The sequence below is a fragment of the Cupriavidus sp. SHE genome, from assembly GCF_000812445.1.
GTDB lineage: Bacteria > Pseudomonadota > Gammaproteobacteria > Burkholderiales > Burkholderiaceae > Cupriavidus > Cupriavidus metallidurans.
The window spans coordinates 1-57438 of record NZ_JWMB01000034.1 but is presented as its reverse complement, the minus strand read 5'-3'; the positions used below and the strand labels follow the sequence as shown (position 1 = coordinate 57438).

Sequence of the window (57438 nt, the reverse complement as noted above, 5' to 3'; positions counted from 1 at the left end):
AGCCCCATGACGTTCGAGAAAAACTGGTCCGCAGCTCAGCAACACCGGGCTGCCTAATTCCCTCGGTTATGGGATTCGTGGAACAGGGGCAAGGTCAATCCTCCCTCTTGAGATAAAGCATAGGTAGCCGTACCGAATCTATTTTCATTTCGTACTGATACTATTTTCGCCGCACATCAACGTCTAGACGGTACTGGCCGGAGGCTTACAATACTGAAACAGATTCATCCCCTGAATCTGCATGAACAATCGCTGGGCGTCTTGCAGCGCGGGCTAGCGATGTAGTATTCGGCGATCGCCGACTCGTAGTTGTGTGGATCGTCAGCACTTGGGGAGGGAGATGCTGAACGGAAGGATGCCAGTGGAATCAGCACGACCTGAAGATTGGCCTTGGTGGAGGTGTTCGTGCCAGTATCGCCTCATCGATGCGAACTCGATCTGATCCTGCCAGAATGACGCAGGTGACGAGATCCATAGGTCGAAGTTCGGCGACGAGACCGACCTGATCAATGATGCATAGTCACTCGAAGCGAGCATCGGCCATTAGATGGTCCGCCCGAAAGCAATAGGTAACCCCACACTTCAAGTATGGCATCTATGGAGACCACCCGGCGGCCCCATATCCTGACCTCAGACTTAGCGACTACGTGAGGCGATACGTTCGTTGCTCGCTGCCGATCCAGTTCTGCATCTTGCCGACGTCGGCCAGGAATTCGCTGGCCGACCCCTCAACCTCTAACAAGAGCGCATTGGATCGGCGATGATCAATAACGGTCACGCCTGCGTGCCGTCTTATCGCCTGAAGGTCGCATTCCGGAATCTCTCCCGGACCGGAGAAAACAAGAACAACACGGCTCATGGCACCTCCCATTTAACGAGGCAATCCGCTGCCGACATCTGACCTGCCAAAGCCCAAAGAATTGCACGCTCTATAAAGCAGCTGTTTCAAATCCGTCAGCCGCTCAGGAGAACGCTCGCGACCCTTCACCTCCGGTGCGTTTTCGAGCAGCATGGCAGCAAAACCCGAGACCACGGGACAAGCCATCGACGTTCCGTCAAGTGCTGCATAGCCGTCCACCCCGATAGTGGAAACAACGGCCACACCCGGCGCTGCAAGTTCAACTTTTCCATGGTTGGAAAAGCCCGGCACGAAATCCTGACAATCGGTCCCGTTTACACGCTGAACATTGCATCCATGCAATGAGTCGGCTGGGAAGGTACCGATACGCCCAACCGCAGCAACCGACACGACTTCGGCATAACTGGCCGGATAGCTCGGTTTGTCGTGTCCGTCATTTCCTGATGCAGCAACGACGAGAACGCCTTGGGCCTCGGCGTTCCGGATTGCTTGCTCCAGCACCGCATCCGTCTCGCTTTGCCCAAGGCTCATATTGATGATATCCGCGCCATCCTCGACTGCCGCAGTTACCGCATCGTAGATGTAAAACGTCACGGTCTCGCGCGCTCCGCGTTCAAACACCCGATAGCTCATTAGTGACGCGCTTGGAGCAATGCCGCGGATCACCCCATTGCCACCAATAATGCCGGCCACGTGGGTCCCGTGACCGGTGCCGTTGTCATAAATGTCATCATCATCGTCGGCCTGTGCGTGGGATGTGCGACAGGCCACATTGCTCAGATCGCAATGTGAATCGATTCCGGTATCAATGACAGCCACTTTGACTGATGCGCTGTTCGTAGACTGTGGAGGCGATACTGGGTAATGATGCTTCCGGCAATCCTCATACGCGGGATCCAGATTGTCCAAGACGAAACTGACGACACCCTGGGACGCCAGGACACCGCGCTGGCCCTTGGCCCAATAACCGGCAAATGGAATGGCAAGCACATATTCAGCTAGACCGTTATGCGACGGAACCGTTGCAACTCCATGTTCGTCAGTTTTTGCCTCAACTGGCTCACCTACCTTCCACTCGCGCACGATGATCTTCACGCCGGCTATTGCGCGCCCCGCGCTGTCGACAACCTTCACCCTGTACGGGGTAGCGGCTTGCGTGGCCAAGCCGTTAAAGGGGAACGGGCCGCTCGCCATCATCACCGTGTCCACGTCCACGGCAGCAAGCCGGTAAGTGCGCGCCGGATACAGGTTGACGTTGGGATTCGCGCGCTCAAATGATGCTGCTTGCTCCTCACTGAGTTCCAGCATGGCCGACTCGTCGACCAGCGATCGCGTCACTGGAACTGTCGCACCCTCGGGAAATGCCTTACCAAGCATAGAGGCCAGCTTGTCCGCATGACAACTGGAAGGTTCAAGCCCACCCCTTTTCTTCTCACCAGGCGTGCTTGTGGCCAAGACGATGTACTGTTTTCTATCCATCCGTGACAACTTTCTCTATGCTTTATCGAGCCTGCGGTCGCACACGCAGCGCCGTTCGGATGTCGTTCAGTTTCACCGACGAACTTGCGACCAGCTCCTGCTGCAAGTCATCGTAGACGTTTGCTTCCTTTTGCGGATCGGTGATCGTGAGGACCACAGCGAATGGGACGCCATCTTCAGGAAATTGCACTTGGTCCCGCGCGATGTAATTCACGCTCAGACGCCACTCCGACGATCGGCCTACGCCACGCAGGTTGCCTTCCAAAAGCTTGACCGGACTCCACTTCATGCCATCGAGAAGGAGAGCCGCCTCACGGGACGTCCGTTTCAACCCTGAGGCATGGAGAGGCTTGAGACGGCCGACCCAGCCGGCCTTGCCTTCCTCGTCATCACTATCCTCATCGTCGTCCTCATCGGACTTGTCATCGACTTTTCTTTGGCGTAGCGCGGGGTCGAGACTAATTCGTGCCGCCTCTGCGCCAAATGTGAAATCAAGCGGTGGCGAGTAGACCAATGTCAGGCGAGCCGTGCCGCGACACCGCCCCTCCTCATCGACGAGGTCGCGCGGCCAGCGAAAATCGATGATAGTGTTGTCGTCCACATGCAAGGTGTCATGCACGACCACGCCAAACGTATGCCGGTCCAGCATCAGTGTCTGGGCACTCGGTCGGGGATATCCGAAACCCACGAGGTGTCTTGCTGTACGCCTCGCCTGCACACGGGTAAGCGGCGGCGCGAAATACGTATTGTGCAAGTACACCGCCTGAACGACCTCTCTGGGTGCATGCCCGCCCATCTCCAGGTCGAGCGCGGCTAAAGTCTTTGCCGCTAATGGCGCCGCCATGCTCGTGCCCTTGACCGCAGCCAGCATTCCCTCTTTGCTGACGCTCATCAGACCGGTATTCGGATCGCCATCACGGTCGGCGCCCCCGATGTGACAGACGTCCGGTTTGATCGATCCGCGCACACCAGGTCCCCGACGACTATATCGGGCTGGGGCGTCGGCGATACAGCCTTGCACCCCTGCACCATTGGTTGCCCCTACGGAAACATTCACCAGGGAATCAGCCGGCCCCCATAACGTATCGGTGCGGACTTCACTCAATTGCAGTGCCGCGTAGAGCGGACGCGAATCCCACTGTGCCCGAGCGTCGCCCTCTTTCGCATTACCCGCAGAAATCACAAAAAAAACATCGTGACGTTGTGCAATCGCGTCAAGCCTCATTGCCTCATCGCTGAACTGATTCGGCAGAACGTCGGTCCTGTTATTCAGACTGAAATTGAAGACACGGACGCCATGCTCGGCTTTGCATCGGGCCACGATGCCTTCCAAGGCGTCCAGAAACTTGGCCGAGCCGTTCTCGTAGTAGTCCCCCGCAAATTCGTCGGTGGGATGGATCGCAATGTCGATCAGCCAGCAACCGTCTTCCTCGAATCGCTGTACGTAGCTACCATTGAGACTCTGAGCGGACACTAACAAGCCTGCGATGTTGGTGCCATGTTCCAGATCGCGCTCGTCTTCGGGAATATCGCCATAGGTCCCCTTGATCCAAGGACGAAACGTCGCGGCGATGCCTCCGTCCACAACTGCCACCGTGGGATAAGACGTTCCTTTGACGGGAGTTGGCAACTTTGCGGGAGTGACAGATACAACCGTTGATCGCCTTTGGATGCGCTGTCCAGTTGCAGCCGCTTCAAAAGTTGAGACACGGTCGGAAAAGAGCACTGTGGGCACCGCAACGCTTCGCACATTTGGGTGTGTGCCCAGTAGGTGTAGAAGCTCCTTGTGAGCCTCGAGCGACAAGTCGCCGTCCACCTTGAGCTGCTCGCCCATCTGGTCCAACCGTTCGAAGCCTTCGAGAATGGCGAATCCTGGCGAGTCCACGAGGCCGACATATGCGCGAGACATGGAATCGAGCCCATGTTCCACCACGACATAGATGCCGAGCTTCCGACCGAGCAGGACTAGCGAGCGAACAAAGGAGTCGGCGGGACTGTCCTGCCATGCAACATGACCGCTGGCCGGCTTCGCCTTTTGTAGGGCAGCATCGATCGGATCGAAAAACCGCACCGCGTACATCGGCGCCAGCCCAAATTCTTCGAAGACGGAAATAGCGTCTTTCGCGTTGGGCAACCTACGATCCTCTTCGGACCACAACCTCAGGTCTTCCAGCGCCCCGACTTCTGAGCGCTCGCGATTTGGATTGACCACCAGCTTGCCGTGACTATCTCGTCGACGTGCCGTGTCCTTGTCGGCCTTGCCGACGCTTTCGATCACTCGACCTAGACCGGCGGGCGTTGCACGGACTACCAATTCGCCGATGTCATCGCCCGCGACAACCGGTGCATTGTCCTCTGTGAATAGCTTACGGACAGGCCGGTGCGTTTTCGCCCAGGCTTTTTCTTGAAGCCTTACCTTAACAAAGCCCGAGGAGCAGAATCGCTGAGCATTGTCTTGCAGCTGAGCCTGGACGGTTGCCAGTCGAGTCGTGATATGTGTGCGCAATGCTGCGAACGCCTGATCACGATCGGCAAAAAAATCCGTCTTCGACCCACCTGCATTCGTTGTTCGATCTTGCCGCAGTACCGTCGGATTCGACACGTAAAGCAGCGGATACTCGCTGGCCATCTACCTTCCCCGGCTTCCGCCGGATCAGGATACCCAGCGGCTTATTGTTGTCCTGTTCACTCCGAACACTTCGCTTAACTCAATGAGCGTGAACGCATAGCGTTCATGCAACATGCAGGCGAAATCGCGCATGGGGGCGTTGACCGTCGCCACCACATGAGCTGGCACTCTGGCTGCGTGAGTGGATATAACATTTTGTAACCGATTCGCAAAGCATACATTTGAACCTTCGAGAATCCAACTCTTTTTAAGCGAGCGCACCACATCCAGAATCTCGGCCCCCGAGGCACCTTCTAGAATTGAGGCCACTAGTTTGAGTTGACCGCGCGTAAATCTCAGCGGCTGGGCGTAACGTTCGGCGATCGATGCTCGCGTCTGTAGGTCCGGCTTGGGGAGTTGAATCTGAAGCTCAAAACGACGCCAGACGGCCGGATCGAGCAACTGAGGGTGATTTGTTATCCCGATCGTCAGGCCCTTGTCAGCCCGCTCGTCGAGGTTCTGCAGCAGCGTATTGACCACACGCTTAATTTCACCCACTTCATTCGGATCGTCGCGCAGCTTAGCAATCGCGTCGAATTCGTCCAATACCAGTATGGCCCGGTGACGGTTTGCGAATGCAAATAGATTGCCAATGTTTCTTGACGTCGTCCCAAGGAAGGATGACATTAGGCCGTCCAGCCTAGCCAGGATGACGGGCAATCCGAGTTGCCCGGCGATCCACAGCGCGAGATCTGTCTTCCCCGTACCGGGATCCCCAAACAGAACACAGGTATGTGCCGGTTCAATGCCGACAGTGCGCAGTTCGGCAGCCCGCCCCCACTCCGCAATCCATGACTGCACCGCCGACGTCAATGCAGGGGACAGTATAGGACTTGTGGCCGGCAACGCCTTCGGCAACAACACCGTCGCCAGCGGCGCAGACGTTTCGCGATCCACCGGCACGCGTGCCGATCGGGTGAGCGTCTCACCCGAGAAATTCGGTACGACGGCCAGCGCTTTATCCGGGGTGGCGATGGCACCTGACGACGTCGTCGGGACCAGCCCACGAATGGCATCAGCCCCGCGCTCGTCCCCCGACTTGGCCAGTTCAGTCGCCACCCGCAGGACCAAGTCCGGAGTCCCAGACCGATCCAGCAGGGCGCCACAAAGCTCCAGAAGAGCACCAGAAAGCTGCGATTTTGATGACTTCACGTGCAGAAATCCGCCCAAAATGAGCAGATGAGACTACACGCTGTCAGTTCCGTCAAGCTCTAGTTGCTTTGCTAGAGAAACGCGTTAAGCATGATGGACTGGATCCAGAGAAACGCTGTCCACGCCCAGCCGTTGGCAAAAAGCCATGCTCCGGAAAGCAGCAATACCTGCGTCCAAACATGCCGGACTGGGGCATAGCGCCACGTGAGGCGCCAGAGCCAGCCACACCAGTCATAGTTGCTGGCTGCAAAGGCCCGCGCGCCAGCAAGAAGGTTTACGCCAATGGCCATTGCGCACAACGCAACGGCGGCGCCATTCTGCAACACCAGCATGCGACCATAGTTGGAGAGTTGGGCCCAGAACGCTGTCATATGCGCTCTAGCGGCCAGGTCGATGACTACGTCTGGCGTCACGTCACGGATTACGCCCATCATCCAGATGGCCGCCGCCGCCGCGACTACGCCTGGTAACAATGCTTTGAGTGCAGGCTCACCATCCTCGTCACGAAAATATGCGATAACCGAGGCCAGAGCAGCGGGGAAAACGGACAGCAGACCTGACCGCGTAATCACCATTTCCGCCTGCTCAAAATGGCGGAAGAACGCCCAGACAGCGACCAGTGCACAAAATGCTGCCGCCGGGAGGGCGTCTCCCCCGCCCTTGCCCGCATCACTTGGCGCTTCGGGATACATGTTGTTGGTCACGTGAGTGTTCTTGACATTGATCTTGTCGCCCACGTGGTTTCCCACGCCCTTAATGCGGATTGAAGTGTTTTTGTAGTTGCTCATGACAGTTTTGAAGTGAAGTCAGAGCGCAGCGGCTTTGACATAGCCAAAATTGATACTTGCGGATCGCGTAGGGCCCTCGACAACCGTGCGTGTCGGGAGTGAGCGCATATCGATATCCATGATCTCGCTCGGCGACCCACCGTGCAGAACCTTTAGTACTTCAGATACGGCCAGCGCCGCTGTGAATGCCCCCACAAACGCTGCACCGACGGCCTTGCCCGCAAGCTCAACGACGCCGCATTGGTCGAGCCTGCCGTCTTGCAGCAACGATGCATAAGCCCCTGTAATGGACGGCGCGGATTGAAGCGCGGCCCCGGCCCATGTCTGAGCGGCCGTTCGCGAAGCAGGAAACGTATGAAGGCGCGTACTTTGGAAGTCGTCGTAACGGCTGCCGAGCCCAGCTTCGACAACAAAGGCGGGATTAACGACATCGAGAAGCCGTCTGGCTTCAGGATTGTCAACACCACAAAAGAGCAACGGCGGTTCGCCCGGTGCACGACGCGTTTGCATGTCGAACTGGCGCTCGACGATACGCGTGGAGAATCCGCGGCGCTCTAGCCAATCCGCCACGATGCGCGTCTTCATTTTCCGTTTGTCCCCGGCGGACGTCAGCACCGAGGTGCTCTCGGTAGAACTTCCGGCGGCGTCTACATCCTGCAGCAGAAAATGCGCCCGTGGTGCGTCGAGGGTCGGATACGGCAAGAGTGACAGGCACCATGCATAGGCTTGTCCGAGATGCCCCAGCCCGAGTAGCCAGGCTGACGCGGGAAGCAACTGCAGCGCAGGTCCATCCACCGCAGGCAACGTCCAGTCCATCGCTTCCGTCGCCCAGAGCGACAGCCCAATCGGTTCGCGGCCCGCCACGACATCGCCCGCGACATAGGAAAAGGCCTGGCTGACCGCAAGCGCCGCAGATGCAACGGCCGCCAGCGGCATCACGTAGCCATCACTAGACTCGAGATACTCCGGTTCCTCGATGGGACAAACACCTGCGCGCCATCCCGCCATCATCAGCCGTACGTGAAAACCTCCCAGACGTTCTTGGGGGCCACCAATTGTGATGGTTGGAACGTCCTCGTTGGGCGCGCCAAGGTGAGCCCCTGAAGCAAGCAGCGCCTTGCCGAGGGTGCCTTCATTGGCTAGCGACCCATGCATTACGGAGTCGAGGGCACCAGACACACTTACACCGCCGAGAAATGCTCGGCGGCCCAACTTGACGACGGCGAGCGCGGCCGACTGGTTGGCGACTGCATCCGCATGGTCGATATGCAGATGTAGGCTGAAGCCTTCTGCGATGCGTTGTGCCTCCTCGAACGAGCCAACTGATCCGCTATCCACCAGCCACTTAACCGTCCGATGAAGGGAATCGGCATTGAGGCCTTCGTTCATATTCGACTCCTTAAACACCGATATAAAAGAACTCATGCCGCGCCTTTTTCTCCACCGTCTTCCACTCCAGGGCACCTTGATAGATGTAGATGCCCATGTTGTTTCGCGAAATCGGGGTTGCCGCGTAGTTCGGCAAGATGATGCCGATGTGCCCGCCCACGGCGATCATCGGATTCTTGCGATCGATCGCACTCTGTCCATAGCCACCCGGATGCGTATGGATATCGGCCACTACAGACGTTTTCCGCTTCCGGCAGATATCCCACAACTGACCAAGATGTCGCCCATCGACATGCACATACCCGCTGTCAAGCGCGTGCGGGTCAATTGTGTCGTACATGACATAGTCGGTAATGGTGCGAACATCGTCGCCAATGTCACCGAGCAGGAATGCGCCGCTTTCACGGCGACCCGCACTGCGACGACGAAGATCCGCGACCAGTTGGCGCCACAGCATGACGTCACATGCAAGCTGGTGTCGCGGCGACCAACGGCGGCGAAAAGTCGGGCGAGTTAAGAAGGACATGCAGTTCCTCCAGATACTGAACAATCGAACCGTCGTTGCGCCATAGCCGCGCCGGCATTTGTGTGGACCACCCAGGATGGGTCTGGATTGTTACGCGATCGCACGCAAGGTAGAGGGCCGTACCCTGCTGCCAGTCCGGACGAAACACATCGCGAATCCTGCCTCCGCGGCTTTGCGGCCAGTGTTGCTGCGGCAGCGGTGCATCGGCTTCTGGATCCCACAATTGCGCAGTCGGTGGCTGCACCGGAAACTGCGAGAGCTCGAAACGGAAGGTGAATGACCCACTAACCGCGACCACATCAATCAAGGCGTAGGGCCACGCGATCTTGCGCAGTTGCCACTTGCCGTCCGCCTCACCGAGGCGAAACAGCGCCCCCCCGACGTCCGCGCTGAATGCGCGGGCATCGGGTGTCTGAAATTCCGACGGGGCGGACATCTGCTTAGCCCTGGAAGCGTTCGTTGGGCACCAGGTCGAACGACACCCGGTGGTCGTGACCGTGGCTGAGGGTGCCGAGGTGTGTGGAACCGGCGGGGCGCTCGGAAGTGCCACTCAATTGCAGCACGTGCTCTGCCGCATGCGCCGGGTCGATACCAAGTTCACGGTCCGCCCACTTCTTGAGCGCATCCACCGTCATGGCGGGCGAAGCATGGCGCGACACGACACGGCCATTGAAGTGGACTTCAGCGTGAACTGCGCGCTGACGGTGGAAGTGCAGTTTCGGGTGCCGCTTTTCGCGGAGCACCACGACAAACGCTTCTTCCGTCAGTTCGCCGTCGCAGCCTTCTTCGAAGACCAGCAACGCTTCGCCTAGTTCGCCGGCCACGCGGGCCATGAGTTCGGCGAGCTTCTCGTTGTGCGCAACATCCACGTTGTGGACCTGGCGCGAACCTTCTTTTTGATAGAAGAGGGTCATGATCGATTATCCCTGGTTGGCTTCGCAGCCCACGCTGCAACAGCCTTCAATAGGGAAATCGCCACGACCCGCAAAAACCGGAAAAGGTTGAAACACGGTGCCGCTAGCTGACGCCATCGCCCGTGCGAGGACGCCACACATCGCTTCGGCACTTACTAGACAATCCGACGGCACACTATGGCCTGACATGGCGACCACGTCTTCTTTGCCGGACCGTTGAAGATAGCGATGGTCATCCACTGAAGCCTTCGGCTCGCCCTTAGCTAGCTTCAAGGTTCCACCGGACGGCCGATATCGATGATGTGCGCGCATCCCAGCCGGTCCCGCAGACCACGTCGTCAGGCAATGCTAAACGTGCGCCAGAACTTGCAAGCGGCGGTGGCTCCGACCAACGATCGAGCTGTTCCTCTTAACTTATTTGAAACAAGCTATGAACGGGAAGACTTACATCGTCGACATGAACGTGCTGCAGAAAGCAGAGTTCGCCGAGCGAATCAAAATTGAATCGACCGCAACTTTTGTCATCCCGGACGTTGCTTTCGTGGAGATGTGCAAGAACGAGAAGTGCGAGCTAACCATGCGCCGCGCGCTCGAGGTGTTCCCGCCTCATACCGAACGCGTCGCTGCCGCCATCGGCTTGACTCAAGCACTTCGCACGGAAGTGGCCATGCGCGCGCCTATTTCCCGAGATGGCATCCTTTCGCCTGAGTTCGCTTCGATCGTACGCAAACTCATTGCCGAACTGGCCATCGGCGAACAGGGTAAAGCCAATGAGATCCAGCAAACCTACGGACGCTTGAGATCGACGCTTCTTTCACGAGATCTCGATCCCGCTGCGGCGAAAGACCTCACCACCCGGAAGATGAAGACCCTGCAGGGAGGCCTTCCAAAGCCGCTCATAAGTGCGATTCGCAAGAACGGTTTTCCTCGCGCCCGCTTTCAGGATCTGCTTCATGTCATGACCGATATCTTCGCAAGAAAACACATTACGAACGTACTCGGAATGAGCGATGTTGAGGCGGCAAGGCTCATGCAGGAAAGAGCGATGACGGTTCGGTACGAGTATCTACTTGTTAGACACTGTATGCTGACCCTCCAGAGAGGGGGCGATATTTCCAGGGCGAAAGCAGAGACGGAGCTTAACCATCACCTTGACATGGACTATGTCGCCCTGGGCTCCTACTTTGACGGCGTACTTTCATACGACGACGGTGTAAATGATGCCTCGGAAGATCTTAAGAATTTTCTTTCCACACCTTTGCACGAGGCACGCACTCGCATTGACCCGTGGTTTGAGGAACTCGCCTCATCGAAGTAAGGAAGAGGAAATAACCGCGCAAAGCGGGGATAAACTTTTGAGGAAGTCGAGCGCATCGACATCGATCACACGCATCCTGAATGCAAACAGCCAAGGTGTTGCGCTTGGGCAATTACCTTGGCCGGTGATAATTGGAGCTTACGATGGGAGTCAGGCGGGATGTAAGTAAGATTTTGTCCAACGATTAGGCGTTATCCGCGAAACGTTCGCGCAGGGCGGCAATTTCGATAGACGAAGCGCCCTCAATGCGCAACGCCTCATCAAACGATTCCAGATGGTTGGGCTCCTTCGAGATCAAGGAAGAACTAGCCAATCTGGCCATCTGTGGCTTTGCCTGCAAATGCTGGCTCACTACATCAACACTTACCTCAAGATGATGCGCCAACAAGGCAATGAGCCCTTGAGGAATCGTAGCAAACTTGATTCGCCTGTCCCGGAGCTTCGCAACGACCTTTTTGGGGATCCCAAGAAGATCAACCAACGCTCCAAACTGCTCGCGCGACAACGGCGCGAACGGGTTCACAACCTGACGGATGGATGAAGCTTCCGCATTTCGATCCTTTTCACTTGCGAAGCGAAGATTGTGAAAGCGGCTCACCGCTCGTTTCGCAATCGTCTCGGCTTCCTCTGTATCTGGCGCCTCAACATAGAATTTGTCGTTGATCAAAGAGGCTGCAAAGTCGATCAACTCCGACTTGAACTCAGGATAGGCTTCAATGTACTGGTTCAATTGCGACGCTGTTGGCAAAGCCTGCTCAGCGGCGAACTGCAAGAGCACTTCCTCAACGTCGGGCCTACCTTGAGGATTCTTGATAGTCATGTCTGTCACTCCTTGTATTTCGCCAGCTTCTCAGCGACGCGCTTCTGACGATATCGAACCGACCTGGGCTCGATGTTGCATTGGGATGCGATGGTCGGCTCGCTCTTGTCGACCGACTCGGTTTGCACACCGAGGACGGTCAGGATGGCAACCTCCCGCTCACCGTCTGTGAGATCGGTCATGGCCTGAATCAGCTGGGAGGTAAAGACGCCCTGCTCGGGTCCACTCAGCGTGCAGGGAAAGTGTTCCTCTAGCGTAAGGGCATCGATGGCGTCCGCTTCCGACCCCTCGCCATCCGGCAGTCCGATGGGAACAAATCGCGAACCCATGGCTCTCGCCCGACGGGCTTCGCTAGCAACCAGCGCGGTGATGGCGTTCTCGAAGAGCACCTCATAGAAATCTAGCTTCGAACATCCACCTGGGCCCGTCGTTTCCTCGACCAGCAGATCGACAAACCGATCTACAACAGCTTTCACCGCTTCCTGGTCATTGATCCCACGTGCATACAGTCGCGTACGGGCCGCTTTCGTGCAACGCCGCATCAGAATCTCAATAAGCCGGTTGACCAACGGGTTGTCCTGGCGGATTAGTGCCTCGCGATACAGGCCAACGAGGGCTTCCGAACTGCAATAGCCTGTCGCCCCGCGAGTTGAGATTGCGATACGTTGAAGCAGGATTGCCAACGGCAACGCCGCCAGTTCGTCCAACTCGGTCTCAACCTGTGGCAGGCGTTCCAGAACCGTGCCGCTCAGGGTCTTCTTAGTCAGTCGCCTGGCCATATGGCCTCCCTAAACATGCTATGTAACCTTGATATCGCAGCGTCATCGCAAAACCGGAAACGCTTCGCAAAAAAAATCTGAGAGATTTTGAAAAGCCACCGATAAGTTATCTATGCGCAACTTTTTTTGGGTTTAGAGCCAAACAAAGTGCTCACTCGTCTGACTGATCTGTGTCGGCGTGCTGCTGCTGATAGATCACATGACGCACCTAGCCCCGAGACTGGCAACATCCGATGCGACTGAAGGAGCATAGCGCCCACACTGCATCTCCTGGGATCGGAAAGAAGCGCAGTCCGCCTACGTGAGTCCATTGCCGAATTTCGAGCGGGGCAGATCCGAGAAAGATGATCTCTCAGCAGGCTTAAGCGCGATTGTTCTCTGCAACTGTTGGAGCAAGGTGCGCGCAGGTATGTCCTATTCCTTTGGGTGCACGAGAATTCACCATCTATGATGCGGACGAACAACTACAAGCGAAATGGAAGTTTGCGGGCAGACGTTGTCGCCCTACAAAAGCTTGGGGTTCAGCTATTGCTAGCCAGGGTGGAGAACTCGAACATCCTCAAGTCGCGCGAGGCTGTACGCGGTGCCTACTCAGGGAAAGTCCGTCTGCCACTGACCGAACTCGACATGGACATCGAAGGCTGAATGTTTCACTTGATGGCTTAAGGGCGATATGTGATAAAGCCCGAAAGAACTAGCTGGGTCGTGAAGCCACGTGGCACGTGGGAGTGCTCCAAGACACTCGTGGCAGAAGCCGCACGGGCCTATTCGCGTCAAATAAGAATCCCGTAGGAATGACTTCCAGAACAATTCTTCCTCCCGGCGTTCGCCTGACTCCGCACACATAGTGATCCTAGACGCCACAGGCGACTCTCGGACCCAGTCGTGAGCGCTGAAGGATAAGTTGCAAAAAAATCACGCTTGGGGCGCTGCAGATGCGGAACAAGAACAATAAAACCGCAAAAGCCTTGTAGCGCAAAGCCTGCAAGGCGATCTTCATGTCAACTACCAGCGCTGCCGAGGCCCAGAACGCACCAGAATGCGCTCAAAACGTTCCTTTGTCGGCTGAAGCGCGTTTGCTAACATATCGGAGGGGCACCAAAACCTCGGACAATAAACGCCGGAAAGCCACGCCAGCAAAGGAAATCCCGTTGGATTTCCGACGTTTTTCTGGGCTTTGTTGCTAGAACTGAACGACCTTTATTGTTTCCCGACAGCGCTACCCACACTCAATCGTGACGACCGTTCACCGAAAAGAACCGTAGCGCGATCTTGAGTGCATCGGGGCCGGCGGGGTCGGCGAACGCCTGCCCCGGCGCGCCACCGCTCCAGGCGTGACGCAGGCCCTCCACCTTTACCAGCCGCAGGTACGGGCGCGCCCCGCTCTGCCAGTCGAGCACGTCCATCTCCCTGCGCGTGCCGCGGCGCACGCGCTTTGGCGGCAACGCAGCAGGTGCGGGCACGCCATGTGGCACGAGGTCGAGCCACATGGCAGCCGTAGCCGTGGCGTTGTCGTAGGACACCACCGCATCCTCGTCGCCATGCATCAGCAGCAGCGGCGGAGGCCGACGTCCGGCCAGCAGCAACCGCGCCGCATCAATGTCAGGCGCCCGCTCCCCACGCATCGCGCGTGAAGCCTGCGACGCGTTGCTGGCACTGAACGGCGCGGCACCGGAATGCGAACCCACGGCGGCAAAGCGATCGGGATAGCGCAGACCCAGCATCATCGCCATGGCGCCGCCAGCAGACAAACCGAACGCGCAAACCCGGTCGGCCAGAACCGCGTAGCGCCGGCACGCATGATCGACCATCGACATCAGCAGCGCCGCCTCCGATGCGCCGCGCTCAGCGGGCCGGAACCAGTTCCAGCAGCGCTGGGCGTTGCCTTGCAGCGATTGCTCCGGCATCAGCACCACCCAGCGCGCGTCGCGCGCCACGGTGGCCACGCGGGCGCAGGCCGCAAAGCTGGCGGCATCCTGGCCGCAGCCGTGCAGCAACACCAGCAGCGGCGCAGGCCGCGCCGCGCTGACACCGGGCGGCACAAACACGCGATAGCGGCGCTGCGCCATGCTGCCGATACCGAGGCTGAAGCCCCACAGCCCCTCCTCCCAGATACCACCACCCTTGCTGACCGGGGTTGGGGCCGGTGTCACTACCCCTGTGAAGGCCTGACGCGCGGCCTTGCCAACGGCTCGCCCCATGGCCTTGCTGACCGCCTGGCCCTGCTGCCTGGCCACGCGCAGCACCGGATTTGTCACTGTCTGCGCCACGGTGCGCTGCAGCCGGCGCGCGCTCCGCGCCGCCTGCTTGCCCAACGTTGCCAACAGCCTGGTACCGCCCGTGCGCCGCTTCATACCGCATCGCCCTTTCGTTTCCGGTGCGGCAAGGCCATGCTAGCGCCGCGATCTGGGGGCCAGTATGGCAGGCGAATATGTCAGGAATCCTCGGCGGATGGGGTCAGAATGCCCCGCGTAGTGCCAGATCGACGCCAAGCAACAACAGACCGCAGAAAAACAGGCGACGGAAGCGCTCCGCGCTGATCCGGTGGCGCAGCCACTGCCCGAAGAACATGCCGCCGAGCGCAGGAACCAGCGCCAGCGCCGAGGCCCCGAGTACCGGCGTGTGCAGCAGCGCGCCGTCCAGCGCCAGGCTGACCGCCAGCGCAATGGTAGACACGGTGAACGACAGCCCCAGCGCCTGGACCATGCTTTCCTTGTCCAGCCCAAGCCCCTGCAGGTAGGGCACGGCCGGAATCACGAATACACCCGTCACCGCCGTGATGGCACCGGTCACCAGTCCGACCAGCGGCGCCAGCCAGCCTTCCGCGCGTGGCGGAACGTGCAGCCTCACGGCGGCCAGCCCGACGATCGCGTACAGCACCAGCGCCACGCCCAATGCGTTGGTGGCATGTCCGAGAACCCGGGCCGGCACCAGCGCCGCGCAGATCCACGTGCCCGCGCAGATCGCCACGAGCATCGGCCAGAGCCGCTGCAATAACAAGCCGAAACGCGGCCCGCTGAATAGCTGGACCACATTGGTCACCATCGAAGGCGCCACCAGTAGCGCGGCGGCCTGGGCAGGCGGCATGACCAGCCCCAGCAGGCCCACCGCCACTGTTGGCAGGCCCAGCCCGACCACCCCCTTCACGAAGCCGGCCAACAGAAATGTCAGGCCGATGAATGCAATCTCCTGCCCGATATCGAACGACGTCATTCGCATTGGCTCCGGGGATCAGGGTTGCGCCGCGTCGTGTACCGCGCGGCTGTCGGCCGGCGCTTCGTCGCGTTCGTTCATGCCGTAGTCGCGTATCACCTGCGCCACGCGCAGCCGATAGTTGGCAAACACGCCGCCGCGCCCGGCCGCCTGTGCCTTGCGGTGGTCGAGCGTGTTGCGCCAGGCGATCACGGCCGCCTCGTCCCGGAAGAACGACAGCGAGAGCAGCTTGCCCGGCGTGGTCAGGCTCTGGAACCGCTCCACCGAGATGAATCCATCAATGGTTTCCAGCGTCGATTTCAGGTGCGCGGCAATCTCGAGGTAGGCGTCCTGACGCCCTGGCGCGGGCTCGACTTCAAAGATGATGGCGATCATGGTTGGGGGCTCCATTTAGTTGTTGGATGAAAAGCTGGGAATGCGTGCATTGACGGATGGCCGGTAGCGCACGCTGACAGCTAGCCGGTCCGGGTGTACGTCGCGCGCGAGCAGCGCCTCGACCGTGCACGTGGCCAGCACGCGAGCCAGCGCATCGCCTGGGCAACCGTGCCGCCCCGCGCCAAAGGTCCACGCGCGATCGTCCACGGCGGCGGAAGGATCATGCGCCGCGGCGGCCAGCAATACCAGCACCGCATCGCCCGCCTTGACCTGCTGGCCGCACAACATCGCATCCGCTGCCATGAAACGGCGCGTGTTCTGCACGGGTGGATCGATCCTTGCCACCCGATCTACGCTAGCTGCGATATCGGCCCCTTGCCAGCCAGTTCTGCCGAGATAAACGAGCGTGTTGCCGATCAGCCCGGCAGTCGCTTCGCACGACTGGATCATCAGGCCGATCGCGTTTGCCGTCAGCGTGGCCGGATCCATATTGCTGTCACCTCCCGCCTGCGCCAGCGCGACCAGCAAGCCGCTGTCTGCCGTTTCGCGATCGCCGGCGGTTTGCGCCAGGCGCATCAGCCATTGCGCGGCAGCGACGCCAGCCTCGACATCCGCCGGGGATGCCAGCGGTGACATGGCCGCGGCAAAGGTGGCAACAAAGCCGGCCACCCGCGTCGAGACGTGACCGTCCGCGTCGCGCTCAAGCGGAAGGCCCAGCAGATCGGCAATGGCGAGCACCGGCAACGTGAACATCCAGCGATTGGCTTCGTGTGCGTCGTCGTGGTCCACGCGGGGCAATGCCGCTGCCAGCGCGCGGGCCCGGCTACGTGTATCGGACAGATCCAGCGCCGCCATCTGCCGCGCCACGATTGCCTTCAGCGGTGCATGGGCCACGCCGTCATTCATACGGATCAGCCGTCCGAACAGGTCACCTGCGGCAGATCCGGCGAGCGACGGCGGAACGGGCTGTGCGGCTGGCCGCACGCGGCCATCGGCATGGTTCAGCACTTCCGCGACGGCCGCCGCGCTAGCGGCGACCCACAGCTTCAGTGCAGGATCGAAGTAAAACGGGAGAGTGCTCGCGAGGTCACGATAGTAAGGATAAGGATCGGCGTGCGTGACGGCTGCAATCGGATCGGCGGGGGCAAGGGAAGCGTTTGGGGGCATGGCCTGCTCGCATCTTGTAGATGCCACCCAGTATGGTTCGGCATCTCACTGGATGTTTCACGGCGACGCGAAATGTCGATTGCAGCACCAAGGCACCACCAAGCGCGGCTAGCCAGCCACCAGCCCCTTCTGCGCCAGCCATTCAGCGTTGAACAGCCGCGCCGAATACAGGCTCCCGCGATCGCACAGTAGCGTCACGATGGTGTGACCCGGCCCCAGATCCTGCGCAATCTGCACCGCGGCCGCCACATTGATGCCCGTCGACCCGCCCACGTACAGCCCTTCCTCGCGCAGCAGCCGATAGACCATCGTCACGCAACGCTGGTCATCGATGCGCACCGCATCATCAATCGGTGTGTCCGCGAGATTCGCCGTGATGCGGCTCGACCCGATCCCCTCGGTGATCGAGTTGCCTTCGGCCCGGATCTGCCCGGTCTTCACGAAGCTGTACAGACCACTGCCATGTGGATCGGCCAGCACCGTTCGCACCGCCGGGTTCTGCGCCTTGAGAAAGCGGGCAACGCCCGCAAGCGTCCCGCCTGTGCCGGTGGCGCAGACGAAAGCATCGACCTTGCCGTCGGTATCCCGCCAGATCTCTGGCCCCGTGGTCTCGTAGTGGGCTTGCCGGTTGACCGTGTTGTCGAACTGGTTCGCCCAGATCGCATTGTCGAGTTCCTGCGCCAGGCGCCCTGCCACCTTCTGATAGTTGTTGGGGTCGGCGTAGGGCACAGCCGGCACGGTGCGTACTTCGGCGCCGAGCACGCGCAGCAGGTCCATTTTCTCTTTCGACTGGGTCTCGGGGATCACGATCACGCAGCGATAGCCACGCGCGGCACAGATATGCGCCAGGCCGATGCCGGTGTTGCCGGCCGTGCCTTCCACCACGGTGCCGCCGGGCTTCAGCGTGCCGCGCCGCTCGGCGTCGGCAATGATGTACAAGGCGGCGCGGTCCTTGACCGAGCCACCCGGGTTCAGGAACTCGGCCTTGCCGAGGATCTCGCAGCCCGTTTCCGCGCTGAGCTTGCCGAGCCTGATCAACGGCGTGTTGCCGACTGCGCCGATAAAACCGTTCCGCGTTGCCATTGCACCTCCCGCATGCCCGAACTGTGCCGCTCATCCCTACAGCTACAGCTTAGTCCGGGCATACGGATGGCGCGGATTGCGGGCCGGAAGCATCGTCCGGCGCACAACCGTCGGCCAGCGCCGCTACGTGAAGTCCGCGCGCAGCACGTGCTTCATCAGCTTGCCCGTGGGGGTACGTGGCAGTGTGTCGCGAATCAGGAACTCGCGCGGCACCTTGTAGCGCGCCAGACGCTCGGCGGCGAATGCCTTGATGCCCTCCGGGTCCGGCTGCGTGCCGGGCCTGGGCACCAGCACCGCCACCACGGTCTCGCCCCACTGGACGTGTGGCCGGCCGATCACCGCAACGTCCTGAACATCGGGGTGCGCCCCCAGCACGTCCTCGACTTCCTTCGAGTAGACGTTCTCGCCACCGGTAATGATCATGTCCTTGGTGCGATCCACCACGAACAGGAAGCCGTCGGCGTCCAGCCGGGCCAGATCACCGCTGCGATACCAACCGTCGCGCATGACTTCACGCGTGGCCGCTTCGTTATCGAGGTAGCCCAGCATATTGGAGTCGGCCTTGATCCAGATTTCCCCGATCTCGCCGGGGCCAGCATTGGCACCGTCCGTGCGCACCACACGCATGTCCAGACCCGGCGTGGCCACGCGGCCAATCGAGCCCGCCTTGGCGACCTGTTCCTCCGGGTACAGCACGGTGCCGGACGGCCCGGTCTCGGTCATGCCGAAGACCTGATAGAAGCGATCGCTGCGATAAAGCTGCGCAAGCTGGCGGGCGGTGTCCGCGCCGATCGGGCCGCCGCCATAGATCCATGCGCGGACCGACCCCAGATCGAACGCGGTAACGTCGATCTTCATCTGCAGCGGCAGCAGATATGACACTGGCGCGCCGAAGTACAGCGTGGCGCGCTCGTCCTGCGCCGTCTGCAGGAAATGCAGCGGGTGGTACTCGCGCAGCAGGATAACGGTGCCACCGACGTACAGCGTGCCGAGCATCCAGTTGTTGAGCGGCGACGAGTGCCAGAGCGGCATCGCCATCAACGTGCGCTCGTCGCGCTGCATCGACAACGCCAGCGCGGCGGTCATCCCTGCCATGCACACGGCCCGATGGGTCAGCACGCAACCCTTGGGCCGGCCCGTGGTGCCGGACGTGTAGAGAATCTGCGCGATGGCGTCGTCGGCCGGCGGCAGCGCGTCGTAGGTGGCGGCCGCCGGCAATTGCGCGTCGAACGAATCGAACCCGGCCGCATCGGCGTTGGTGGCCAACAGCTTCACTGACGTCTGCAGGCGAGAGACCACGGAAGCCAGGCTGCCGTCGAACACACACACCTTCACGTCTACATGTTCGAGGATGTAGTCGACCTCCGGTGTCTGCAGTTTGTGGTTGACCGGCACCGCCACCGCGCCAAGCCGCCACGCCCCGAACATCGCCGCCACCATACCCGGCGTGTTGAAGCACAGCACGGCCACGCGGTCACCCACGCCAACGCCGTGGTCGGCAAGCACGATGGCGGCGCCGCGCGACAACGCATCGAATTCCGCATAGGTGATCGACTGTCCGGCATACCGCAGGAACGGCTTGTCCGGATACTTGCGTACGTTGCTATCCAGCAAGGCAACGATGTTCATTGGGGCGTCTCCACGTTCTCTTTTGTATGTTCTCTGGTCGGCCGGCCTTGTGGTGGCCCTGTGCCGGCCTTGCAGCGTCTTACTGCGTCCAGGCGCGATCCAGGATCGCGGCGTGCGCCACGCCATCCGGCAGCATGCCGAACACGCGGCCCCATTGCGCGTCGAAGCGGCTGGCGATGAACGCATCGGCCACTGCCGCCGGCGCATGTTCGCCGAGCAGACGGGCCTGCACCAGCAGCACCAGAAGCTGCGCATGGCGGCGCGCCAGCCATTCCGTCGCCTCGCCCTGGGTCCGCAGCCCAGCAACCAACGCCGTGGCCGCATCGCTCAGACGCGCGTCCTGGCGGCAGAACGGCGCCAGGTCTTCCAGCAATGCCTGCATGGCCTGCGGTTCCCGGCTGATGGCACGCATCATGTCCAGCGCCATCACATTGCCCGATCCTTCCCAGATCGAAATCACCGGTGTTTCGCGATACAGGCGGCCCATCGGGCCTTCATCCATATAGCCGTTACCGCCAAAGACCTCCATGGCCTCGCCCGACAGTTCCACGCTGCGCTTGGCCAGCCAGAACTTGGCCGCCGGCGTGACGATGCGCTTGTAGGCACGCTGCAGCGGATCATCATCGGCCAGCGCGAAGGCCTCGGTCAGCCGCATCATCATCAGCGTGGCGGCTTCGGATTCGAGCGCCATGTCGGCCAGCACGTTGCGCATCAGCGGCTGATCGATCAGCGTCTTGCCGAACGCGCTACGGTGGCGGGTATGGTGCAACGCCTGGACCAGGCACTGGCGAATCAGGCCGGTGCTGCCCATCACGCAGTTCAGGCGCGTGAAAGTGGCCATTTCGATGATGGTGGGAATACCACGGCCTTCCTCGCCGATCATGCGCCCCCAGGCACCACGGAATTCCACCTCGCTGCTGGAGTTGGAACGATTGCCCACCTTGTCCTTCAGCCGCTGGATCTGCACCGCGTTCTTGGTGCCATCGGGCCGGTAGCGAGGCACGTAGAAGCAGGCCGGGCCGCTTTCCGTGCGGGCCACCACGAGGTGCGCGTCGCACATCGGCGCCGAGAAGAACCACTTGTGGCCGGTGATCAGGTACTCGCCGCCGCGCCCCTCGCCACGCAGCGGTTCAGCGCGCGTGGTGTTGGCCCGCACGTCGGAGCCACCCTGCTTCTCCGTCATGCCCATGCCGACGAGGATCGAGTCCTTCTGTTCCAGCGGGATATCCCGCGCATCGTACGTGCGCGAATAGAGCTTCGGCGCGAGCGCTGCGAACAGTTCGGGTTCGCGTTGCAATACCGGAATGCACGCGAAAGTCATCGAGTTCGGGCACTGCGAGCCCGCCTCGATCTGCCCGTGCATCGAGAATCCGGCCGCATAGGCAGCCCATGCGCCGGGACGTGGATCGGCGAACGGCTGTGCCACCAGGTTCTGCTCGCGCGCCATGCGCATGATGCCGTGCCAGCTCGGGTGAAACTCCACACGGTCGATGCGGCGGCCCTGGCGGTCGAACGTATGCAGCTCGGGCTTGAAGTGGTTGGCCTCCTCGGCCATGCGGATCGTCTCGGCGCTGCCAAGCCGCGCGCCGTAGGTGGCCAGCTCGGTTTCGTGGGCACCCGCCCCCGCGCGGCGCACCGCCTCCTGCAAGGGAAGATCGGTGGTGTAGACGTTATAATCCTGCAGTTCCGTCACCACGTTGGTGACCTCGTGCGTGCTCCATTCCATGGGCATGTCTCCGTTGCGCCGGCTCGTCAGTCAAGCCGGTCTTGTCGACAACCAGTATAAGAATCCGTCCACCGCAAGGTGTTCGGGTTTCTCAGACATGAAAGCAGCGCGCCCCAAAGCTCCCACCACCCCCAATCCGCCGAGCCCGCCCGGCGCCCGACGCCGCAAGCCAGCGCAATCGCGGGCCCGCGCCACGGCCGACGCCATTCGCGACGCGTTCTTCCAGCTTCTGGCCGAAAAGCCTTATGACCGCATCTCGATCCGTCAGGTGATCGGATTGGCCGGGGTCGGCATTGGCAGCTTTTACGAGTATTTTTCCTGCAAGGACGCGCTGGCGGCGGTCTGCATCCATCTGCGCGTCAAGGCCATCGCGGCCACGATGCGCACCAGCATCGACACCCATCGCACCGAGCCCCTGCCCGCCCGGGTGGATGCCCTGATCGACGCCCAGTCGGCCGCGCCGCTGGCCGAACCCGAACACTGGGCGGCGCTGTTCGTGGTCGAGCGCAAGGTGTCCGGCATCGAGGCGTTCCGGAACATGTACGCGGAGTTCGTGCAGCTCTGGATAGAAACGCTGTCCGGCGGACCGGAATGGCCCACCGACGCGCCGCTTGCGCCCACTGCCTTTGCCATTCATGCGATGACGTACAGCCTGGTATCGCAAACCCTGATGACCGCGACGCGTCCCGTCGATGCCGTGGCGCTGCGACGCGCGGTGGGCAATGCGGTGCATGGTTACCTGTCGATTCAAGCACCGCTGGCTTACCGGATGCACCGCTTCGAGCCCGGCTGAACATCAGGCAGGCCGAATAGATTGCGCTAGATCGCGCCAGATCAAGCGCGGCCGCGAGCCGACCTTCGTCTTCGGATACGATGCCATCGTGAGCCTCTCTCTCAAACTTCCGGAATGCCGATGACCGCCACCGCAGTTATCTCGACCCGCCCCTCGACACCCCACCCACGCCGGAAACGGACATGGATGCGAGCCGCGCTATGCGCCTGGTTCATCGGCGCCGCGACGTCCGCCTGGGCGCAGCCACTGTGGTTTGCCAACGGGCGCCCGACGCAAGCCGCGCAGCAGGCCGTGGCCGCGCTGGCGGATGCGGGCGCGGATGGGCTGGAACCCCGGGATTACGACGCGGATGGCTTCAAGCGGGCCATCGCGCAGGCCGATTCCGGCACGGCCCTGGCGCCGGAGTCGTTGGATCGGCTGGACAATGCGCTGACCGTGACGATGCGCCAGTACCTGTCTGACCTGCACAAGGGGCGTATCGACCCGCGCCAGATCCACGTGAACTTCTCGGTAGCGGACGAAACACCGTTCGACCCCGACAGCTATCTGCACGCCGCCGTCGCCGCGAACCGGCTGCCCGCGGCGATTCACGAGGCGGCGCCATCGTTCCCGCTGTATCCGACGCTGCGCGACGCGCTGAGCCGCTATCGGGCCCTGGCCACCCAGCCGCTCTGGAACACCCCGCTGCCGACGCCGCCGGGCAACAAGCTGACCATCGGGCAGCCCTATGACGGCCTGGCGCAAATGGCGCAGCGTCTGGAGGCATTGGGCGATCTGCCCCAAGGCACGCCGGTTCCGAAAAAGTACGAAGGCGCGCTGGTGACCGCGGTCGAGTCATTCCAGAAACGGCATGGTCTAGATGCCGACGGCGTCATCGGACAAGGCACGCTGGCGCAACTCAACACAACACCGTCCGAACGCGTGAAGCAGATCGCGCTGACGATGGAGCGCCTGCGCTGGACGCCGTTGACGGCAGGCCCCCGCGTCATCGTCGTCAACATTCCCGAGTTCATGCTGCGCGCCTACGATTACGTCGACGGAAAGCTGGACATCAAGCTGGAGATGAAGGTCATCGTCGGCAAGGCGCTCAACACCCGCACGCCGATGTTCCGCGAGGACATGCGCTATATCGAGTTCAGCCCGTACTGGAACGTACCGCCATCCATCGCGCGCAGCGAGGTGGTGCCGAAATCGCGGCGCGACCCCGGGTATTTCACGCGACAGGGCTTCGAGTTCGTCTCGGGTGGCCAGGCGATTACCACGCTGTCGTCGGCCAATCTCGATGCGGTGCTGAACGGCCAGATGCGCATCCGGCAACGGCCCGGCCCGCTGAACGCGCTGGGGGACATCAAGTTCGTGTTCCCGAACAATCAGAACATCTATCTGCACCACACACCGACCCCGCAATTGTTCCAGCGCGGCCGCCGCGATTTCAGCCACGGCTGCATCCGCGTGGAGGAGCCGGTGCAGCTGGCGCAGTTCGTGCTGCAGGACATGCCCGAGTGGACCGAGGAGCGCATCCGGCAGGCGATGAGCAAGGGAAAATCCAACACAATTGCGTTGAAGCAGCCTTTGCCTGTTGTATTGGCGTACGGTACCGCCATTGCCAGGGCCGATGGACGTGTATATTTTCTGCCTGATATCTACGGACAGGACAAGCTGCTGGAGCAGGCGCTGCGGCAGCGCAACCCGCCGGCCACCGCACGCGCCGGCAAGCTCGCGCAGACCACACCATGACGCAATCGAAGACTCCCCCGCGCCGCCGCTTTCTGCATCGCGCCAGCGGCCTGATCCTCGGCACCGGCATTGCAGCACTCTCGACCGGCGTGGCACGGGCCAATACGCCGGACAACACACCTGAGAACACACCTGACAGCGGCCCCGGCAACCCGCCGAATGCCCGCTCGCTATCGTTCCATCACACGCACACGGGCGAGAACATCTCGCTGGTGTATGCGATGGGTAGCGAAGTGCTGCCACAGGCACAGTTGGCGTTGAACCGCTTCCTGCGGGATCACTATTCGGGCTCGGTCGGCACAATCGACCCCCAGCTTTTCGGCCTGCTTTTCTCGTTGCGACGGGAGCTTGAGACGGACACCCCGTTCCAGGTCATTTCCGGCTATCGCAGCCCGGCCACCAACACCCGCCTGCGCAACACGCGTGGCGGCGGCGTGGCCAAGCACAGCCTGCACATGGACGGCATGGCTATCGATATCCGGCTGCCCGGCGTATCGCTGGCCGATCTGCGCGATGCAGCCACCTCGCTGAAGATTGGCGGCGTCGGGTTCTACCAGCAAGAGGATTTCGTACACGTCGATACCGGCCGTGTGCGGCACTGGGGATAAGGCGCCTGGATGAAACGCCAGGGCCAGGGCTGGCGGCAGCCAGCCCTCCATATGCCCTAAGCGTCTCATCATGCGGCCTTGATGGGCGGTATGCCCATCGGTCCCATGGCGTGAATGGTAGTGGTCTTGCTACACTTCGGGAAAACCCTATCAGGGAATCCACCAAGGATAACCAAGGGACCGACCAACCTGACCACGCCATCTGGCGCCCAGACCATGTCCACGCAAGTCGAAACCGTCTTCCTACCCTACGGCGCAGCCCTCAACAAGACTCCTTCCAACAACCAGGACAAGTCGTCGTGGTGGGGCAGCTACTGGGCCGGTGGTTGGGATCTGTACCTCGACAACGCCCGCGTCGTAGGCGAGGCGTTCAAGCCCGCGCAGCAGGACCGCTGAGCCGCCGCCGGGGACTAGTCCGCCTTCAGCCCCAGACGCTGGACCATCGCCCGCTCAACCGAGATCTGCTCCGCCACGAAACGCTTGTAGGCGGCGCCGTCCATGTACATGAGCGCCTGGTCCTGCCGCTTCAGCGCCGCGAGGTGAACCGGATCGACCGCCGCCTTGTGCAGCGCGTCTTCCAGTACCCGCACAACCGGCTCCTTCATGCCCTTCGGCCCCGCAATGCCGTAGGGGGACGCCGATACGATATCCAGCCCGAGTTCGCGCAGCGTTGGCACATCGGGCCAACGCGTGGAACGACGCTCGGTCCAGAGGTTCAGCCACCTCAGCTTGCCGCTGTCGACCAGCGTCCCGGCAGAACTGCCCGCCGCGCACATCGAAACATGACCGCCAAGCAGCGCGGGTATGCACTCGGCATCGCTCTTGTACGGAATCGCATTCAGCGAGATGCCGGTCTTCGCGCCGATCTCGAGCATCGTGACATGCGGCGTGCTGAACTGCCCCGGCGAGCCATATGAATACTTGCCGGGATCCGCGCGCGCCGATTTAAGGAAGTCAGCCCAGGATTGCCAGGGCGAGTCCGCACGCACCACGATGCCGAACGTATAGCCCGATATCCGCGCGAGGTATGTGAAGTCGCTCGCCGGATCGTAAGCCGTCTTCTGGATGAACGGCTGGCGGAATACCGTGGCCGGAATCATGGAGAGCGTGTATCCATCGGGCTTCGCCCGCAGCAATGCCTGGGCGCCCAGCGTTCCCGACACGCCGGGCCGATTCTCCACTACCACCGATTGCCCTAACGCCGTCTGCAACGCCACGGCGTACTGACGTGCAACGACGTCGGTCGTGCCGCCCGGTGCGTAAGGGACGATCAGCGTGACCGGGCCAGACGGGAACTTGTCTTCCGCCGCCACGGCGCTCGCGCACAAGGCGAGCGCGAGCAGGGCGATGGGCCGAATGAATCGGGTGGATCGGGTGCTAGCGCGCATCCGGCACCCGCTTGCGCAACAGGTACTTCTGCGTGCCTTCCATGACGCGCACGTCGTTCTGGTTACGGATCTCGGATTGCATCACCAGCACGCCGGTGGTGCGGCCCGGAATCAGTTCGCTGACCGTCAGGCTGCAATACAGCGTGTCTCCGACATAGACGGGCGCCAGAAAGCGGCTGCTCTGCTCGATAAATCCCTTCAGCGATTCCTCGACCATATGCGGAAACAAGCCGGCGCCCGCCGCGGTCTGGATCAGCACCTGGAAGCCGTGCGCCAGCATATGGGGCATGCCATGCGCGCGGCAGTACTCCACGTCATAGTGCACCGGATGGTTGTCGCCGCTGGCCAGCTGAAACGCGGCGAACAGCGCATCGGTCATCGTCCGTGAAGGCAGGTTCATCCGCTCCCCGACTTCGAAATCCTCGAAATAGCGCTGGGCGCAGAGTTCGTGTCTGATCATCGTTCGGTCTTCCTTTTCCTGCGGCGCGACGTCAGTCGGCCTTCATGTTGGCGGCGACTGCCACGGGCTTCCACTTGGCGATCTCCGCGCGCACGAACTGCGCGAGCGCCTGCGGTGTTGGATTCGCTTCCAGCTGCAGCCCGAGATCGACGGCCTTGGCCTGCAGCGCGGGCTCCTTGAGCGTTGCGCCCAGCGTGTCCGTCAGCTTGCGGATAACCTCCGGCGGCGTGTTGGCCGGCGCAAACACGGCATTCCAGGTATAGGCCTCGTAGCCGGGCACGACCTCGGCCACCGCCGGCGCGTCGGGCGTCTGCGGCAAGCGCGCAGCCATCGTGGTGGCGAGCAGCTTCACGGTACCGGCACGGACCTGGGCCAGCCCCGTCGGCGCGCTATCGAACATGAAGGCCACGTGGCCGCCGATCAAGTCAGCCATGGCCGGCGCGCTGCCGCGATACGGCACGTGAACGGTCTTCGTGTTGCTCATGTAGTTGAGCAATTCCGCACCGAGATGCGGCGCGCTGCCCACCCCGGCAGAGCTGTAGTTGACCTGGCCAGGATGCGCCTTCAGATAAGCGATGAACTCCTTCAGGTTCCCCACCGGCAGTTTCTTGTTGACCACCAGCACCAGTGGCGCGCGTGCGGCCAGCCCCACCGGGGCGAAGTCCTCGATAGTGCGATACGGCAGTGCGTCATGGATGCTGGGATTGACCGCGTGCGCCACCGTGGTCAGCAGCAGCGTATAACCATCCGGGGTCGCCTTCGACACGTACTCGGTACCGACCAGCGTGCCCGCACCGGTCCGGTTCTCGATCACGATCTGGGCTTTCAATTGCCGGCTCCAGCCCGCTGCCAGCGCCCGCGCGAACGTATCGGTGGGGCCACCCGCCGCGTAGGGCACCACCAGGCGGATTGGCTTCGCGGGATAGCCAGCGTCAGCCGCTGCCGGCGTTGCGGTGGCCAGCAGCGCCCCGGCGCAGATCAGCGATGCGCCGAGCCGGTAAAGCGATGGAATCATGAGGTTGTCTCCGTCCGGTTCTGTGGTGACCGGTAACGTCTTTGCAATGTCGCCATGCCACGGCGCGAGCGATCACTATAGAATCGACAACGCGGCTCGGGCCAGTCGAAAAGTACTGAGTCCCCTTAGAAGAATTCGAACCGCGATGCCTGAAGCGCCCCCTGGCCCCTCGGCACCGACCGGCGCCGTGGCAACAGGAGACGACCTTGCGATTTGAGTTAACCGACCTTCGGGTCTTCGTGGCCATTGCCGAGGCGGGAAGCCTGACGATGGGTGCTTCCGACATGCATCTGACCGCGCCCTCCGCCAGCTATCGGCTGAAGAATCTGGAGCAGACCGTCGGCGTGCCGCTGTTCAATCGCACGCAGAAAGGCATGGTCCTGACGGCGGCCGGCGAGACCATGCTGCAGCACGCCAGGACGATTCTGGACAATGTGGAGCAGTTGCAGATCGGCATGCGGCGCCACACCGATGGCATCGAAGGACACATTCGCGTTTACGCGAACAGCAGCACGATGTGCAACCTGCCCGTGGCCCTCAGCCGCTTCCTGGCGGCCTATCCCAACGTCAATGTCGACCTCGAGGAGCACCTGAGCGCGGACAGCGTTCGCGCGGTGCAGGAGCAACGCGCCGATATCGGGCTGGTGGCAGGCGCCATCGACCTGCATGGCCTCGACTCCATCCTCTATGGCGCAGACGAACTACTGTTCGTGGTGCCGCCACGTCATCCGCTGGGCATGCGCGATAGCGTCTCGCTGGTCCAGGCGTTGCGCCACGAACTCGTATCGATCGGCAGCAAGAGCAGCAATTTCCTCTATCTGCAGGATATGGCAACGCGCGCCGGCATCGTCCCGCATGTGCGCGTGCATGCGCCGAATTTTCCGGCCGTGATCCGCTGCGTGCAGGAAGGCGCCGGCATCGCACTGGTACCGCGTTCCGTGGCGGCACCGGCAATCGCGCAAGGGCTCGTCGAGGGCGTGGTGCTGGACGAACCCTGGGCCATGCGCGAGCAGCGCGTGGTCGCGCGCAGCCTTCAGCGCTTGCCAGACTACACGCGTGCGTTCATTCGCTTTCTGACGGAATCCAGCGAGTCACTCCCAGACACCGTCCTGCGTTAGATGTGTTTGAAGCCGTGTAAGGAAATATCGACTGGCTTCGTCACACACGTCACTCCATACTCGGCCATCCCGGACGCCGTGCGTCCCACGCCTAATGGAGCCCGCCGTGCCCCCTGCAGTTCTTCCCCTGGAAGGCGTCACCGTCGTCGCGCTGGAACATGCCGTCGCCGCCCCGTTCGCCAGCCGTCAGCTTGCCGATCTCGGCGCGCGCGTCATCAAGATCGAACGCCCTGGTGTCGGTGATTTCGCGCGCGGCTACGATAAGACCGTGCACGGCATGTCGTCGTTCTTCGTCTGGGCCAACCGGGGCAAGGAAAGCCTGTCGCTCGATCTGAAGCATCCCGACGCGGCAGACATCCTTCAGCAATTGCTTGGCGACGCTGACGTGCTGATCCAGAACCTCGCGCCCGGCGCCGCCGACCGGCTCGGGCTAGGCTTCGACGCGCTGCACACCCGCTTTCCGAAGCTGATCGTGTGCGACATATCGGGCTATGGCGACCACGGCCCATATCGCGACAAGAAGGCCTACGACCTGCTGATCCAGGCGGCGGCTGGCCTGATATCGGTCACCGGCGGTGAGGACGCGCCGTCGCGCGCCGGGATCTCGATCGCCGACATCGCGGCCGGCATGTACGCCTACTCGGGCATCCTCTCGGCGCTGCTGCTGCGTGCCCGCACCGGCGTGGGCGAGCGCGTGGAAGTCACCATGCTGGAAGCGCTCGGAGAGTGGATGTCGTATCCGCTGAACTTCGCGCACTATGGCGGCACACCGCCCGCCCGGCATGGCCTGGCGCATCCCTCGATTGCGCCGTACGGCCACTATCGCACCGGCGACGGCGGCAGCGTGATCTTCGGACTGCAGAACGATCGGGAGTGGCAGCGTTTCTGTCTGAACGCTCTCGACGATGCGGCCCTGGCGAACGACCCGCGCTTCACGACGAACCTGGAACGCGTGAACCATCGCGAGGCGCTGGACGTGGAAATCGGCAAGCACCTGAACCGGATGACGCGCGACGAACTGATCGATCGTCTCGACCAGGGCGGCATTGCGAACGCACCGCTGAACGACATGCACGACGTCTGGAACCATCCGCAACTGGCAGCGCGCCAACGCTGGCGTGAGGTTGCGACGCCAGCCGGATCGATCCAGGCCCTGTTGCCGCCCGCCACGCTGACGAACGCGCCAGCGCGCATGGGTGATGTGCCGGATCTTGGAGAACACACTGGCGCCATTCTGGGCAAGCTCGGATACACCGAGGCGCAACTGGAGGCGCTACGCCAGCAAGGAGCAATCTAGCACCACCTAAAAGAGGGCTCATCCTCCCCGGTAAAATCGCCCCCCATTGCAAAGGCAACTTCAGCATCCTGCTTGCCTAATACAGCTAAGGATGCTCAATCTTATCCCTACTCCAATGGCAATTTCTGTCAAAGGTTGAAGCCATGTCGAGAACTTGGGCGGATGTGTACGGATCGCCTGCAGCGTCTTTCTTTCCCGCATCCTCAACGTCTAAATCGAACGTAACACCATTTGCCTCCCAAAGAGCCTCCCACATTCGACTATCGCCGCGAACGCCGTTCATCAGCATCAGTATCGCGGAATTTCCGTTCACTTTCGACCGAAGCAGGTATTCGAAGCGTCCCATGCTTCCGCCGGCAGCAAAAAAATCGTACCTGACGAACAGCATCCTTCTTCCTTCTTTGGTTCTGAATACAGCGGACCACCTGCCAGGAAATTCAGGAATTACGGCCAAAAGCTCAAATGCTCCGCCTGCACACCTCAAGGCCTCTTGCCTTACCGATTTCAGTAGATTTCGGCGTGACCCCGTCCTGGACTCATTGGCAGCCTTAAGTGCAGAATTAATAACATCCAATCTCTTCTGCGTAACAGAGACCTCGAACGTTCCGTCATCATGCTGCTTTTTTCCTTTGGTTAACGCAATCCTCTCTTCAGTAGTTATCTCTTTCTGGATACACGACTGCCCCGATGGCGTGTCCTCCAGGCAACGCACTGCCACATATTCACCATATCCCTCTGGAACTCCAGTCCACCACAAATAAATCGCTCCTACCAACAACGAAACGGCCAAAAATAATGCGAGATACTTATACCGCTTCATCATCGATACCCCATCCCCCAAGTATTTAGATTGCAATCTATCGCAGTCGAGTTCAGCAATTTTCCCTGCACGCCCCCAGGATACCAAAATTTTTGAATTCCCAGGACCTTCGTATCATAAGAATTTAATGGTTCTGACAAATGATCATAAATGTCCGCTTTCCCAGCCCGCGCGCTATACAACACCCCGCGGTTAGCAAAGAAAATATCTAATTTCGTATATTTTAATATACCATCAGAAGGCCTCTGGGCTTTGTAGGTTGATGAGCTATAGGATATCCGACGAACAAAGTCACCGTGCCACCCAGGGGCAGGAGGAGACCATACAAACACGTTCGCCTCGGCAAAAAGATAATACTTCACCTCCCCATAATCTGCTGTTATTGACTCAAAGATCCAAAAACGCTCCTTTCCGGGTAGCAGATCTAACGTGGCAGTACTTAGCGGAGCGCCAAGCATATAAAAAAGTAGTGCTGCCGGCCCCTGCAAAGCAACCGGGATCGTATCAAACCTACAGGCCCGACTAAATCCATCTAGTGCTTGCGCACGCCCAATAGTCAGGAACATCAGCCCCATCAAAATGCAACTCTTCGCGAGGCGTCGCATTACCATTTAATATTACTCCATTGATCTGGACCGTTATAACCTTGTGGATAGATTTTTGGAGGTGGCACCAAGGGAATATGTAGATCAATCATCGGCACTGCGGGTTGCGGAGGAAGACTATCGCCTTCAGTTGGTGGCTGAGAACTGCTTTCTCCGATCAGATTCGATCTGACCGGAAAAGCTGGACCAAAAGTTCCATTATTCGAAGCGAGTATCCATAAAATTGCCGGCTATCGATCTGCGCATGAAAAAAAAGGAAATGAAAGATATGATCTGCATTCTATTTTTACATTAAATGAGAAAGATGCAACACCACCGGCTCCCACTTTGTATTTCAATGGAACATCATTAACTCCGAAGTCGCCTCCAGTTGCATTAACCAAGCGAACCATACCAGGCTCCCAGGGTAGGGTGCCAGTATTCTGGTATTCGATGCTGACCTGATACCAAGAGCCATATTTCATTCCAGTTGGCAGCGCTTGCGAATAAAATTCTGCGCCGTATACTCGATGATTTTTAAAAATAGCAGACGCCATATCCAGCAAATCGTCATAATTTTCACTCAAGCTATCAGCATGTGTATTCATAGAAATCGACAAGCCGAGTGCGATTATTAACGCCATTCTCCGCATCTCAATTCACAAAATAGGCGTTCGCAATCACCCCGGATCCAACCGATCGGCAACTCGTATATCCGGAAACATATATTGTTGCATCAGCCCGATTTGCCTTTGATGAAAGCAGAGATAATAGCCACCCCTTGCACGCCGCTGGAACGACACCCCTTTCAGTCGTTGTCATTGAGCATATCGACCAGACACCGTATCCAGTACTTGCGTACAAGTGGCCATCGAAATTGACGCCAACCATCGAGACTTTCCCTGTGCAACTCAGTGTTGCTTGTGCAAAGGTTTGAGTCGAAACGAATGCACCAAGGAGAACAAAGATACTGATTAATTTCCTCATTTTTCACCTGTACGGTAAGCCGCTAGAGACAGCGCATTAAGGACGGCCTGATCAACGGAACGGAACACGACGTGGGGCCAGCACGGTTCACTCGCCGGTATCGATGCCCGTCAGCAACACTGATGCGCCATGTATTGCGGCACAGGGTATCGGAAGAATCCGTCGGATAATTACGAAAGTTCCCCCGCAATGGGGTCGCGCCGAAACTCCGCCGCATCAAAATTGAGCTACATCGAATAAACGAGCGGATTCATGCCAGCACGGGGAGAAGTCGCCGGCGATGGCCTGGACAGGCTAGCGATGCTCTGCACAATTAGCCGGCGAGCATGTAGCGCATGAAGCAAACTGACCTTGGATTGAACTTATCGACCAAGCGCACCCGTAAGCGCGAATTCCTGGGCGAGATGAACCGCGTGGTGCCATGGGCCGATCTGGTGATGTTGATCACTCCGTACGCCCCGGAAGGCCAGCGCGGGCGTCCTCCGTTCGCGGTCGAGGCAATGCTGCGCATCCACTTCCTTCAGCAATGGTTCGGCCTGCCGAACCCGGCGATGGAAGAAGCGCTGCACGACGTGCCGGTGTATCGGGAGTTTGCCGGGCTGGACAACTAGACGGTGAGGATGCCCGGTGAGAGCACCATACTGCGATTGCGTCACTTGCTGGAGAAGCCCAAACTGACCGCTCGGATCCTCGCTCTGGTCAACGACATCCTGCGTGACAAGGGATTGAAGCTACGTGCGAGCGAGGTGGTGGATGCAAAACTGATCAGCGCACCGAGTTCGACCAAGAATGCGTCGGGCGAACGCGACCCGGAGATGGATCAGAGCAAGAAGGGAAACCAGCGGTATTACGGCATGAAGCGCACATCGAACTATCGGCCTCCCTGGAAACTGGCGAAAAAACAAAAAAACCGGCAATGCCTTGCATTGCCGGTTTTTTCTTACGTGGCTTCTTTTACAGAATGCCCTTGGCGCGCAAGTCCGCGACTTCGTCGGAACCAAGCTTGAGATTGTCGCGCAGCACCTCGTCCGTATGTTGGCCGAGCCCCGGTGGCGCGTAACGCACCGTCGTGGGCGTCTCCGACAGCCTCAGCGGGCTGGCCGTGCTGCAGATCCGGTTCACGCTATCCGACGGGGGACATCCTGCCTCCCCGTAGCGCTCCTGCTCGACGCGCAGCCCGCGATGCTGGACATGCTCGTCGGCAAATGCCTGGGCGATATCGTTGATCGGACCGCAAGGCACTGACGCTGCCTCCAGCAGACGAATCCATTCGCTGGTCGGCCGGGTCCGCGTGACCTCGCTCATCATCGGAATCAGCGTCCGGCGATGCGTGACCCGGGCGCTGTTGGTGGCGAACCGCTCGTCGCGCGCCCAGTCGACATCGGCTGCTTCGCAGAAGCGTACGAACTGGCCGTCGTTGCCGATGGCAAGCAGCATGTCGCCGTCCTGCGTCGGAAAATCCTGATACGGCACGACGCTCGGGTGCGTGTTGCCCTGGCGGGTCGGCACGACACCCGCGTTCAGGTATCCCGCGCCCTGATTCGCCAGGACCGCCATGGCAACGTCGAGCAGCGCCACATCGATATGCTGGCCTCGGCCGGTGAAGTGCCTTGCCTCCAGCGCGCCAAGAATGGCCGTGGTGGCGTACATGCCCGTGAACACGTCGATCACGGCGACGCCCACGCGCACCGGTCCCGCGCCGGGCTCTCCATCGGCCTGGCCGGTGATGCTCATCAGGCCGCTCATGGCCTGGATCAGCAGGTCATAGCCGGGACGTGCCGCGTAGGGACCGGTCTGACCGAAGCCCGTGACCGAGCAGTAGATCAGGCGCGGATTCAGCGCGCTGAGCGAGTCGTAGTCGAGCCCGTAGCGCTTGAGGCCGCCGGTCTTGTAGTTCTCGATGACCACGTCGCTCTGCATCGCCAGTTCACGGATCAGCTTCTGCCCTTCCGGCTTGGCGATGTCGATCGTCACCGAGCGCTTGTTGCGATTGCACGCGGCAAAGTAGCTCGCCTGGCTCGTGGGCCCATCTTCGTCTTGCAGATACGGAGGCCCCCAGTGCCGGGTGTCATCACCCGCGCCGGGCTTCTCGACCTTGATCACGTCCGCGCCCATGTCGGCGAGGTTCTGCGTGCACCACGGCCCGGCCAGCACACGCGATAGATCCAGCACGCGGATATGGCTCAGGGCGCCGGTCTGCCGGGACGGCAGCGGCAGGCCGGTGGTCGAATCGGAGGGTGTCGTCATGGTAATTCGTTGGGTATTCAGGCGATCTCCGCCCAGCCATGGCTGAGCACGACCTTGTCGCGCTCCAGCACCTTGGCGCGCAACTGGAACTGATTTGGCTGAGCGGGATCGCGCCAGATCTCGGTGACGAGCGTTTCGCCCGGAAACACCGGTGATGCGAAGCGGATATCGAACGCGCGCAGCCGTGCCGGGTCGTGACCCGCGCATTGCCGCAGCAGCGCATGCGCAACAAGGCCGTAACTGGCCAGGCCATGCAGGATCGGCCGCTCGAATCCCGCTGCCGCCGCCACGGCAGGGTCCGCGTGCAGCGGATTGAAATCACCCATCAGGCGATACAACAGCGCCGCTTCAGGACGCGTCGGCTGCGTATCGACAAAGTCAGGCGCCCTGTCTTCAGGTGTCGGCCGCAGCGCGGGCAATGGATCATCGCTCGGTTGCCCGCCGTCCGCCTGACTGTAGCCGCCATCGCCACGCAGGAACGACACCTGCTGTACGGTCGCCAGCAGTTCACCCTGCGCGGTTTCCAGCTTCCGCTCGGTCACCATGATGGCTCCCTTGCCGGCGCCCTTGTCGGTCAGGTGCGTGATGCGGTTATGACCGACAACCTCAGCCTCTGCGGGCAGCGGATGGTGCAGCCGCAGCCGCTGTTCGCCGTGCAGCAGCTTGACCCAGTCGATACCGGTATCTGGCTCGCGTGCCCAGAAGCCGGGATAGCCCAGCACCACCGCCTGCGACGGCAGCGCGCGCAGCCCGCCGGCAGCGCCTTCGTAGACAAAGGGCAATGCCGATGCATTCATCGGATCATTGCCCAGGCCCAGGCTCAGCGCGTACAGCATGGTGTCGCGCGCGGTGTAGTGCTGACGGACCGGCGCGAATGGCCGGTTCCGCAGGTGCTGGTAGCTGATCGGCATCCTTCCCTCTGGTTCAGACCGGTGCGAAGACAGGGACCGGCGCGCCGCCGTCGGTCTCGGCGAACCGCACCTTCACGCGCTGGCCGATGTGTACGGTATCGAGATCGGTGTCGACGATATTCGTCATCATCGTCACGCCGTCATCGAGCTTCACATAGGCGATGCAGAACGGATTGGGACCGGCGCGGCGCGTGATGCTGAACGAGTAGATCTCGCCCTGTCCGCTGGCGGTCTTCCACTCGGTGTCACCCATGCAGAACGGGCACAACGTGCGCGGATACCAGTGCGGCTTGCCGCAGGACTTGCATTGGCGCACCAGCAGTCGCCCCTCGCGGGCGGCCTGCCAGAAGGCGGTGTTGTCAGGCTGCTCGTCGGGAGCCTTGTACGGAGTGGGGACGTAAGGAGTCGTCATCTGTGGCATCCCTGTTATTCGCGTTCGAGGATCAGCGTGGCGGAACCATGGCGTGAGCCCATGTAGCCGCCGGTACCCTGGGCCAGCGCCAGGTCGCAGTTCTTCACCTGCACCGCCGGGTGGGCTTCGCCGCGCAACTGGCGCACGGCTTCGATCACCTTGGTGATGCCGCCACGGTTGGCCGGGTGGTTGTTGCAGAGACCACCGCCATCGGTATTGAACGGCAGCTTGCCCACGCCGGAGATCAGGTTGCCGTCCATCACGAACTTGCCGCCTTCGCCCTTCTTGCAGAAGCCCAGGTCTTCCAGCTGCATCAGCACGGTGATCGTGAAACTGTCGTAGATCGACGCGTACTTGATGTCTGCCGGGGTGACACGGGCTTCCTCAAAGGCTGCAGCGCCGGAGAAACGCGCGGCGGACCACGACAGGTCCACCTGGCCGCCCAGCAAACCCTTCACGTGCTCGCCAGCGCCCAGGATCTTGATCTTCGGGCGATTGAGCTTGGCCGCGATTTCCGGGCGGGCCACGATGAGGGCGCCGCCACCATCGGACACCACGCAGCAGTCCAGCCGGTGCAGCGGGTCCGAGATCATCGGGGAGTTCACCACGTCCTCGACGGTGACAACTTCGCGCAACATGGCGTTCGGGTTGTACTGGGCGTGATGCGACGCGGCCACCTTGACCCACGCGAGCTGCTCGGGCGTGGTGCCGAATTCGTACATGTGCCGCTGGGCAACCATCGCGTACAGGTTGACCGTCACCGGGTTGAACGGTGCCTCGAACGGCTGGTCCGGCAGGTTCGCGCCCCAGTTGCGTGCCTGCGTGCCGCTCGAACCTTCCGAACGCGGACGGCCGGCCAGCGTGATCAGCGCTACGTTGCACTTGCCGGCGGCGATGGCCTGCGCGGCGTGCGAGACGTGAGCGATGTAGGAGGACCCGCCCATTTCGGTCGAATCCACATGGCGCACGTTCAGGCCGAGATAGTCGACCATGTTCACCATACCGAGGCCCGGGGCGTCACCGGCGCAGAAGTAGCCGTCGACGTCGGCCAGCGACAGGCCCGCATCCTCGAGCGCGCCCTTGGCGCTTTCCGCGTGAAGCTGGGCAACGGTCTTGTCCGGTGCCTTGCGGGTCGGGTGCTCGTACGCCCCGACGATATATGCCTTGCTATTGATGGTCATGAACAGTCATCCGTTATCGGGTCTTGTCAGGCCGCCATGGCTTCGCCGTAGCGTTCCAGGTGGAGGTCGGTATCGCCCAGCAGGACGTCTACCATGGTCAGCGCCTTGAAATAGTCGCCAACCTCCAGTTCATCGGTCATACCCATGCCGCCGTGCAACTGCACCGCCTGCTGGCCGGCGAAGCGCGCGGCCTTTGCCGTGACGACCTTCGCGGCGGACACCTTGCGGCGGCGCTCGGCCGCGTCGGTGGCATCGAGGCCCTGCGCGGCCACGTAGGCCATCGACAGCGCCAGTTCCTTCTGCAGCAGCATGTCGGCCACGCGGTGCTGAAGGGCCTGGAAAGATGCCAGCGGCTTGCCGAACTGCTTGCGGGTGCCAAGGTACTCGGCGGTGATCTCGATCAGCCGTTCGATGGCGCCGGCCGCCGCCGCGCATTGCGCCGCAACGCCGTGATCGAGTCCAAGCTCCAGGGCCTCGAGACCGTTCGTCGTGACCAGCGTGGCGGGCACGTCGGCGAGTTGCAGGTCCGCGCCCGACAGTCGGTCCATGGTCGGATAACCGGTTACCGTCAGCCCCTTCGCGTCGCGGCTCACCAGGAACAGCGCCAGCGCGCCGTCGAGCATCGCCGAAACAATGTACGTATCAGCCACCGCGCCATGCCAGACCACCGACTTCCGGCCATTGAGCACATAGCCGTCGGCACCGGCCTTGCGGGCCGTCGTCCTGGCGACTTCGGGGCGATAACGCGAGTCCGGCTCCAGATAGGCCAGCGTGAAGATCTTGTCGCCACTCGCGATGGCGGGCAGCCACTCGGCCTGCAGGGCGGCAGGCGCGTGATGCGCGAGGATCGCCGTGGCGATGACACCGCTCGGGATCACAGGCTCCTGCACGAGCGCGCGGCCCAGTTCACGCTGCACGACAACCTGGCTGGCCGGGCCGTGGCCAAAGCCACCGTGGTCAGCCGGCACGGCCAGCCCGAGCACGCCCATCTCCGCCAGCGACGACCAGATGCCCCGGTCGAAGCTGCCGTGTTCGCGCGCGTTGCGGCGGCGCTTCTCGAAGGTGTACTCGGATTCGACAAAGCGGCGCAGGCTGTCGGCGAGCATCCGCTGTTCTTCGCTATACGTGAAATCCATGCTTGTCGTCCTTTCGCCTAGAAACCGATGATCATCTTGGAGATGATGTTCTTCTGAACCTCGGTCGAGCCACCGTAGATCGTGGTCTTGCGCATGTCGTAGTAGGTCGAGGCAGCCGGTGCCGCCCATTCCGCGCCACTAACGGGCTGAGGCGCGCCCAGCTCCATCCAGTCCGTCGAGTAAGGCCAGCCGTTCGGGCCCGCCACCTCCATCTGGAGCATGGCGATGTCCTGCTGCAGCTCCGAGCCACGGATCTTGACGATCGACGCTTCCGGACCGGGGGTGCCCGCGGCCTGCGTGGCCACGCGCAACAGCAGCATTTCCAGCGCCATCAGATCCATCTCGAGACGGGCGATCTTGTCGCGCATACGGACGTCGTCGATCAGGCGGCCACCGCGCCCATCGGTGGTCTCGGTGGCGTACTTCCGGAGCAGGCGCAGTTCGCGGTAGCAGTGCCCGATGCCGGCGATGCCGGTACGCTCGTGGCCAAGCAGGTACTTGGCGTAGGTCCAGCCCTTGTTCTCCTCGCCGAGCAGGTTCTCGACTGGTACCTCGACCTCCTCGAACCAGGTCTCGTTCACGTCGTGGCCGCCGTCGAGCGTCTTGATCGGTCGCACGGTCACACCGGGCGATTTCATGTCGATCAGCAGCATCGAGATGCCTTCCTGGGCCTTGGCTTCCGGGTCGGTACGCACCAGGCAGAAGATCCAGTCGGCGAAATGCGCCATCGTCGTCCAGGTCTTCTGGCCATTGACGATGTACTTGTCGCCACGGCGCACGGCGCTGGTCCGGAGCGAGGCGAGATCCGAACCGGAACCGGGTTCGGAATAACCCTGACACCAGAACTCTTCCACGGTCGGGATGCGTGGCAGGAAACGTTCCTTGTGCGCGGCGCTGGCGTACTTCATCAGCACCGGGCCAATCATCGTGAGACCGAACGGCAACATGCGCGGGGCGCCAGCCCGCAGCGTCTCGATCTCGAAAATCAGGCGCTGCAGCGCGTTCCAGCCCGTGCCGCCCCATTCCTTCGGCCAGGTGGGGGCGCCCCAACCATGCGCATGAAGGATGCGGTGCCACCGCACGTAGTCGTCCTTCTCCACACGCCTGTGGCCCAGTACCTTGTCGCGAATATCGGTCGGCAAGTTGGCCTGGACAAAGGCGCGGACTTCCTCTCGGAAGGCTTCTTCTTCCTTGGTGAAACGCAGGTCCATGAATCTGTCTCCGGTCTGATTAACAGATTCTATGGGCGCCCGGGCCGGGCTGGTTCAAGTTTGCCGAATCCTGCCTTTGACAACGCGAAATGCACACCAGCCGACCGTTTCAGCGCCTTGAAGCCGCCCCTTGCCATTTACGAATGGCGCCGGCCAGGCTTTGCAGCGATGCTGGCCGGACTTTTCCCCCGCAACACAAAGGACGGCAATTCCCGTGACCACCCGGATTCATCACTTGCTAGACCGCTGGCTGACCGAGTCGCCCGATCAACCGTTCATCCATCTGCCGGACGGCCGCAGCCTGACCTTCGCCGATCTGGGCGCGTTGACCACCACGGCCGAAGCGGAACTGCTGGCGCTAGGCGTCCTGCCGGGTGACCGCGTCCTGGTCGTGGCGGAAAACTGCCCCGAACACGCCGCGCTGATTCTCGCCTGCAGCCGTGTGGGGGCGTGGTCCTGCGGCGTCAACGCGCGGATGGCGCCGGCCGAGATCGACGCCTTCGCCGCCAAGGCAGATGCCCGGGTGATTTACTTCACCGCGGCGGCGTCACGTGCCGCATCCGCCCATGCACGCCGGTTCGACGCCGTGCCTTCCGCGCTGAACGGCATGGAGCACAGCCACGTCCGCGCCGACGCCGTTCCGGAAGGACAGCCGCTGCAGGACCAGGTGGCCGCGCTGATCTTTACCTCCGGCACCACCGGCGAGCCCAAGGGCGTGATGCTCACGCACGATGCCCTGATTCACTTTGCCCGCGTGACGTGCGAGGCCCGCGCGCTGAGCCCGGTGGACCGCAGCTATGCGTTTGTGCCGATGACCCACATTTTCGGGCTCGGCACCGTCCTGCTCAGTTCGCTGCTGGCCGGCGCGCAACTGGTCATGCGCCCGCACTTCGATCCGACCGACCTGCTGGATGCGCTGGCGCACTGCGGTGTATCGCAACTGCAGGGGCCGCCGACGCTGTATTCGCGTCTGCTGGCGCACCTGCAACATGAGGGCATCACGACACCCACGGCGCCCGCGCTGCGCTACCTCTACACCGGTGCCGGTCCGCTGGATCTGTCGCTCAAGCAGCGTGTGGAGGCCACCTTTGGCCTGACGTTGCACCACGGCTACGGGCTGTCCGAGTACGCAGGCTCGGTACACGTGACGCGGCTTGGCGACCGGCGTGCCGATACCAGCGCGGGATATGCCGTGGCCGAGGCCGAAGTGCAGGTCACCGACCCCGTCACCGGCACACCGTTACCCCTGGGTGAACGCGGCGAGCTGTGGCTGCGCGGCCGGGGCCTGATGCCCGGCTATTTCCGCGATCCGGATGCCACCGCGAAAGCCATGCGCGAAGGCGGCTGGTACGCGAGCGGCGACCTTGGCGAAATGCACGCGGACGGCGCGCTGTTCGTGGTGGGCCGCCTGAAGGAAATGATCATCCGCTCCGGCTTCAACGTCTATCCGGCTGAGGTGGAGACCGCGCTCAACACGCACCCCAGCATCCAGCGCTCGGCTGTGGTCGGCTGCCGCGAAAGCGATGGCAACGAGGAGATCATCGCCTTCGTGGAACTGCGCCCCGGTGCCACGCTCGACGTTGCCGCGCTGCAGAACCACCTGCGTGAACGTCTGGCCCCGTACAAGCGCCCCGCACGCATCGTGGCGCTGCCAGAGCTGCCAACGAATAACAACGGCAAGATCCTCAAGCGCGAGCTGCAGGAACAGGCCGCATCACTGCTGTCATAGGAGACTCCACATGCAATCCCCCCGTTCCTTCGCCATGCGCAGGCGGCTTCTGGCCGCCGGCCTGCTCGGCGCCGTCGCGCATCCGCTTTCCGCGCTCGCGGCCGATACCTGGCCGTCCAAGCCCGTGCGAATGATCGTGCCGTTTCCGCCTGGCGGTCCGGTGGACACCACGGCGCGCATCTTCGGCCAGAAGCTCGGCGAGATGTGGAAGGTCCCGGTCGTCATCGACAACCGTCCCGGCGCGGGTGGCGTGATCGGGGCGACCGTCGCGGCGAAGGAACCTGCCGACGGCTACAGCCTGTTCGTGGGCGCCATCCATCACTCGGTCAATCCGTCGCTGATGGGCAAGCTGCCCTACGACATCGAGAAGGATTTCGCGCCGGTCAGCTTCGCGACGATGTATCCGATCTTCGTGGTGGTGCATCCGTCCGTGCCCGCCAACAACATCAAGGAATTCATCGCGTACGCAAAGAAGAGCGACAAGCCGCTCGCGTTCGGCTCTTCGGGCAATGGGGGCGGTACCCATCTGGCAGGCGAACTGTTCAACATGGAAGCCGGCACAAAGCTCCAGCACATCCCATACAAGGGCAGCGCCCCGGCCATGAGCGACCTGCTCGGCGGACAGGTGCAGGTCATGTTCAGCGACGCCCCGACTGCCCTGCCGCACATCAAGACGGGCCGTATCAAGGTGCTCGGTGTGGCCAGCCGCCAGCGCTCGGCGATCTTGCCCGACGTGCCGACCGTTGCGGAATCCGGCCTGCCCGGCTACGAGGCCTACTCATGGTCTGCGCTGTTCGCACCGGCCCACACGCCGCAGCCGATCCTCAACAAGCTCAACGCCGATTTCAACGTCGCCATGAATGACCCGGCGGTGCGTCAGCGCATGGTGCAGGCCGGCGCGGATGCCGACCCGGGCACGCAGGAACAGATGCGCCAGCGACTGCATAGCGAAATCGAGAAATGGAAAAAGGTCATCCAGACAGCCGGCATTACGGCTGGGTGACGGATGACCCGGAGGGCGATGTAAAACCGGGGGCGATGCCCCCGGCAGCCATCAGTCCCGAGGCGCCGCAGGCCAGCGGAACAGCGGCGGCTCCTTTTCCTTGAAGCGGCGCACAGCTTCGCGGTGGTAACTGGTGGTGAAGGCGATGCCCTGCCCCAGCGACTCCATTTCCAGCATTGCACGCACATCGCTACCGAGCGACTGGTTCAATGCGCGTTTGGCCATGGCGAATGCAGTCGGCGAAGCGCCGGCCAGACCACGAGCCAGTTCGTCGGCGCGGGCATGGAGCTTGTCTTCCGGCACGATCTCGAACACGGCGCCGATCTGGCGCGCTTCCTCCGCGCCGATTTCGCGCGCGCTGAACACCAGTTCCCGCGCTTTCGCCATGCCTACCACTCGCGGCAGCGTGTATAGCGCGCCGCAATCGGGCACCAGGCCAACTTTCATGAACGGCATGCAGAAGCGCGCGCGCGGCGACGCCACGATGAAATCGGCAAGCAGCGCAATGCTGAAGCCGGCCCCATAGGCCACCCCATCGACCGCCGCAACCACGGGACGATCCAGATCCAGCAGCATGGCGATCCATCCATGCATATCGTCCATGCGCGCGCGGCCCGCATCCGCCTCCGTCACGTTCATCGCGCGGATGTCGCCACCGGAGCAGAAGTCCTCGCCGGCGCCGCGCAACACTACGGCGCGCACCGAGCGGTCGGCGCGAATCCGCTGTACTGCGTCGCATAGCCCATCGCGCATGGAACCGTTCAGGGCGTTCTTCTGCTTCGGACGGTTGAGCGTCAGCGTTGCCACGCCATCCGAAATTTCTACCAGCAAGCCGTCTTCTTCTGTCATGCCTGTCTCCATTTTTCGTCTACCACGATCAGCTTGGCCGATCCTTGGCCATCCCGCCATTTGCATGTGTTGAATCCTGCGTTCGCCTGCGCGGAAGTCCCCCCCGTAGTTGCGCGAATAGATCGAATGGGCCCGTTGGGGGGATAATCGCTGACTATTCTGGAGACAACGTCATGCGCTTCGACCTGGTCGATCTGAATCTCTTCACGCATATCGCTGAGGCCAGCAGCCTGACCCGCGGTGCAGAACGTTGCCACCTATCCCTGCCGGCTGCCAGCACCCGCATCAAGAACCTGGAAGAGCAGGTTGGCGTCAAACTGCTGAGCCGCAGCAGCCTCGGCGTCAAGGTGACGCCGGCGGGCGCGACGCTGCTTGCGCACGCGCGGCGCGTGCTGCGCCAGATCGAGCAGTTGAGCGGCGACCTGCAGGAGTATTCGTCCGGTATCAAGGGGCATGTACGCGTGTTCGCCAACACCACCGCAATGAGCGAGTTCCTGCCCGGGGTGCTGCGTACGTACCTCGTCAATCACCCCGACGTGACGGTCGACATCCGGGAGCGCCTCAGTCCGGATATCGTCAGGGCCGTGCAGGAAGGCATGGTCGATATCGGCATCGCCGCCAGCGGCGTCAACATGGATGGCCTGGAAGTGATGCCCTATCGGCTCGACAGGCTCGTGCTGGCGACTGCACTCAGCCATCCGTTTGCCCAGAAGAAGCGGGTGCGCTTTGTCGAAACGCTCGATCAGGATTTCATCGGCCTGCCCGAAGAAAGCGCCATCCACAACTTCCTGAAGCGTGCCGCATCGGACCTGCAGCGCAACCTGCGCTGGCGCATCCAGGTCAGCAACTTCGAGACCGCCGCGCGCATGATCGAGGCAAACGTGGGGATCGGCGTGCTGCCGGAGAGCACCGCGCGCCGGCTTGCCCAGACCATGGCGCTGAAGATCGTACCGATCGAGGATGAGTGGGCCGAGCGCAAGTTGCAGATCTGCGTGGCGGACCTGGACGCGCTACCCGTGTTCGCGCGCAAGCTGGTGGAACTGCTGGTCGAGGACGGCATCGGCAACCCGGTCTGACGATTGCCGACGCCCCGAGCCGCTCATACCGCGGCTAGACCCCGGCTAGACCAGTTCCGCAATCATTCCCCGCAGCCGGTGCTTGTGCAGCTTGCCGCTGGCCGTCGTCGGCACCGCCGACACGCGCACGATGCGCGCCGGGCGCTTGTACGGCGAGAGCCTTTCGGCAAGGTAGGCGTGAAGATCCCTCTCGTCGAACGTCTCGCCTTCGCGAATCTCGACGAACGCGATGATCTCCTCGTCGCCGTCTTCCGCCGGATTGCCGACCACGGCAGACAAGCGGACCGACGGATGCGAGTTGATGACCGACTCCACCTCGATCGGATAAACGCTGAAGCCCGAACGGATGATCAGATCGCGCGTTCTGCCCACGATGAACAACGCACCATCCTGATCGATGCGTCCGATGTCGCCCGTATTGAGCCAGCCATCGGGGCGCAATGCTTCCGCCGTCTGTTCGGGTGCGCGATAGTAGCCACGCATGACACCGGGGCCTCTCACCCACAACTCTCCGGGGCTGCCCTCGGGCACTGGTTCGCCACCCGGCCCCACCACGCGCAACTCCGCGCCTTCCACGATCTCCCCGGCAGAGCTGTCGCTGCGCGGCCGGTCCGTGCGCGTGATGAACAGCGAGCCTGCGTACTCGGTCATGCCATAACCGTGATGCAGCGGCTGACCGAACATCGCCTCGACGTTGCGCTTGAGCGCGAGATCGAGCGGGCCACCGCCGGTATAGAGATAACGCAGACGCTTCGGATGCAGCGTGGTAACGCCGGTCTTGCCCAGGTAAGCCAGGATGCGACTGAACATCGCCGGCACACCCTGCAGGATCGAGATATCGTCGCGTTGCAGCGCCGCGCAGGCATCGGCCACGTTGAAGCGTGCAACCAGATACAGGCTGCCACCGGCCTGGAACGTGGCGAGCAGCAACGTCGCCAGCCCGAAGATGTGCGACATCGGCATGATCGCGAACGCGCAGTCTTCCGGCCCCATCCGGCGGATCTCCGCCGTCACGCGGGCGTAGTGCAGCAACCCGCGATGCGTAACCATCACGCCCTTGGGTTGGCCGGTAGTGCCTGACGTGTAGATCAGCGCGGCCACGTCGCGCGCCAGCTCAGCAGGCTCGCGCTCGCTGCCGGCATCCACGTCGGCGGCCATCAGCGGACCTAGGCCCGGTGGCGAGATTTCGCGGGCGCGATAGCGCAAGCCATGCCGCAAGGCATCGGGGGATGCGGCATGCGTGAAGAGCATCAGCCGCGGTGTGCAATGCGCGCGGATCTCCTCGATCTCACGCGCAGTCAGCCTGGCATTCGTCACAACCGGCCACGCACCAAGCTCCGACAAGGCGAAGATCAGCGTGATCATGGCCAGGCTGTTCTCCGCGACGATCAGCACACGATCGCCGGTGCTGACACCCTGCGCTTCGAGATAACGCTGGGCCAGTTCGACGCCTTCCCAGAGTTGCGCATAGCTGACGACACGGTCGCCCTCGCGCACCGCCACATTGTGCGGGGTACGGGTCGCCCAATGGCGGGGGATATCGCTGATCCGATGCGCGATCGGTCGCTCCTGCGGCATCTGGCTCAAATCCTCATGGAGAGTGGAACACGGCCCGACCGGGCCCGATCAGGGCGCGGTCGGGTCACACGTCGAAGTCTAGGGTCAGCAAGGTGCCAGCGCAATTCGCCGTTCGAAAAGCAGTACTTCGCCCGCGCGAAACCGCCGGGTGATCCGGCTTGCCCGACCTCCATTCTTCGACCGCTTATGCCTCGCTTATACCTTTTACTCGACCTCGATATTCGCCGTCTTGACCACGTTACCCCAGAGCGCGAGCTCCTTCTTGATACGCCCTTGCAGCGCGGCCGGGCCGGACACGTTCAGGTCATAGCCACCGTCGACCATCCGCTCCCGGTAGGCCGCATCCTGCCCCACGGTCTGCTGCGCTTTCACGAGCCGATCCGTCACATCGGCAGGCAGTCCCGGGGGACCAACCAGCGCGTACCAGCCCGTCAGGTCGTACTGCTTGAGGCCGGATTCGACCAGTGTCGGCACATTGGGCAGCGCGGGGTTGCGCGTTTTCGACGTCACGGCCAGCGCACGTACCTTGCCGCCCCGGATATGGCCGATGGCCGTCCCGGTGATATCGAACATGAAGGTCACCTTGCCGCTGATGACGTCGGCCATAGCCGGCGCATTGCCCTTGTATGGCACGTGCAGCATCTTCACTCCTGTCATCTGCGCAAGCAGTTCCGCCGACAGATGGTTCGACGCACCCACGCCCGCCGAACCAAAGCTCACTTCGCCGGGATGCTTGCGTGCGTACGTGACCAGCTCGTCCACGTTCTTGGCCGGGAAATCCTTGTTGATCAGCAGCACGTTGGTGTAGTCGGTGATCAGGCCGACATAGCTGAAATCCTGTGCCGGCTTGAAGCTGACGGACTTCTGGATCAGCGGCGTCATTGTCATCGTGGGGCTGGCCACGAAATAGAGCGTGTAGCCGTCAGGCTTGGCGCTGACCGTCATGCCAGCCGCGATGGCGCCGCTGGCACCCGCGCGGTTATCGACGATTACCGGTTGCTTGAGCACACGCCCGAGGTAGTCCGCGTAGATGCGCGCGGCGGTATCGACGGGCCCGCCCGGCGCATACCCAACCAGCAATCTGATGGGACGGGATGGGTAGGCATCGGCGAGTGCCGAGCCGTTCGCAAGCACAAGCATTACCGCGGCAAGAAAAATTCGTAGCATTGTCTCCACCTGTTTTCTGCATCAGGACTTCCATTGCTCACCGGCTTTATCGCGAGTTTGTCGTGCGGTGAGTTGGGGGAGACTTTGCGGCAGACCCGCTGGGCCGGCAATTTGCATTTGTTGAAGGTGGGCTTTGAGGATGCGATAGCGGGCCGGCGCCCGTGGCCGCCACCGATAGTGCGGAGCCCTTCCAAGGGATAACCCCGACATGCGCGAGTGTTTGGAGGAAACCACCTAAGGTTTTGATTGTGCTCGCAAAGTCAGGTGTCTTTACTGTTTCAAACAAATGATTCCACCACCGAGGAGACTAGATGGAACACGGCAATCGTCGTGGGCCCGGCCGAGCTTGCGCGCATCAGGACACCGTCACGCTGGAGGCAGGGACACGCAGGTCCACAAGCGCCATCGCAGGGACTGCGGCGGGAACTGCGGCGGCCATCGCCGCAGCCATCGCCATGGCCTGGCCAGCCAGCGCCACGGCCAGCAGCGACTATGCAAAGACACGCTATCCGATCGTGCTGGTGCATGGTCTGACCGGCGCGGCAAAAATTGGCGGCGTGATCGACTACTGGTACGGCATTCCCGAGGTGCTGCGAGCCAATGGCGCCACGGTCTACGTGTCCACGGTGCCGTCATTCAACAGCGATGAAGAACGCGCGCTGGCGCTGCAGGCCTATGTACGCGCGGTCAAGCTGGAGACCGGCGCCGACAAGGTCAATCTGATCGGACACAGCCAGGGCGGGCCCACCTCGCGGATGCTGGCTGCCATGTCGCCGCAGGATGTGGCATCGGTGACGACTATCGGTAGCCCGCACCGCGGCAGCCAACTCGCCGACGTCGTGCTGGACGTCATCAACGGCATCAGCAGCATTCCACTTGCGGGGCCGGCACTGGTCAACGTGATTCAGGGCGTAACGAATCTTCTGGGCTGGTTCAACGGCATTGTCAATGGACAGGCACTGAACCAGGATGCGATTGCCTCGGTACGCATCCTGACCAGCCAGGGCGCCACCGAGCAGAACGCGCGGCTCAACGCTACCCTGGCGCCTGGTTCGCAATCCGCGCTAGGCCCGGATTGCGACACCCCGGGAGCAGTCGCCGAGCAACGGCAGGGGCGCGATGCCAGCGGAAAGCTCGTCACCTACACCCAGGCCGCTTACTCCTGGACCGGCCGGGGCGGCCCGATCAACCTGCTGCGCTCGAACCTGCTTGACCCATCCACGGCAGCCATGGCGGCCGCTGCCGGTGTCATGGGCATGAAGGGCGCCGGCCCCAACGACGGGATGGTGTCGGTGTGCAGCGCCAAGTGGGGACGCGTGCTTTCCACCGACTACTACTGGAACCATCTCGACGAGATCAATCAGATGCTCGGTATGTATCAGGACGTCGACCCACGCACGGTAATCCTGAATCACGCCAACCGCTTGCGCAATGATCAGCTCTGAGCGAAGGCCAGGGGTCACCCTGGTCCTGGTAGTAGCCGGGCTCGTGGGTGCCGCCGTCTATTGGGCAACGGCACCCACGGAACCGACGCAAGGTCCACTGCAGGCACGGTCCCGCACGGACGCAAGGCCGGAGCTATCGGCATCACCAGCTGAGAGCATGCGCGCACGCAACATCACCGAGATGCCGTCGTTGGCGGGTGTCGATATTCCACCCGGCCCGGAAGCCGACGCGCAAGGCAATCTGCGCCTGACGCGCGCGCTGCGCACCTACTTCGACTTCTTTCTGAGCGCCAGCCATGACGTGGGCGACGCCGCGGCATTGGACCGGTTGGTGCGCGACGACATCCGCAAACATGTGTCGCAGCCGGCCGAGGACCAGGCGTGGCAACTGTGGCAACGCTACCGGGCATACCTGTCCGAGATGCAGCCCAAAGCCTCCGATGGACCGATGACCAGTGTGATCGGCGTGCCAGAGACCAGTCAGGTGCAACGCCTGCGCGCATTGATAGCCGACCGCAATGCCGCGCGAACGCGCCACTTGCCAGACGTCGTGGCCATCTGGTTCGACGACGAGCAAGCCTACGACGACGCCATGCTCGCGCGCCTGGAGATAGTTACCCAGCCTGGACTCGACGACGCCGAACGACAGCGCCGCCTGTCCGCACTGAACGCCACACTGCCCGAATCCGTGCGTGCCGCGCGCGAAGCCGAAGCAAAGCCGCAGGCGATCAGCAAGACGATTGCCAATATGCAGACGGCAGGACGTAGCCCTCAGGATATCGGTGCATCCCTGGCTCAGGCATACGGTCCCGAGGTCGCCCAGCGCTATCAGCAGCAGGCCCAGGCCGAGCAGGCCTGGCAGCAGCGCTACGACGATTACGCAGCCCAGCGCTCGCAGATCGTGTCGTTCGCCGGTTTGTCGGAACAGGACCGCGCGCAGCAGCTTGAAACGCTGCGGCGGCAAACATTCACCAATCCAAGTGAAGCGTTGCAGGCCGAGGTGATGGACAAGGCCATGGGAGAGCAACGGGCAGCGCAGTGAGAGCGGTGCTGTCTGCTGCAAGGTGCCTTCTCATGACTGCCGGTTTCGGCTCGGCGAATCGTGATCTCTCGGAGACGTGCGCCCGCCCCTCGCAGGCGTACCCTCCCGCCCTTCACATGGAATCCACTAAGATACTGGCTTCCTGACTCACGCCCTGCTCGCCTTCTGCGCCCGGCACGCCTCACATCCCATGGCAACACGACGTACCGACGAAGCCTTCCTCGAGGAATTGACGCACCTGCTGATCACCACGGGTGTCTCGTCGCTGACCATCGGCGAGATGGCTCAGCGCATGCGATGCTCGCGCCGGCGCTTGTACGAGATCGCTGAAACCAAGGAGGAGCTGTTTGTTCACGTCTGCCGCAATGTGCTGGAAGCCAATCTGGAAAAAGGCTACGCGGCAGCCAAGCGCGCTCCCGACGCAGCGCGCGCCATCTCGGCCTATATGCATGCCACGCTGAATGCCACGGGGCTGAGCAAGGCAGCCCTTACCGACCTGGACGCCATCGAGACCGGCCGCAAGGTGTTCGATGACTACCAGCTCGCGCGCGTGCGCGGACTGGAAAGCATGATCGAGGAAGGTGTGAGACAGGGGCTGATGGCCCCGCACAATCCGCGCTTGGTTTCCGAAGCCATCCTGGGCGCGGCACACCGTCTGCGCAACCAGCAGTTCCTGCAGCAGACCGGCATGAAGATCGGCGATGCCTTCAGCGAATTCTACGAACTCATTCTGAACGGCCTGTTGGTCAGGCCGTCGGCGCCCACCCCACGGGCAAAGCCGCCCCGCGGCTGAACGAATACCCCCGTTCGCCCCACGCAGGGAAGGCGCCGAGTCGACGCTCGCCGCCTACTGCGGCGGTATGTTGGCGGCTTGGATGACGCGGCCCCATTTCTCGTATTCCTCCTGCACGAAGCGGCTGCTCTGTTCGGGGCTCTCCACAATGGGGATCAGCGCTGCGGCATCCAGGGTCTTGCGCAGATCGGGGTTCTTCTGTGCCTGATTGATGACTTGGTTCAGGCGCGCGATGGTAGGCGCCGGCGTGCCCTTTGGTACGAATGCCGCCATCCAGCCCACGACTTCAAACCCTGGCACGCCAGACTCCGCCACGGTCGGCACATCGGGAAGCTGCGGCGCGCGCTTGGCGGTAGTAACGGCGAGCGCCCTCACCTTGCCGGACTGGATCTGAGTGACCGCTGCGCCAATGTTGGCGAACAGGAAATCGACGTGCCCACCCATGAGCGCGCTCATGGCTTCGGACGGACCGCCATATGGCACATGCGTATAGTCGAGGCCCTTCACGTCCTGCTTGAGCAATTCTGCCGCCAGGTGAGCGGAACTGCCAACGCTGCCAGAAGCGTAGTTGACGCGGCCAGGGCGAGCCTTCACGTACGCCAGGAACTCGGCGAAGGTCTTCGCCGGGAACGAATTGCTCACTAGCAGCACATTGCCATTCAGGCCGAAAATCGCGACGGTCTGGAAATCCTTGAGCGGGTCATACGGCGTGGCGGCGATCAGGCGCGGGCTGATGGCATGGGTGACGTTGGTACCCAGCAGCATCGTGTAGCCGTCAGGCGCGGCATGGGCAACGAAGTTGGCGCCGATGGTGGCCCCCGCGCCTGCCTTGTTCTCGGTAACGAGCGGCTGCTTGAGGGCATCGCCCATGTACTTGGCGAAAGTACGCGCGGTCAGGTCAGTCACGCCACCGGGCGCGAACGGCACGATAAAGCGGATCGGCTTGGAGGGATAGCTGTCCTGCGCGTGCACGGTAGTGCCGGCAAAGGCAAGCATCAGGGCGCACGCGCCCAGCAGTTTGCAGGTCAAACGCATGGTTGTCTCCTTTTCTTTTTTGGATGGCTTTGCGTGACACCTTCATGGCCGGTGTCGCTGCGACTTCAGGCTACTTGTCGGTCTTTGCCGTTCCAGTAGCTGCCGCGGATGGCCTTTCGGTCGATCTTGCCAAGCGCCGTCATCGGCAACTGCTCCGCGAAGATCACCTTCTTGGGCGCATTGACCACGCCTTTCCTGCTCTTGACGAACTCGATAAGCTCGTTCGCATCTGGTGCCTGCCCTGGCTTCGGCACCACAATGGCCGTGACGGATTCGCCCCACTTCTCGTCGGGCACACCGAACACCGCGGACATGGCGATGGCCGGGTGTTGTGCCAGGCAATGTTCAACCTCGCTCGGATAAACATTGAACCCGCCTGTGATGATCATGTCCTTGGCACGATCTACGATGTAGAGATAGCCCGCCGCATCGCGGCGCGCCATGTCGCCCGTATGCAGCCAGTCGCCAGCGAATACTTTCTCGTTCTCTTCGGGCCGGTTGAGATACCCGTCCATCACCAGCGGACCGCGCACGCACAACTCGCCGACTTCGCCGACCGGCACTTCGCGCCTCGCACCGTCTAACAACTTGACCTGATTGCCGACCATGACCTTGCCGCACGAGCTCAGCAGGTGCGAGCGAGACAAATCATGGTCGCGCTTGGACAGATAGCTGATGGTCATCGGCGCCTCGGCCTGACCGTAGACCTGGCCGAATACCGGGCCAATTCTGTTCAGTGCTTCCTGCAGCCGAGACGGCGCAATCGGCGAGGCGCCATACAGCACCAGCTCCAGGCTGGACAAGTCCGCCTCCGCAAGGCCAGCGTGATCCAGCAATGCGTAGATCTGCGTTGGCACCAGGAAGGTCAGATTGATGCGATGCGTTGCTACCCGCGTCACAAAGTCAGACGGGCTGAACTTGTCGCACAGGTACACGGTACCGCCGCGCAAAAGCGTCGGCAGGATCAGACTGCCCGAAGCATGTGAAATCGGCGTGGTCACCAGATAGCGGATCTGCTGTGGCCATTCATACGTCGCCAGCATGGCCTGCAGCATCGTCACCACCGTGCGGTGCGCATGGAGGATGCCCTTGGAGCGGCCCGTGGTACCGCCGGTATAGGAGATCTTGCTGATCTCGGCGGCGTCGTCGCCCGGTTCCAGTTCCGCGTCGTCCATGGCCGCCGCCTGACTGGCGAGACCCGCACCGAGCACGCCGTCGTCCAGCGGCATCATCAGCACGTTTGCGACACGCGCCAGCAGGACCTGCGCGCGCTGCGAAACGCGCATCGTCGATCACCAGCGCTTTCACACCGGCGTCGGCGAGCACAAATGCGTGGTCCTCTTCCGACGCCATCGGATGCAATGAAACCGCCTTGAGTCCTGCAAGCTGCGCCGCGATGATCGCCACGACTGCCTCGACTCGATTGCCCACCAGAAAGGCCACGACATCCTGACGTTCAAGGCCGCGTGCATGGAACAACCTGGCCATGCGGTACGAGCGCCGGGCCAACGCTTCATAGGTGAGTGTCACACCGTCCTCGACCAGCGCCAGGGCCTGGGGACAAGCACGAAAAGCAGAGGTGTAGAGCTGCGCGATCGTGGCGCAGCCGTATCGGGCGGATGCCTGGGGGGCCATTCTGTCTCCATTGCCTTGTTTTAGGTCTGAAGGCAATGTAAGTCCCATTTTGGTACCATGTCAATCATATTGGTACCGAAAATTCCGGTTGTATCGCCCCCTGGCTGGCTCGCCTGATGCGGCGTCGGCGAACAAAAAAAGCCGCCCAATTGGGCGGCTCAATGGCTTGACTCCATCGCCAGACTCCGGCCAGTGCCAGAATCGCTGCAACGCAGCGGTCAATGTTGGACAGTCAGTGGAACACTTTCGTGTCGACTAGGTACCAAAACCTGCCCGCTCACCAGACCGACATCGTTGTCCATGAATCAGCCACGCATTCGCAGCAGATCTGCGTAAGAGACCAGCTTGTGCTTCTCCTGGGCAAGTGTCTTTGGCTTTGACTCCGGGCGGGTTTTTTGGCCGCGCTCGAATTCGACAATAGCGCGTGCGTCCTCCCGCGCGTAGGCTCGCGCGGTCCTGGCTTCCGCTTTCCGGCGCACTGTCTCCTGCCGCGCAGCAATACGTTCCTCTCGGGCAACGTCTTGCGCCGCCGACAGGATTTCGGCTTTTAGCAGATCACGCCTTTGCTTAGCTGCGGCACGGGCCGCTTGCAATTGCTCTTTCCGTTGCCGAATCCAGTCCTTCATGTTGACCGGGGCCGGCCTGGCCTCTGGCGGCACGCTCAGGCGCAAAGCCCTGCTGATGGAAACTCTGTCGGCCCGCAGCGCGCGCTGCGCGTCCTGTTTGGCATCACTCACACTGCCTCACTCTCTTCGACCAGCACAAAAGTGCTCGCCCATGCACCACATGTTGAAGTCTAGGAACTCATCGTAGCGACCTTACCATAGCACTTCATCTCGAACGTCGATGACTATGCTCCAGACATGCCGCACGGCCGACAGCCCCCGGCAACAGCCAGCGCTGAGGAGCGCAAGCGCGAACAGCCAAATAGTGAGAAGCAGACAGGTGCTTGCCGCCGAGTGTAGCCATACGCAATCCAGCGGCCGTCGGAAGGACACAGCGTCGAGCACTCTGGCCGACTGACGACGCTGGGATGCCGCTGCAATTCCGTCCGATTGCGCCTGTCAACAACCGGCAGCACGGGATCGGACGGTATGTGTTCGAGTGCGTCAGAATTTGTGACGAACGCCAACCGACACACCCACCATCGACGAGTTGCCATTGCCAAGCACATAGCTGTTACCGAGCGAGAGGCTATTCGCATAGGCAATCAGCGCAGAGTCAAGCATCAACCCTGCGTTTTTTGCATAGGCTGCCGACAGGTACACATCCGTTCGCTTCGAGAGGCTGTAATCGGCAATCAGGTTCACCTGCCAGGGATTAGCGACGCTCGTGTTACCGAATACATTCCGGACCTTGTCATAGTCGTACTCGAGCGTAAGACTGAGCGCCGGCCCTACCTGATATATGCCACCAACCCAGAAGAAGTCATCTCGCCCGATCGTCGCGCCCGCCGGCGTCTTGTTTTGCCCCCAACGATAGCCACCCATGATGCGCCCCCAAGGCAGGTTGTAGCTCAGCGCCGCCGTCGCCTTCTTGAAACTGCCACTGCTAGCGCTGGTCGTCGTGCCAATGGAGGGATTGAACTGGTCGTACGCGATGGCTGCCCACAGCGCACCGCCGGCGTAGGACAGAGACGCGCCATAAGCACTGTCCCTTCGCGCCTGACCCGGCACTTCGCCATTGCCACCGATCGCCAGGCCTGACTGCACGGTCTGCGGCAAAGCCAGACCAGTGCCAAAGGAATAATGCGCAACGCCGGTGAATTGGCCCGCATTCAAGGTGTACTTGATCGTGTTGTCTTCACGGAAGTTCGCACCGGCAAAGAGCGTGATCGGCTCGTACTGCGTAGCAAAGTACGCCGGCACAAAGTTGACGATGCTGTCGAACAACGAGGTGTATTGGCGCCCCAGACTGATCTGGCCATAGGTCGCGTTCTTTATCCCCACAAAGGCCTGCCGACCGAACAGTCGGCTAGACTGCTGCATCGTGCCGGTGTCGCCGCTGAATCCATTTTCGAGCACAAATACAGCTTGCGTCCCTGCGCCAAGGTCCTCAACGCCGCGGATACCCCAACGGGAACCGGACAAGCCGCCCGAATTCATGCGAACGACGTCACGCCCCGGCCCTGGATTGAAGCCATTGGCCGCTGTGGGCACCGCGCCCACGTGGTTCACGTACTCGATGCTTGCGTCGACCACCCCGTAGAGCGTAACGCTCGACTGGGCCAATGCGGAACCCGAGCACGCGGCCAGGGCAACTGCTGCAAAACGATTCAATTTCACCACTATCTCCTTTGTTGTCGTGATACATCTGGCTTGCAGGCATCGTCAGCCTCGTCATCGGGACGAGCGCGGGCCGCACGCCGGGGGCGTGCATATGCCATAGGAAAGAATCTGGGAAGCTAGGGGGTGCTACCCGCGCGCTATTTCGATTCCGGCGCAGCGGGCACAAGAGGAATCCACAGGAGATCGCGACCAACGATCACCTTCCCCGAAAAGCCTTGGCTGGCCGCTGCCCATCGGTGGGGATCACTGTCGGCGGGGGCCAGATGCGACAGGACGAGGGTCTTGACGTGAGCCGCTTCGGCGACGGCACCGACATCCGATGCGGCGGTATGCGCATGTACAAGGTGGTGCGCCTTGGCTTCCTGTGCCGCGCTCCGGGGCTTCGGGTACAGGGAATCCACCCAGGCGGTGTCGATCACCTCATGCACCAGCACATCGGCGCCTTGCGCCAACCGAATCAGATTCCGGTTCGGGCTGGTATCGCCCGAGAAGACAACAGACCCAGTCGAGGTGTCGAACCGAAACGCGAATGCCGGATAGACGGGGGCATGGTTCACCAGTGTTGCCGTCACCCTGACGTTCTCGTCACGGTAGATCTCGAACGGAGCCATCGTCGGCGCGGGATCGCGATCGGGATCAACGTCAAGGCCTGCAGGCAGCGTGATGTCCATCACGTCGACGCGGCTATGGGGATTCGGCTTGCGGCTATCCAGAATGTTGTCGTTGATGTCCGCGGCGAACGCACGGTACAGCGCTTCGGTCATGGCCACGGTGCCAGGCATCGGCTGCTCGGGCGCCACGACGTCCGCCACCCCGTCGTTGCCGCCGCTCGCGGGTGGGAGTTTTCCGCGTGAGCCGGGCCCGATCACCTTGAGTTTCTGACGCCGTTCTGCCAAGCCGTCCGACGCGCCAAACAGGACTAGCGACGGATAGTCCACGATGTGGTCTGCGTGCAAATGCGTGATGAACGCCGCTCGTAATGTTTCGAGGCCCTGTCCGGGTGGCGGCGCGCCCAAGCCCGCCTGGAAGTAGCGTCGCAGCCAGCCCGCGCCGAAATCGACAAGGTAGACCTGGCCATTGACCACTACCGCGGAGGCGATTCCTGCAGACTGCGAACCTCGCCAGGAAGTCCGGCCGCCGGCCGTTCCCAGCAGTACGAGGCTGGCGCCGGACTGCGTCGCCGAGGTACTGTGCGGCTGTCCGATCGAATCGGCATGAGAAGTTGAAGCCAGGACGGCGAGCGCCGCGCATGCCCCGGCACAAAGCAGGCGGAAGCCATTGACCGGGCCGGCACCTGCCCGGGAAAAAAGTTCACGCATGTGTTCTCCGAAGGAAGGTCAGCACTGGATCGGCATCATTCCGGCTTCACGCCGGCGTCCGAAATTACCTTCTCCCAACGGAGCTTCTCGGTCTCGATGAATCTTGCGCCTTCCGGCCGCGACATCGGCATTGGATACGTGCCCAAGTCCTTGAGCCGATCAACAAACGGCTGCTGCGTCAACGACTGGTTGACGGCAGCGTTGACGCGATCCAGCACTGGCACTGGCGTCCCCTTGGGCGCGAAGATCGTGAACCAGCCCTTGGCGACAAGACCTGGCGCGATGTCCTTGGCCAGCGGAATACCCTCCATGCCCGGCAGGTTCACATCCGAAGTCACGGCAAGCGCCTTCAGGCGACCGCCACGCACCAGGGGCACGAGCGGCGCGATGCCATCGACATAGACCGGGATGTCGCCCTTCACCACGGCCTGGATGGCTTGAGTCGTGCCGCTGAAACTCACCTGCCGGAACTTTGTCCTTTGCAACTGCCCCATCATCTCCGCCGTGAGATGGGGAACGGAGCCACGGGTCGGACTTCCGATTACTACGTCGTCAGGACGTGCCTTGGCGTCCTTGATGACGTCGCCAAGATTTTTGGGGTATTCGGAAAAGGCTGTTGATTCGGTGTTGTAGGTCAGCATCTACATTTCAATTTTGATTTCGTAGATTGCTGTTGACAGCCTGCATTC

53 protein-coding genes and 2 pseudogenes are annotated in these 57438 nt (G+C 61.8%); 15 read left to right on the top strand and 40 right to left on the bottom strand.

Going from position 1 to position 57438, the window contains the following annotated elements:
- Positions 1-643 precede the first annotated feature (643 nt).
- The 9 genes from RN01_RS17525 to RN01_RS17485 all read right to left on the bottom strand — a co-directional run bounded on the left by RN01_RS17525 (position 644) and on the right by RN01_RS17485 (position 9775).
- Positions 644-859, bottom strand: coding sequence for a hypothetical protein (locus RN01_RS17525; RefSeq protein ID WP_017512230.1), 216 nt, complete (start codon positions 857-859; stop codon positions 644-646).
- 12 nt (positions 860-871) lie between these two features.
- The gene (locus RN01_RS32505) at positions 872-2167 is read right to left on the bottom strand and encodes a S8 family serine peptidase (RefSeq protein WP_052261185.1); all 1296 of its coding nucleotides are present in this window, start codon (positions 2165-2167) and stop codon (positions 872-874) included.
- A 193-nt stretch (positions 2168-2360) separates the two neighbouring features.
- Entirely contained in the window at positions 2361-4967 is a 2607-nt protein-coding gene (locus tag RN01_RS17515) for a S8 family peptidase (protein WP_017512228.1), read from the bottom strand.
- Positions 4968-4991: 24 nt separating this feature from the next.
- On the bottom strand, positions 4992-6158 hold the full coding sequence (locus RN01_RS17510; protein ID WP_017512227.1) for an AAA family ATPase: 1167 nt from the start codon (positions 6156-6158) through the stop codon (positions 4992-4994).
- A 71-nt stretch (positions 6159-6229) separates the two neighbouring features.
- A complete protein-coding gene (locus RN01_RS17505) occupies positions 6230-6946 on the bottom strand; it encodes a hypothetical protein (RefSeq protein WP_017512226.1) in 717 nt (238 codons plus the stop codon).
- A gap of 18 nt (positions 6947-6964) precedes the next feature.
- Positions 6965-8335: a hypothetical protein gene (locus RN01_RS17500; protein WP_017512225.1), complete on the bottom strand. Its 1371-nt coding sequence runs from the start codon at positions 8333-8335 to the stop codon at positions 6965-6967.
- 10 nt (positions 8336-8345) lie between these two features.
- The gene (locus tag RN01_RS17495) at positions 8346-8792 is read right to left on the bottom strand and encodes a Mov34/MPN/PAD-1 family protein (protein ID WP_017512224.1); all 447 of its coding nucleotides are present in this window, start codon (positions 8790-8792) and stop codon (positions 8346-8348) included.
- A 4-nt stretch (positions 8793-8796) separates the two neighbouring features.
- The gene (locus tag RN01_RS17490; protein WP_017512223.1) at positions 8797-9297 is read right to left on the bottom strand and encodes a hypothetical protein; all 501 of its coding nucleotides are present in this window, start codon (positions 9295-9297) and stop codon (positions 8797-8799) included.
- Between the two features lie 4 nt (positions 9298-9301).
- On the bottom strand, positions 9302-9775 hold the full coding sequence (locus RN01_RS17485) for a hypothetical protein (RefSeq protein ID WP_017512222.1): 474 nt from the start codon (positions 9773-9775) through the stop codon (positions 9302-9304).
- Positions 9776-10205: 430 nt separating this feature from the next.
- On the opposite strand from RN01_RS17485, the gene RN01_RS17480 reads away from it, so the two are divergent.
- Positions 10206-11093 carry a hypothetical protein gene (locus tag RN01_RS17480; protein ID WP_017512221.1) on the top strand — a complete coding sequence of 296 codons (888 nt, stop codon included), beginning with the start codon at positions 10206-10208 and terminating at the stop codon, positions 11091-11093.
- A gap of 184 nt (positions 11094-11277) precedes the next feature.
- On the opposite strand, the gene RN01_RS17475 is transcribed toward RN01_RS17480, so the two are convergent.
- Both RN01_RS17475 and RN01_RS17470 read right to left on the bottom strand, forming a co-directional pair.
- The gene (locus RN01_RS17475; protein WP_017512220.1) at positions 11278-11913 is read right to left on the bottom strand and encodes a hypothetical protein; all 636 of its coding nucleotides are present in this window, start codon (positions 11911-11913) and stop codon (positions 11278-11280) included.
- 5 nt (positions 11914-11918) lie between these two features.
- Positions 11919-12692: a hypothetical protein gene (locus RN01_RS17470; RefSeq protein WP_017512219.1), complete on the bottom strand. Its 774-nt coding sequence runs from the start codon at positions 12690-12692 to the stop codon at positions 11919-11921.
- Positions 12693-13139: 447 nt separating this feature from the next.
- On the opposite strand from RN01_RS17470, the gene RN01_RS17465 reads away from it, so the two are divergent.
- Positions 13140-13337, top strand: a complete 198-nt coding sequence (locus tag RN01_RS17465; protein ID WP_017515465.1) for a hypothetical protein — start codon at positions 13140-13142, stop codon at positions 13335-13337.
- A 584-nt stretch (positions 13338-13921) separates the two neighbouring features.
- On the opposite strand, the gene RN01_RS17460 is transcribed toward RN01_RS17465, so the two are convergent.
- From RN01_RS17460 to RN01_RS17430, 7 genes are all read right to left on the bottom strand, one after another.
- Positions 13922-15046, bottom strand: a complete 1125-nt coding sequence (locus RN01_RS17460) for a PHB depolymerase family esterase (RefSeq protein WP_017515464.1) — start codon at positions 15044-15046, stop codon at positions 13922-13924.
- A gap of 103 nt (positions 15047-15149) precedes the next feature.
- Positions 15150-15905, bottom strand: coding sequence for a sulfite exporter TauE/SafE family protein (locus tag RN01_RS17455; protein ID WP_024570434.1), 756 nt, complete (start codon positions 15903-15905; stop codon positions 15150-15152).
- 18 nt (positions 15906-15923) lie between these two features.
- The gene (locus RN01_RS17450) at positions 15924-16280 is read right to left on the bottom strand and encodes an antibiotic biosynthesis monooxygenase (protein ID WP_008651500.1); all 357 of its coding nucleotides are present in this window, start codon (positions 16278-16280) and stop codon (positions 15924-15926) included.
- Positions 16281-16295: 15 nt separating this feature from the next.
- The gene (locus tag RN01_RS17445; RefSeq protein ID WP_024570435.1) at positions 16296-17447 is read right to left on the bottom strand and encodes a cytochrome P450; all 1152 of its coding nucleotides are present in this window, start codon (positions 17445-17447) and stop codon (positions 16296-16298) included.
- Positions 17448-17555: 108 nt separating this feature from the next.
- Positions 17556-18530 (bottom strand): cysteine synthase A, encoded by a 975-nt coding sequence (locus RN01_RS17440; RefSeq protein WP_017511965.1) that lies wholly within the window; start codon positions 18528-18530, stop codon positions 17556-17558.
- A 123-nt stretch (positions 18531-18653) separates the two neighbouring features.
- Positions 18654-20159: a class I adenylate-forming enzyme family protein gene (locus RN01_RS17435; RefSeq protein ID WP_017511964.1), complete on the bottom strand. Its 1506-nt coding sequence runs from the start codon at positions 20157-20159 to the stop codon at positions 18654-18656.
- Positions 20160-20238: 79 nt separating this feature from the next.
- A complete protein-coding gene (locus RN01_RS17430; RefSeq protein ID WP_017511963.1) occupies positions 20239-21885 on the bottom strand; it encodes an acyl-CoA dehydrogenase family protein in 1647 nt (548 codons plus the stop codon).
- A 97-nt stretch (positions 21886-21982) separates the two neighbouring features.
- Between RN01_RS17430 and RN01_RS17425 the strand changes: the two genes are divergently transcribed.
- The 4 genes from RN01_RS17425 (at position 21983) to RN01_RS17410 (ending at position 25419) form a co-directional block, all read left to right on the top strand.
- Positions 21983-22678, top strand: coding sequence for a TetR/AcrR family transcriptional regulator (locus RN01_RS17425; protein ID WP_017511962.1), 696 nt, complete (start codon positions 21983-21985; stop codon positions 22676-22678).
- A 114-nt stretch (positions 22679-22792) separates the two neighbouring features.
- A complete protein-coding gene (locus RN01_RS17420) occupies positions 22793-24415 on the top strand; it encodes a L,D-transpeptidase family protein (RefSeq protein ID WP_029700424.1) in 1623 nt (540 codons plus the stop codon).
- A complete protein-coding gene (locus tag RN01_RS17415; RefSeq protein WP_024570437.1) occupies positions 24412-25023 on the top strand; it encodes a DUF882 domain-containing protein in 612 nt (203 codons plus the stop codon). Before RN01_RS17420 ends, RN01_RS17415 begins: the two co-directional genes overlap by 4 nt.
- 216 nt (positions 25024-25239) lie before the next feature.
- Positions 25240-25419, top strand: coding sequence for a hypothetical protein (locus RN01_RS17410; protein WP_017511959.1), 180 nt, complete (start codon positions 25240-25242; stop codon positions 25417-25419).
- 14 nt (positions 25420-25433) lie between these two features.
- On the opposite strand, the gene RN01_RS17405 is transcribed toward RN01_RS17410, so the two are convergent.
- Genes RN01_RS17405 through RN01_RS17395 form a run of 3 tightly spaced genes read right to left on the bottom strand, consistent with a single transcriptional unit; the run spans position 25434 to position 27886 of the window.
- A complete protein-coding gene (locus tag RN01_RS17405) occupies positions 25434-26411 on the bottom strand; it encodes a tripartite tricarboxylate transporter substrate binding protein (RefSeq protein WP_017511958.1) in 978 nt (325 codons plus the stop codon).
- Entirely contained in the window at positions 26401-26871 is a 471-nt protein-coding gene (locus tag RN01_RS17400; RefSeq protein ID WP_008651486.1) for a MaoC family dehydratase, read from the bottom strand. Before RN01_RS17400 ends, RN01_RS17405 begins: the two co-directional genes overlap by 11 nt.
- 31 nt (positions 26872-26902) lie before the next feature.
- Positions 26903-27886, bottom strand: coding sequence for a tripartite tricarboxylate transporter substrate binding protein (locus tag RN01_RS17395; protein WP_017511957.1), 984 nt, complete (start codon positions 27884-27886; stop codon positions 26903-26905).
- Between the two features lie 206 nt (positions 27887-28092).
- Between RN01_RS17395 and RN01_RS17390 the strand changes: the two genes are divergently transcribed.
- Both RN01_RS17390 and RN01_RS17385 read left to right on the top strand, forming a co-directional pair.
- Positions 28093-29004: a LysR family transcriptional regulator gene (locus RN01_RS17390; RefSeq protein ID WP_017511956.1), complete on the top strand. Its 912-nt coding sequence runs from the start codon at positions 28093-28095 to the stop codon at positions 29002-29004.
- Between the two features lie 94 nt (positions 29005-29098).
- Positions 29099-30301 (top strand): CaiB/BaiF CoA-transferase family protein, encoded by a 1203-nt coding sequence (locus tag RN01_RS17385; RefSeq protein ID WP_017511955.1) that lies wholly within the window; start codon positions 29099-29101, stop codon positions 30299-30301.
- A gap of 85 nt (positions 30302-30386) precedes the next feature.
- Here the strand turns inward: RN01_RS17385 and RN01_RS33970 are convergent, their stop codons facing one another.
- From RN01_RS33970 to RN01_RS33960, 3 genes are all read right to left on the bottom strand, one after another.
- On the bottom strand, positions 30387-31124 hold the full coding sequence (locus RN01_RS33970; protein ID WP_133258065.1) for a hypothetical protein: 738 nt from the start codon (positions 31122-31124) through the stop codon (positions 30387-30389).
- Positions 31121-31696, bottom strand: a complete 576-nt coding sequence (locus RN01_RS33965) for a hypothetical protein (RefSeq protein WP_133258064.1) — start codon at positions 31694-31696, stop codon at positions 31121-31123. Before RN01_RS33965 ends, RN01_RS33970 begins: the two co-directional genes overlap by 4 nt.
- A gap of 260 nt (positions 31697-31956) precedes the next feature.
- The gene (locus RN01_RS33960; RefSeq protein WP_128646571.1) at positions 31957-32349 is read right to left on the bottom strand and encodes a hypothetical protein; all 393 of its coding nucleotides are present in this window, start codon (positions 32347-32349) and stop codon (positions 31957-31959) included.
- A gap of 678 nt (positions 32350-33027) precedes the next feature.
- Here RN01_RS33960 and RN01_RS17375 point away from each other — a divergent pair.
- Positions 33028-33552: pseudogene (locus RN01_RS17375) on the top strand (IS5 family transposase); the annotation flags it as partial.
- A gap of 94 nt (positions 33553-33646) precedes the next feature.
- Here the strand turns inward: RN01_RS17375 and RN01_RS17370 are convergent.
- The 6 genes from RN01_RS17370 to RN01_RS17345 are packed head-to-tail and all read right to left on the bottom strand — an operon-like array spanning position 33647 to position 39790.
- Entirely contained in the window at positions 33647-34939 is a 1293-nt protein-coding gene (locus RN01_RS17370; protein WP_011518325.1) for a CaiB/BaiF CoA-transferase family protein, read from the bottom strand.
- Between the two features lie 17 nt (positions 34940-34956).
- Positions 34957-35850, bottom strand: a complete 894-nt coding sequence (locus RN01_RS17365) for a MaoC family dehydratase (protein WP_017512692.1) — start codon at positions 35848-35850, stop codon at positions 34957-34959.
- Positions 35851-35863: 13 nt separating this feature from the next.
- Positions 35864-36262, bottom strand: a complete 399-nt coding sequence (locus tag RN01_RS17360; protein WP_008651474.1) for a Zn-ribbon domain-containing OB-fold protein — start codon at positions 36260-36262, stop codon at positions 35864-35866.
- A gap of 14 nt (positions 36263-36276) precedes the next feature.
- Positions 36277-37443, bottom strand: a complete 1167-nt coding sequence (locus RN01_RS17355; protein ID WP_008651473.1) for a thiolase domain-containing protein — start codon at positions 37441-37443, stop codon at positions 36277-36279.
- A 26-nt stretch (positions 37444-37469) separates the two neighbouring features.
- A complete protein-coding gene (locus tag RN01_RS17350) occupies positions 37470-38579 on the bottom strand; it encodes an acyl-CoA dehydrogenase family protein (protein WP_017512690.1) in 1110 nt (369 codons plus the stop codon).
- A 17-nt stretch (positions 38580-38596) separates the two neighbouring features.
- On the bottom strand, positions 38597-39790 hold the full coding sequence (locus RN01_RS17345) for an acyl-CoA dehydrogenase family protein (protein WP_008651469.1): 1194 nt from the start codon (positions 39788-39790) through the stop codon (positions 38597-38599).
- A gap of 214 nt (positions 39791-40004) precedes the next feature.
- Here RN01_RS17345 and RN01_RS17340 point away from each other — a divergent pair, with 214 nt between their 5' ends.
- Both RN01_RS17340 and RN01_RS17335 read left to right on the top strand, forming a co-directional pair.
- A complete protein-coding gene (locus tag RN01_RS17340) occupies positions 40005-41519 on the top strand; it encodes a class I adenylate-forming enzyme family protein (protein ID WP_024570440.1) in 1515 nt (504 codons plus the stop codon).
- 10 nt (positions 41520-41529) lie between these two features.
- A complete protein-coding gene (locus RN01_RS17335; protein WP_011518320.1) occupies positions 41530-42522 on the top strand; it encodes a tripartite tricarboxylate transporter substrate binding protein in 993 nt (330 codons plus the stop codon).
- Between the two features lie 51 nt (positions 42523-42573).
- Here RN01_RS17335 and RN01_RS17330 read toward each other — a convergent pair whose 3' ends face one another.
- Positions 42574-43371 carry an enoyl-CoA hydratase/isomerase family protein gene (locus RN01_RS17330; RefSeq protein ID WP_024570441.1) on the bottom strand — a complete coding sequence of 266 codons (798 nt, stop codon included), beginning with the start codon at positions 43369-43371 and terminating at the stop codon, positions 42574-42576.
- Positions 43372-43544: 173 nt separating this feature from the next.
- Here RN01_RS17330 and RN01_RS17325 point away from each other — a divergent pair, with 173 nt between their 5' ends.
- Positions 43545-44447 (top strand): LysR substrate-binding domain-containing protein, encoded by a 903-nt coding sequence (locus RN01_RS17325; RefSeq protein WP_017513681.1) that lies wholly within the window; start codon positions 43545-43547, stop codon positions 44445-44447.
- Between the two features lie 45 nt (positions 44448-44492).
- On the opposite strand, the gene RN01_RS17320 is transcribed toward RN01_RS17325, so the two are convergent.
- Positions 44493-46025, bottom strand: a complete 1533-nt coding sequence (locus tag RN01_RS17320) for a class I adenylate-forming enzyme family protein (RefSeq protein WP_017513680.1) — start codon at positions 46023-46025, stop codon at positions 44493-44495.
- Positions 46026-46229: 204 nt separating this feature from the next.
- Positions 46230-47192, bottom strand: a complete 963-nt coding sequence (locus RN01_RS17315) for a tripartite tricarboxylate transporter substrate binding protein (protein WP_024570442.1) — start codon at positions 47190-47192, stop codon at positions 46230-46232.
- A gap of 311 nt (positions 47193-47503) precedes the next feature.
- Between RN01_RS17315 and RN01_RS17310 the strand changes: the two genes are divergently transcribed.
- The 3 genes from RN01_RS17310 (at position 47504) to RN01_RS17300 (ending at position 50472) form a co-directional block, all read left to right on the top strand.
- Positions 47504-48637, top strand: a complete 1134-nt coding sequence (locus RN01_RS17310) for a triacylglycerol lipase (protein ID WP_017513678.1) — start codon at positions 47504-47506, stop codon at positions 48635-48637.
- Positions 48624-49679 carry a lipase secretion chaperone gene (locus tag RN01_RS17305; RefSeq protein WP_080672876.1) on the top strand — a complete coding sequence of 352 codons (1056 nt, stop codon included), beginning with the start codon at positions 48624-48626 and terminating at the stop codon, positions 49677-49679. Before RN01_RS17310 ends, RN01_RS17305 begins: the two co-directional genes overlap by 14 nt.
- A gap of 190 nt (positions 49680-49869) precedes the next feature.
- Positions 49870-50472, top strand: a complete 603-nt coding sequence (locus RN01_RS17300; RefSeq protein ID WP_024570443.1) for a TetR/AcrR family transcriptional regulator — start codon at positions 49870-49872, stop codon at positions 50470-50472.
- A gap of 54 nt (positions 50473-50526) precedes the next feature.
- Here RN01_RS17300 and RN01_RS17295 read toward each other — a convergent pair whose 3' ends face one another.
- The 7 genes and pseudogenes from RN01_RS17295 to RN01_RS17270 all read right to left on the bottom strand — a co-directional run bounded on the left by RN01_RS17295 (position 50527) and on the right by RN01_RS17270 (position 57390).
- Complete coding sequence (locus tag RN01_RS17295; protein ID WP_017512660.1) at positions 50527-51507, bottom strand: tripartite tricarboxylate transporter substrate binding protein; 981 nt, start codon at positions 51505-51507, stop codon at positions 50527-50529.
- Positions 51508-51572: 65 nt separating this feature from the next.
- Positions 51573-52793, bottom strand: a complete 1221-nt coding sequence (locus RN01_RS34915) for an AMP-binding protein (protein WP_017512661.1) — start codon at positions 52791-52793, stop codon at positions 51573-51575.
- Positions 52794-52845: 52 nt separating this feature from the next.
- Positions 52846-53142 (bottom strand): annotated as a pseudogene (locus tag RN01_RS34910) (AMP-binding protein); the annotation flags it as partial.
- 305 nt (positions 53143-53447) lie between these two features.
- A complete protein-coding gene (locus RN01_RS17285; protein WP_017512662.1) occupies positions 53448-53879 on the bottom strand; it encodes a hypothetical protein in 432 nt (143 codons plus the stop codon).
- Between the two features lie 372 nt (positions 53880-54251).
- Positions 54252-55427, bottom strand: coding sequence for a porin (locus RN01_RS17280; protein WP_017512663.1), 1176 nt, complete (start codon positions 55425-55427; stop codon positions 54252-54254).
- A gap of 140 nt (positions 55428-55567) precedes the next feature.
- A complete protein-coding gene (locus RN01_RS17275) occupies positions 55568-56749 on the bottom strand; it encodes an MBL fold metallo-hydrolase (RefSeq protein WP_017512664.1) in 1182 nt (393 codons plus the stop codon).
- A 35-nt stretch (positions 56750-56784) separates the two neighbouring features.
- Positions 56785-57390 (bottom strand): tripartite tricarboxylate transporter substrate binding protein, encoded by a 606-nt coding sequence (locus tag RN01_RS17270; protein ID WP_231582278.1) that lies wholly within the window; start codon positions 57388-57390, stop codon positions 56785-56787.
- Between the last annotated feature and the right edge of the window lie 48 nt (positions 57391-57438).

Bases quoted from the DNA above. Each gene is read 5' to 3' on its own strand.
- RN01_RS17405 (WP_017511958.1), bottom strand. From the start codon at position 26,411: ATGCGCGCTAGCACCCGATCCACCCGATTCATTCGGCCCATCGCCCTG.
- RN01_RS17525 (WP_017512230.1), bottom strand. From the start codon at position 859: ATGAGCCGTGTTGTTCTTGTTTTCTCCGGTCCGGGAGAGATTCCGGAA.
- RN01_RS17385 (WP_017511955.1), top strand. From the start codon at position 29,099: ATGGAGCCCGCCGTGCCCCCTGCAGTTCTTCCCCTGGAAGGCGTCACC.
- RN01_RS17485 (WP_017512222.1), bottom strand. From the start codon at position 9,775: ATGACCCTCTTCTATCAAAAAGAAGGTTCGCGCCAGGTCCACAACGTG.
- RN01_RS17490 (WP_017512223.1), bottom strand. From the start codon at position 9,297: ATGTCCGCCCCGTCGGAATTTCAGACACCCGATGCCCGCGCATTCAGC.
- RN01_RS17360 (WP_008651474.1), bottom strand. From the start codon at position 36,262: ATGACGACTCCTTACGTCCCCACTCCGTACAAGGCTCCCGACGAGCAG.
- RN01_RS33970 (WP_133258065.1), bottom strand. From the start codon at position 31,124: ATGATGAAGCGGTATAAGTATCTCGCATTATTTTTGGCCGTTTCGTTG.
- RN01_RS17355 (WP_008651473.1), bottom strand. From the start codon at position 37,443: ATGACCATCAATAGCAAGGCATATATCGTCGGGGCGTACGAGCACCCG.
- RN01_RS17400 (WP_008651486.1), bottom strand. From the start codon at position 26,871: ATGATCAGACACGAACTCTGCGCCCAGCGCTATTTCGAGGATTTCGAA.
- RN01_RS17440 (WP_017511965.1), bottom strand. From the start codon at position 18,530: ATGGCAACGCGGAACGGTTTTATCGGCGCAGTCGGCAACACGCCGTTG.
- RN01_RS17370 (WP_011518325.1), bottom strand. From the start codon at position 34,939: ATGACGACACCCTCCGATTCGACCACCGGCCTGCCGCTGCCGTCCCGG.
- RN01_RS17515 (WP_017512228.1), bottom strand. From the start codon at position 4,967: ATGGCCAGCGAGTATCCGCTGCTTTACGTGTCGAATCCGACGGTACTG.
- RN01_RS17345 (WP_008651469.1), bottom strand. From the start codon at position 39,790: ATGGACCTGCGTTTCACCAAGGAAGAAGAAGCCTTCCGAGAGGAAGTC.
- RN01_RS17460 (WP_017515464.1), bottom strand. From the start codon at position 15,046: ATGAAGCGGCGCACGGGCGGTACCAGGCTGTTGGCAACGTTGGGCAAG.
- RN01_RS17270 (WP_231582278.1), bottom strand. From the start codon at position 57,390: ATGCTGACCTACAACACCGAATCAACAGCCTTTTCCGAATACCCCAAA.
- RN01_RS32505 (WP_052261185.1), bottom strand. From the start codon at position 2,167: ATGCTGGAACTCAGTGAGGAGCAAGCAGCATCATTTGAGCGCGCGAAT.
- RN01_RS17365 (WP_017512692.1), bottom strand. From the start codon at position 35,850: ATGCCGATCAGCTACCAGCACCTGCGGAACCGGCCATTCGCGCCGGTC.
- RN01_RS17420 (WP_029700424.1), top strand. From the start codon at position 22,793: ATGCCGATGACCGCCACCGCAGTTATCTCGACCCGCCCCTCGACACCC.
- RN01_RS17410 (WP_017511959.1), top strand. From the start codon at position 25,240: ATGTCCACGCAAGTCGAAACCGTCTTCCTACCCTACGGCGCAGCCCTC.
- RN01_RS17470 (WP_017512219.1), bottom strand. From the start codon at position 12,692: ATGGCCAGGCGACTGACTAAGAAGACCCTGAGCGGCACGGTTCTGGAA.
- RN01_RS17465 (WP_017515465.1), top strand. From the start codon at position 13,140: ATGATGCGGACGAACAACTACAAGCGAAATGGAAGTTTGCGGGCAGAC.
- RN01_RS17315 (WP_024570442.1), bottom strand. From the start codon at position 47,192: ATGCTACGAATTTTTCTTGCCGCGGTAATGCTTGTGCTTGCGAACGGC.
- RN01_RS17425 (WP_017511962.1), top strand. From the start codon at position 21,983: ATGAAAGCAGCGCGCCCCAAAGCTCCCACCACCCCCAATCCGCCGAGC.
- RN01_RS33960 (WP_128646571.1), bottom strand. From the start codon at position 32,349: ATGGCGTTAATAATCGCACTCGGCTTGTCGATTTCTATGAATACACAT.
- RN01_RS17320 (WP_017513680.1), bottom strand. From the start codon at position 46,025: ATGCCGCAGGAGCGACCGATCGCGCATCGGATCAGCGATATCCCCCGC.
- RN01_RS17480 (WP_017512221.1), top strand. From the start codon at position 10,206: ATGAACGGGAAGACTTACATCGTCGACATGAACGTGCTGCAGAAAGCA.
- RN01_RS17305 (WP_080672876.1), top strand. From the start codon at position 48,624: ATGATCAGCTCTGAGCGAAGGCCAGGGGTCACCCTGGTCCTGGTAGTA.
- RN01_RS17325 (WP_017513681.1), top strand. From the start codon at position 43,545: ATGCGCTTCGACCTGGTCGATCTGAATCTCTTCACGCATATCGCTGAG.
- RN01_RS17275 (WP_017512664.1), bottom strand. From the start codon at position 56,749: ATGCGTGAACTTTTTTCCCGGGCAGGTGCCGGCCCGGTCAATGGCTTC.
- RN01_RS17505 (WP_017512226.1), bottom strand. From the start codon at position 6,946: ATGAGCAACTACAAAAACACTTCAATCCGCATTAAGGGCGTGGGAAAC.
- RN01_RS17395 (WP_017511957.1), bottom strand. From the start codon at position 27,886: ATGATTCCATCGCTTTACCGGCTCGGCGCATCGCTGATCTGCGCCGGG.
- RN01_RS17350 (WP_017512690.1), bottom strand. From the start codon at position 38,579: ATGGATTTCACGTATAGCGAAGAACAGCGGATGCTCGCCGACAGCCTG.
- RN01_RS17445 (WP_024570435.1), bottom strand. From the start codon at position 17,447: ATGCCCCCAAACGCTTCCCTTGCCCCCGCCGATCCGATTGCAGCCGTC.
- RN01_RS17475 (WP_017512220.1), bottom strand. From the start codon at position 11,913: ATGACTATCAAGAATCCTCAAGGTAGGCCCGACGTTGAGGAAGTGCTC.
- RN01_RS17430 (WP_017511963.1), bottom strand. From the start codon at position 21,885: ATGGAATGGAGCACGCACGAGGTCACCAACGTGGTGACGGAACTGCAG.
- RN01_RS17300 (WP_024570443.1), top strand. From the start codon at position 49,870: ATGGCAACACGACGTACCGACGAAGCCTTCCTCGAGGAATTGACGCAC.
- RN01_RS17310 (WP_017513678.1), top strand. From the start codon at position 47,504: ATGGAACACGGCAATCGTCGTGGGCCCGGCCGAGCTTGCGCGCATCAG.
- RN01_RS17435 (WP_017511964.1), bottom strand. From the start codon at position 20,159: ATGAACATCGTTGCCTTGCTGGATAGCAACGTACGCAAGTATCCGGAC.
- RN01_RS17295 (WP_017512660.1), bottom strand. From the start codon at position 51,507: ATGCGTTTGACCTGCAAACTGCTGGGCGCGTGCGCCCTGATGCTTGCC.
- RN01_RS34915 (WP_017512661.1), bottom strand. From the start codon at position 52,793: ATGCGCGTTTCGCAGCGCGCGCAGGTCCTGCTGGCGCGTGTCGCAAAC.
- RN01_RS17415 (WP_024570437.1), top strand. From the start codon at position 24,412: ATGACGCAATCGAAGACTCCCCCGCGCCGCCGCTTTCTGCATCGCGCC.
- RN01_RS33965 (WP_133258064.1), bottom strand. From the start codon at position 31,696: ATGGGGCTGATGTTCCTGACTATTGGGCGTGCGCAAGCACTAGATGGA.
- RN01_RS17330 (WP_024570441.1), bottom strand. From the start codon at position 43,371: ATGACAGAAGAAGACGGCTTGCTGGTAGAAATTTCGGATGGCGTGGCA.
- RN01_RS17500 (WP_017512225.1), bottom strand. From the start codon at position 8,335: ATGAACGAAGGCCTCAATGCCGATTCCCTTCATCGGACGGTTAAGTGG.
- RN01_RS17455 (WP_024570434.1), bottom strand. From the start codon at position 15,905: ATGACGTCGTTCGATATCGGGCAGGAGATTGCATTCATCGGCCTGACA.
- RN01_RS17495 (WP_017512224.1), bottom strand. From the start codon at position 8,792: ATGCTGTGGCGCCAACTGGTCGCGGATCTTCGTCGTCGCAGTGCGGGT.
- RN01_RS17335 (WP_011518320.1), top strand. From the start codon at position 41,530: ATGCAATCCCCCCGTTCCTTCGCCATGCGCAGGCGGCTTCTGGCCGCC.
- RN01_RS17450 (WP_008651500.1), bottom strand. From the start codon at position 16,280: ATGATCGCCATCATCTTTGAAGTCGAGCCCGCGCCAGGGCGTCAGGAC.